Source organism: Bradyrhizobium sp. GCM10028915, assembly GCF_042666195.1.
In the GTDB taxonomy this organism is placed as follows: Bacteria; Pseudomonadota; Alphaproteobacteria; order Rhizobiales; family Xanthobacteraceae; genus Bradyrhizobium; species Bradyrhizobium canariense_D.
This window is the reverse complement of the sequence record NZ_JBHTFN010000008.1, coordinates 261,038-318,708: the sequence shown is the minus strand read 5'-3', so window position 1 is coordinate 318,708 and position 57,671 is coordinate 261,038. Positions and strand designations below refer to the sequence as shown.

The window sequence follows — 57,671 nt, the reverse complement described above, 5'->3', positions numbered from 1 at the left end:
GAGCTATGCGCCGCGCGCTAGCGACGCAGAAAACAGTCTGACAGGACGTCGATTGCCTGTCGCATGGCGGCCGCGCAATTCTTCTCCGTGTGCTTGCGCTATGAAGCTGACCAGCACGCTGGACAAGTCGTAAAACTACTCTCGGAGAGAGGAAGAATGCGCCCGCACCGCATCGAATTATCGGCGTGTTGGTGCATCACTTGAGTAAGCTCCCGACCGCTCCCTTGCGGCGGACCTACTCCAGGTGCCTTGCGCGCAGATCTTGAAGGTCCTTTCAAAGCCGCCAGATCCAGCCCGCGAGGAAAAGTGAGGCGTCCAGATCGGATCACGAGCCGGACGTACGGATACCGTTCCTCGGCAAGCATCGGAAGACTGATTTTGTATTTGTGCCAATCTTCAACGATGTGTGCCTGTTGCTCGACGTTGTATGAGTCCCAGGAGTCGCCGGGCGTGTACTCGTATCCGGCACCGATTGTCTGCGCCCAGAAGGAGCGCGCCATCGTCCAGTTCGAATCGTTGAACGCCTGCCACACATGGGTCATTTCGTGCACGAAGAGGTCGCAAATTCGACCGAAGTTGTCGCACAGGAGGCCGAAGGTGGGGCTAGGAGATGCCAGGTTACTGAACGCGACATTGCCAAGATTGATGGCATACCGCATGCTCGGCACCATGGGATTGCTTCCTCTAAAGAACGGTCCGTCGTTCGTCCACGGTCTTCCGCCTGCTCCCAGGCCGTTGGTAATCGCGATCGTCTCCCACGGCGGCAGGGTCGGGCCAAAGACGTTGCGCGCGAAATCCCGTTCGCTGACGTCCAGCACGCGGGCGAAGTCGGGTCGGCTTCCTTCACATGCCGGTGGGATCGGGGCCACTGGTGTGGGCGCAACCGGTGGAATGGGCGCAATCGGCGGGGGAGGCGGCGTACCTGGCGGTAGATAGATGAAGCCGCCTTTCCATCCACCTTTCCCGCCGGTCGTACCGGAAGAAAACGCAAAATTCTGGCGGTCGGGCGATATCGCGCGGCAGCCTACATACTCGGCTAGGTACCAGTTCACCTGCCTTGTGGCTTGTTGGAAATCGCGCTGTTTGACGAGCTTGATGCCCGGAAAATTGAACTCGATGAGGTCCCATGGATCGATGCCGATCCGCTTGGCGAGGGATATCCAGGTCTCGCCTGCCGCCACCGCATGTCGCGTTCCCGCTGGCGGTACGTAGCTTTCGACGACAGGCTTCAAGGGTCTTTCCTGGTTCGGCAATGTAAGGACCTCCCTTGCTGAGTCCTGCAGAACTACTCTTGCCACCAATATTCATTGGTCGCCGTTACCTTGAGGCGGTTCGATGGTTCCATTCATTCGGACCGCGAACAGGTAGGCTAGGGAGGAGCCTCATTCGTAGCTTGGAGGCGCGGACAATCGAACCAGCAATCCCCGCTTTAGCGTCGGCCTTTTGACCTCGAGCCTAGCAGGTCATGCGTGCTGCTGACGCTCACGGTTCCGGAGCACTCGAAACCGCCGAAAATTCCGCAGGAGCCGGTGACCGTGACGCGCAGATCTTTGCGCTGGTACATGTCGACCGAAACGCCCACGCGCGAAAAGTCGTTCGCGCTGTTCGGCAATATCAAGTCGATGTGTTCGGCCGCCCAACGCGGCACATGTGAGTTGCTCTTCCAGAACAGCTCATTGCCGGCGTGGTGCATGAAGTTCGGTCCGACCGTAAGGGCACCGTCCACTCCCTCGAACACGAAGCCTGTTTCGTCGATGTGCACGTTCACCCGGTCGGGTGCTACTGCGAAATGCAGCGAGGTGATGTCCTGGGGCTGCGGGTCTTTGCCGAATTGCGAGCTGTAGGCATCGCTCCATTGTCCGCGGTCGCGTCCGAGCCCGAAGCCGTGCCGGCCCGGGAGATCCCGCGTTGAGAGTGGCTTGTCGGACAGCTTTGGGCGCCAGATCTCCCGAAACCCCTTGCCGATCGTTGCCGCCATCGACAGATCGAGAGCCCAATGCGACGCCTTTTCCGGGCTTTGCCCTTCGGCGAATGCGTCGAATCCGTCCGTCGTCTTGGCAATGCGCAGCTTCTTGATCAGCTCTTCCCAGTCCTTGGGCAGGAAGGTGACGCCGTCGAGCGTGGTCGTCGCGGCAGCGACACCATACTTCTCGAGTTGGTGTCGGATGTAGGGCTTCTCGTCATAAAGGCGCACATTCGGGTTGGCGCCGGCAAAGTAATTCTTCAAATCGATCTGCGGTCGCAGCATGGTCAATCGCGCCGCGATCTTCCGGTAAGTGTCGGTCGTCGTCGGATCGGTCGTCGTCATGGCGCGCCTCCGTGGCAATCCTCACCTCAGATTGGTCTCGCCCGAACGGGTTCGGGTTCAATGTCTGCTGGTTCTATGAAGTTACCGAACGCCCCATGCCAATTACGGCAAGAGTCAAACCCCTATTGCCCCAGCACCGATGCAGTTTGAACCCGCCAACTGGAATCGGCGACCACTATGCAGGGGGTACTTTAAGCGGCGAGGACGATCAGATGTCACTGCGAGGCAGGGTATTGGATATACTCAATGGGCCGGCGGTAGCACGCATTCGTTTCCGATTTCCGATCCGCGGCAGCCACGTGACGATTGCGCCGCAAACGTTCCATCACGTCGCCCGCGCGATCCGGTTGGGGCGGGTCACCGTCAGGGCTCCGACGGATCTCGCGGCAGGCGTTGCCGCACAATATAACGATGTGGCAAGAACCAGGGCGGACGGCACAGCGGTCGCTGCGAACACGCTGGAGGTCGTGTCGGCGGCGGGGCGGATGGACGGAGCCTATATCGTCCATGAGAGCCTGCATGCAGCCTACGATCTGTTGCGTACCGGCCTCGACGCCAATGCCGAAGAGGCGTCCGCGTACGTCTGCACGGCGCTCTATTGCCGCATGACCGGCCTCCCGCGGCCGCGCTGGGCCAACGGCCCGATTTACGCCAATGCCGCTGAGGTCGCCAAAACGTTACTGTCGCAATACCAAAAGGGCGATCCTGGCATTCCCTGGGTCGGCGAGAGTGAATGGCGGATGCTGCGCGCCGGCGTGGGCCTTCATCCGGTCTATACCAGCGGACCCGGTGGTATTCTCACCGGATGGCTGCTCGGCCAGCAGTACACCCACGATGGCTGAGTGATGGGCACCTCGCCTGTTTCGGGAGGTAGCAGATCTTCTGGTTCCTTCCGCCACTCCTTCCACGGTGCCCGGCGCACATGAGCGCGTCAGGCGATTAGCAAGCCCAGCTTGCCGACCATCGCAAGCGAGCGTTGAACGCTTTCTCGCGTTGATAGCAGCAGCGGCTCGGCGGGCTTCCTGGCACGATCCTTCTGATCTACCTGGATGGTCGGGCCGAATTTCTCGGTCATCTCGGCCGTGATCTGGTCGATGGTCCGCGTACCATCGAGCAATTGCAGGAAATCCCTGGTTCGGTCGTCCTCCAACTGCACGGTTTGGTGGAGGAGATTGGTGACGAGCGGACCTGTTTGCGCTTGTTTTCGCGCGAGCAGGCTCGCCTGCGGATGCTGGGTCGCTTCCGTCAATAAGAAGGGACGCGACAGCAGGAACGAGACCTCGCCGCTGCAAGCCAGGATAAACATCGCCTCGGTCAACGCCTTTTGGTCATCATCTGCCTGCCCGCCGCCAAGCAGCACTCGCGCCCCATCGAGCAATTCGTCAAATGACAGCGCGCGAGGCCAAGCGCGGCCGAGGCATAGGTGCGCCGCCTTCAAGAGCGAATTGGTCACCGTGATCCTGCTACCGTCCTCATTTTCGAATTCCATCGCTGAATCGTCCGTTACGCAGGCGTCCGGATCAACCGGGCTCGTCGTGCTCAGCAAATAGAACCGGGTGACGAAATCGAGGTCGGTCTGGCGGGAGAGCGAGACGTTGTCGTGGCAGAGCAAGGTACGGCGAAAGCCGTTACCGTCGATGAAGTCCTGATACTGATCGCGTGCCATGAACTCGGTTTCCGGGAAGCGTTGCAACGTCGCGCGTAGCTCCTCGGAATAGCCCGCCAGATTGCGTCGCGAGAAATCGGCGTCGCTTAGATATTGCAAGCCATGAGAGCCTGCAAGCTCGACAACCTCGTGCAGCAGGAAGGCCTCGGCGCCTTCGTCGAGATCGTCGTGAAACAACAGCTCGTCGGGCGCCTTGAGGACGCGGTTGTACTGATCGCGCATGATCGCGCCGTGAACCGAGTTGGCTTTCGATCCCTCGCTCAAGAACTTCAAGATTGCGCGGGCCTGTCCTACTTTTTCTTTCATGCCGGTGAGGCGGCGGGTGTGATACCGCATCATGTCGCGGACCATGTCGCGCATATGTGAGAACGGGTGCGCATTGTAACTGACGTAGCAGACCCCCTGCGGCGCGAGGTTCTGTTTGAAGATCATCATCATCTTCTCGCGCACCGCCGGTGGCACCCAGGAATACACGCCGTGCGCGATGATGTAGTCGAACCGTCCGAAGCTTGCATCGACATTCATGATGTCGCAGTGGAGAAGCTTGATGTTCTCCAGGCCCAATGTAGCGACATTGTTCTGACCGCGCTCGATCGTCACGCCGCTCAGGTCGACACCGACGAATTCGCTGTTCGGATATTGAAAGGCCATCGGCAACAGGTTGCCGCCGACGCCGCAGCCAAGCTCCAGCACCCGGCAACGCTCGACCGGCGCCGGCTGCATGCCGTAAACGGCGGCCATGGTAGCAAGATGGTTGGGATGAGTAAGCCCATAAACATGGCCCGGGTAGTAGACCTCGTCGTATGGCGTTGGACCGATGTTTGGGTGACGATGCTCGGTTTGAATGTTCATCGTGCTCAATTCCACGAATATGCGAACTTGTTGTTGTCGATCGAGACACGTGCTTCCTTCACCTCTTCCTTGGCGAGCGACTTGCTGAGGAATTCGCGCGACAGCTCGGGGAGCAGGGTGTTGGTGATGATGTTGTCAATCATTCGCCCACCGGAGTCGGGGTCGTTGCAGCGCGACACAATGTGCTCGACGACCGCGTCGTCATAACCGAAGGTCGCGTTATGATTGTCGCGAAGGCGCCTTCCGATGCGGTCGAGTTGCAAACGCACGATCCCGGACAGCATCTCGTCCGATAGCGGGAAGTACGGTATCGAGACGATGCGTCCGAGCAGCGCCGCTGGGAACACCTTGAGCAACTCCGGCCTTAGCATCCTGGCGAGCTCTTCCGGCTCGTCGCGATACTTTGGATCGCGTGATAGGCCCATGATCATATCGGTGCCGACGTTGGTGGTAAGGATGATCAAAGTGTTCTTGAAGTCGATCCGTCGCCCGTTGCCGTCCTCCATGGTTCCTTTGTCGAATACCTGAAAGAAAATCTCATGGACGTCGGGATGAGCTTTCTCCACCTCGTCGAGCAGAATGACGCTATAGGGCTTGCGCCGGACGGCCTCGGTGAGGCGCCCACCTTCGCCATAGCCGACATACCCGGGAGGTGCGCCTTTCAAGGTCGAGACGGTGTGCGCTTCCTGGAACTCTGACATGTTGATCGTAATCATGTTTTGCTCGCCGCCATAAAGAGTCTCGGCAAGCGCCAGGGCGGTTTCGGTCTTGCCCACACCGGATGGGCCAGCCAACATGAATACGCCGATCGGTTTCGACGGGTTGTCCAGCTTAGCGCGGCTGGTCTCAATTCGCTTGGCGATCATTGTCAGCCCATGGGACTGGCCGACGACGCGGCGGTTGAGGATCTCCGGTAGCTTCAGCACGGTTTCGATCTCGTCGCGCATCATCCGGCCGACCGGGATGCCGGTCCAATCAGAGACAACGGACGCCACCGACTGCTGGTCTACATGGGCATAGACCATTCGCTTTTCCGGATTGATGGTCTCAAGTGTGTCGAACTTGCCGCGCAGCTCCGCGCGCCTGGCAGCCGGATCTTCGCCTTCCTTGGGCCTGGACAGGATTTCACGAATGCTGCGGATGTCCTTGATGAGCTCCTGCTCGACCGCCCAATCGCCATCGAGGTTCGTCAGCTTGTCTTTCAGTGCGGCGATGTCGTTGTCGATCGCGACAATGCGCTCGTTGTCCTCTATCCCAAGGTCGCCGTCGCTGACGAGCGCAGATCTCTCAGCTTCACGAGCGGCAATCGCCACGCGTGCATCCTCGATCAAGGCCGGCGTCGCGCTCTGGCTGATGGCTACGCGTGCCGAGGCTGTATCAAGCAGGCTGACCGCCTTGTCCGGCAACTGCCGTGAAGGAATGTATCGGTGGGACAGGTTGACTGCTGCGACGATCGCAGCATCCGAAATGCGAACGCCATGGTGCTTTTCCATCGGACCGAGAAGTCCGCGAAGCATGATGCAGCAGGTCTCCACATCAGGTTCATCGATCTGGATTGGCTGGAAGCGCCGGGTGAGTGCGGGATCCTTTTCGATGTACTGGCGATATTCCGCCCATGTGGTGGCGGCGATCGTACGAAGCGTGCCACGGGCGAGGGGAGGTTTCAGGAGATTGGCCGCATCGCCGGTACCGGCGGCGCCGCCGGCGCCGATGAGTGTGTGGGCCTCATCGATGAACAAGATGATGGGAGTAGGTGAGCTCTGGACCTCGTCGATCACCGACCGCAAGCGCTGCTCGAACTCGCCCTTCATGGAGGCGCCGGCTTGCATCAGGCCGATGTCGAGTGCGCAGAGCCTTACACCGCGCAGCGGTGGCGGCACGTCGCCGGCGGCAATGCGCTGCGCAAAGCCTTCGACAACTGCGGTCTTGCCGACGCCAGCCTCGCCGGTGAGAATTGGATTGTTCTGCCGCCGACGCATCAACACGTCGATCAGTTGGCGGATTTCTTCGTCCCGGCCAAGGATCGGATCCATTTCGCCCGATTTAGCCTTGGCAGTGAGGTCCTGGGAGAACCGGTCGAGCGGCGTCGTGCCCTTCGGACCAGCTTGGGCCGCGCCTTCCGTGCCGGCGCCAACCAGGCCCGATCCGTCCATCGGCCGCATGTCCTCCTCGTCGGAGCCGGTCCAGACAGCGCGGCGTTCCGCCGCCAGTGCGTCGACGTTGACCTTGGCAAATTCCCGCGAGAGGTTGTTCAGCGCGCGACGAATATCGTTCGATTTCAGGCCGGCAACGAGCAGATGACCGGTGCGGATCTGGGTCTCGCCAAAGAAGAGTGTGGCATAGTGCCAGCCGCGATCGAGCAGATCGATGACCGAATTCGCGACGCCCGGCATGTCGGTCTCGTTCTTAGAAAAGCCGCTGATCACGCCGGCCAGGTCCGACAATAAGCGCGCCCGGTCGAGCTTGTAGTGATCGACCGAGAGGCTGAGATCGTTGCCCTCCTGCTGCAGAATATGAAACAGCCAGTGCGCAAGCTCGACGTTGCGATTGCCGGCGCTCTTTGCGTGGCGCAGGGCCTGTATGAAGGCATCATAGCCGGCCCGGTTCAGCTTGCCCGTTACAGCTTCAATGCTGATGTCGGTCACGGCGGCTCCTCCTGCTCAACTCCTCCGCGGATGCTTGTCATCATGCGGAATTGGCTTCAAATTCCATAGCATTAGGCGATCAGCACTATGGATAGGTTCAAATCGCCGTGGCATTGGCTGCGGCGCTCCGGCGGGATCTCAATCGCTCCCCGAGCTGAAAGCGGGCATCGCGGCGATATTCTTCTGTGGAGGCCCAGTTCGGCGAGACCCAAGAAGTCCATCCAAGTCGACCACTTTGTCCGAGCCTGACCGGTACAACCTCTCCGGCAGGAATGGCGAGCTCTACCTCCCATTCCAATTCGTCGCCGACATAGAAGAAAACGGCGTCGGCCAGTGGCTCCGACAGGTTGGGTGTTTCGGTCGGCAGGAATTGTTCGTACTGAGCAAATGTTCTGACAAAGACCCGAACTCTGATCTTGTCCTCGACGCTGAACACGCGCGAGCCCAGAAGGGCGTCCTGACCGAGCCTCGCATGCGTTCCGCCGAGCCGGCTGCAGTGACTTGGGTCGAACGAGAGCCAAGTGCCGACGAATTCGTCGATCTCGACTTTGACCTCGAACAGTCCTTGCAGGAATCGCGTCAACCGTGATGCACACTTCGCCCTTGGCGCGACCAGTCCAGCGAAGCTGAGCTTCGCCATGTCCGGAACGGTATCGCGATCGGCGAAAACATCGGTGCCCAAGCCGGCGAAGGAGCCGACATAGGCAATGAAGCGATCGTCCGCCGGGCGGTCGTGCTGCGCGATCGGGCGCGCGTCGGCCCAGGCACGAAAGAAGAGTTGCAGGAAGCGCCCGTTAAACAGATCGAGAAAGCGCGGGAAAGCGTCATCCCGCATCAGCCACCAGCTGAGGCTTTCGTCGGTGGTGGCAATGGGCAGGGCGCCCTGCGGGCCCAGGAGGCCGAGAAATTTGACGAGTATCCTGAGCCGGCCACTCTGGTCGTCCACGGCCGCGAGATTCGAGGCGGGAAACTCCAGATAAGGCACTTGGCCGAGGTCGACATATTCGTCGCGGCGCGCGGCACTGTCACCGATCCGCGGTCGATCCGGGTTGGCGCGCTCGAACTGGCGTAACGTATGGAAGAAATCGAAACGCCAGGGCTCGGCCTTCATCTGGTCGATCAGGGTCATAGCGGTCTCCGCGTGCCCATGCGCGGCGGCCATCGCATGATCTCGCCGCGCTCCGGCGTCGAGATGACCGTCTGGGTGAAGGTGTTGAAGCCGGAATAGTCGGCAAAGAAGCGTTCCAGGATCGCCCCGAGCAAGAACACGCCGCTGCCCTCAAATGCCTTCTCGTCGAGTGTGACGATAATCTCCAAGCCACGTGCTGCGCCGCTGCCGGTGCGCTCACGCACGCGTCGCACGATGGGGCGGCTTTCTATGCTGCGCACGCCGCGGATCTTGCGTTCCGTGGCGTCGTCGAATTGGTCGGCGAACAAGGACAGCATCTCGCGCAGCGCTCCGGCGTTCTTGCCGCCACCGCGCTCGACGAGCCCAAGATAGTTGAGGCTGAGCATGTTGATGAGCCGCCAGCTGACAACGCCGCTGTTGACGATTTCGCTGCGGCTGCGCAATTGGGCCACCACCGGCTCGCGCGGCGGAGTCGGACCAGCGACGCACATCAGATCAAGAGATGTGTCGTCCAGCAAACGAAAATCGGCGCCGCCCTGGCCGACCGGCAAGTGCTCCGTGAGATGGCGATTGGAGCAGAGAGCCCGAACGCTCAGTTCGGCGACAGAGCCTTTGCCGCTCAATTCACCGGGCTCGAGCAGTGACAGGAACATGTCCGTCCCGGTGTAGTCTGAGGAGGCGCCGTATGTCTTTTCTTCCACTGTGCGGCGCCGCGGCAAGCGGCGCACAGTGAAATAAAGCCTGTCGGCCGACCCGCCGCTCCGGTCGACGGCGGCCGAATATAGCGGGCGCACGGGGCGCTTATCCTTCTCTGCCGGAAGGTGTGCGTAGACTTCGAGCACCTGGTGCGGTTCGTATTCCAGATAGCGGCTGCGATCTGGCACCACATGGTACTCGTGCGTATTCGACTTGACCGGAATACGGTCACTCGTCTTCTCGAACAGATTGATCGCCGGCGCGGTATAGAGCCTGAACGTCTCGGGGCGCACCGAGGCGGCCAATCGTGAACTGTGTTCATCGAATGCGAAGACAATATCGATCGATTTGCTGCGCAGCCGTGACATCACGCCGCGAAGTCCGGTGAGGGTAATGCCGAGGAACTTGCGTGGAAACATGAAGTATTCACGCAGCAATTCCGAGCCACGAAAGATCCGGTTATCGTTAGGAAATAGAGACTCATTCTCGTCGAAACCAATTTGCTGCACGCTGTCATGGGGGGCACGAGTCACCACCGGATCGCCAAAGTCGTCGAGATGCCGGAAGTAGACCCCCCTGCAATTCGAGATCAACTGCTCGTAAAGCGCGATGGCGTCGGATTCCGCACCGGACAGGTAGATCGGAAGCTCGCTCACGCGGCAGCCTGCGAACCACGTTTCCGGCTTGGTCCGAGCCTCCGCGTCCGGCGGCTCGTCCTCGAGCCGGGCCGCACTACGATGGGTCAACGATAGCCTCAGCCCCGCGATGACGTCACTGTCGATCGGGATACCAAGCGCCTGCAGAGCGCCCGCCGTCGAGAAATACTCGGCGCTTGTGACGTCAAATGGCCAGAGCACGATGTCGCGGCAAAGTCGAAACCGGCAGGAAAGACTTCGCTCTCTCTCGCGATAGGTCGCGTCGAAATAGGCGCCGCGCGCGATCTTCCTGCCGTCACGCAGCGCCGGGTCGGCATAGGGTGGCCTTGCGGTCACCAGCATGGCCGAAGGTGTCGGCGCAAGATAGTTCGGTACCAGTTGCTCGAGCAGGTTTGCAGTGAATTCCGGGAACTCGTGCTTGAGCTTGAGTTGAACGCGGGCGGCAAGAAAGGCAGCGCCTTCCAGCAGTCCCGTGATCATCGGGTCCGAGCGGTCTCGGATCAGGCCGCCGAGGCGCTCTGCGATACCTGGATATTCTTCGGCGAAATCTCCCGCCTGCTCGTACAGCAATGACAGTTCACGATTGTAGAAATCGAGGAATTCGCGATTCATGCTAAAGTCGATTGATCTGGATGTCGCCGCTGTCGAGATCGACGTCGGCGACAAATTCCACGGGGACGTTGAGCGGCTCAGCTTTGAGGTCGGCGTGAACGATGAAGCGCAGCTTCAGCTGCTCAGGGCCGACCGAGCCGTCGCGACGAACCCGAATCGTCTTGCGGTCGAGTCTGGGTTCGTAGGTCGCTAGCGTCTCGCGCAACGCGTCGGTGAGTTCGTCGTCCGTAACCTCGTCGATCGAGCGGTGGGCGATATCGGGGAAGCCGTAGTTCAAGATCGATCTCCGGACGCAATCCCGGTCGCTCAGATCCAAAGTCGATTCCAGAGCAATGGTATTGAGAAGGGCTTCAAGGTCATGAGAGATTTCCCGCCGCAACAGCGTTTCCGAGATGGGAAAGCGGCCGGCGCTACGCCGTCCGGCAATGACCCGTTCACCGAATTCATCGCGCAAATTGAGCTTCTTGCGCGCATCGCGAGCTTCATGAGCCAAGCGAAAGGCCAGCATTAGCGGGGGAGAGAGACGATCCCTCTTTGGAGTAATGGTCATTTACCTTCCCCAAGATGCCGGGCCCGCTATGCCCTTCCGCGGAGCATCAGCTGGTCTCCAGGATGGTTGTCGCCTCGGCAGGCGGTCGTGCTCGTAACCGCTCCCGCCGAGACGTCAACGCAATCGCACCGTGCGGCGCCGGCTCAGCTAATCGCAACCAACGCCAAGCAGAAGCCGACGATCAGGCCCATTCCTTGTTGGCGGGAACGTCCCAGCCAAACACCGGCGCCGCTCCAGCGCCGCCTTTTTCCGTCTGGGTCTTGTACGTCATCTTGACCTTGGCGAAATTCAGACTCACGTTTTCAGTGAGGCGATCTTCGCCGTGCGATCCGCCCGTCGATACACTCGTGACCAGAATGTGCTTCATCTCGATCTTGAGATACTCCAGCGGATTTTCGCCCGCCTTGCGCACCGTGAGGATCGCCGTATCAATGTGCTTGCCGTTCGCACAGACTTTGAAAAGCTCCGGCGTGGCCTTGTCGACGAAGTGCGTGAAGTGCAGGTCCTGGATGCTGACCTTACCGGCACCGCCGCCCGAACCGCTGTGGAAAGTGCCTGACTGGCTCTCGCCGAAAGACCAGCTCAAAATATCGATTTCGTCCTTGTGCTTGTCGTCCAGCGACTCGCCCTTAATCGGATCGAGTTTCAGGAAAATGTCGACAGCCATAGCATAGTCCTTTCAAATTTCTGCATGTTACGGTTGCGATGCTGCGGCGTCAGGAGCCGGGGCCGGGAAGGCGCGAAACCAGACTGAGGCCGACGTCCATCGCCTCCAACTGAAAGTGTGGACGAAGAAAGAAGCGCGCGTTGTAATATCCCGGGTTCTCCTCGTTTGCTATGACCTCTACCTTCGCAGCGGCCAGCGGCTTGCGCGCCTTCTGAGCTTCTGACGACAGGGCTGGATTGGCATCAACGTACTCGTTGATCCAGGTCTGCAGCCAGACCGTCAGCTCATCCTTCTCCTTCATGGATCCGATCTTGTCGCGAACCATGCACTTCAGATAGTGCGCAAAGCGAGACACAGCGAACATGTAGGGCAGTCGTGACGACAGGTTATCAGAGGCGGTGGCATCCACGCCTTTCTCGCCGAAATACTTCTTCGGCTTGTAGAGCGACTGAGCGCCGATGAACGCCGCCTTGTCGGTGTTCTTGCGATGGATCAGCGGGATGAGGCCCGCCTTCGCAAGTTCGTGCTCACGGCGATCGCTGATGGCGATCTCGGTCGGGCATTTCAGGTCGACGCCGCCGTCATCGGTCGGGAACGTGTGCGTCGGCAGGTTGATAACTTCACCGCCGGACTGCACACCGCGGATGCGCGTGCACCAGCCAAACTCCTTGAAGGCGCGGTTGATGTTGACGGCCATTGCGTAGGCGGCGTTGATCCAGCCGTATTTGTCGCCGGTGTGTCCGTCCGTCTCCTCTTCGAAGGCGAACTCTTCCACGGGCTCCGATTTCGCGCCGTAGGGGAGGCGGCCGAGCGCGCGCGGCATGCACAGGCCGAGATAGCGCGAGTCGTCCTGATCGCGCAGTCCCTTCCATGCGGCATATTCCGGCGTGTCGAACACCTTGCCGATGTCCCGAGGGTTGGACAGCTCGGTCCAAGAGTCCATTCCCATCAGCGTCGGCTCGGCGCCGCTGAAGAAGGGGGCGTGTGCGGCGCCGGCGATCTTGCTGAGATCGCGGAGCAGTTGCACATCGGTGGGGAGGTGACTGAAATAATAGTCGCCGATCAGGCAGCCGAAAGGCTCGCCACCCAGCTGGCCGAATTCATACTCATAGATCTGCTTGAAAAGGGGGCTCTGGTCCCAGCGTGCATCGGGATAAAGCCGCAGATTTCGATACAGCTCGTTCTTTGAGACGTTCATCACCCGGATTTTCAGGTTGGCGTCGGTCTCGGAATTGAAGACGAGGTAGTGGAGACCGCGCCACGCACTTTCGATTGCCTGGAACTCAGGTGTATGAAGAATCTCGTTCATTTGCGCGGTCAGCTTCTGGTCGATCCGCGCGATCATCTCCTCGATGGTGTCGAGGACGTCCGACTTTATGACGCTTGTGTCCTTCAACGCCTCTTGAACGAGCGTGGATACGGCGTTTTCGACTTCGGTCGCTGCACGTTCAGTGCGCGGTTTGAAGCTTTGCTTTAGCAGGCTGGCAAACTCATCAGCTTCGACGGTTTTGACTTGGGTAGGGCTCTCTGTGTGAACAGCTTCTTTTGCCATGGTCCCCATTCCTTCCTTAGCTCTCGGTGCCAGGTTCGCTCGACTGGCTTGTCGCGCGTTCCCGCAGCGCTGCCATCAGTTGAGGATCGGCGAGAAGTTTTTTCAGCTGGTCCTCGGCGGCCACCTTGCCGTCCATGTAGCGCAGCAGGTTGGCGAGTTGTTCGCGTGCCTCGAGCAGCTTGGCGGTGGCCGGCACCTGGCGGGCGACTGCCACAGGAGTGAAGTCTGCCATCTTGTTGAAGCGCAAGTTGACCGAGATCTTTTCGTCGGAACCATCGCTGAGGCGATTGGCGACGCGCGCCGTCACGCCGGGCTGGATTGCGGCCATGCGGTTGTCGAAATTGTCCATATCGAACTCGAGGAACTTACGCTCCTCGACCTTCGACTTCTCGATGCCGGGATTATTGCCGGAGAGGTCGGAGAGGACGCCCATGACGAACGGCAGCTCGATCAGCCGCTCGGCATCGTAAGGATCCTCGTATGTTATGTGCACGCGTGGTGCGCGGTTTCGTCGAATGAATTTTTGACCGCTGTCAGTAGCCATGGTTCCCCTCCCTGCGAAATCGCATCAGAAGCCAAATTGCACGACGCAGATTGACTAAGGCGTCTCAACTTGCGGTCGGCAAAACATCCTTATGTCCAGTTAGTGCCTTCGAGAGAAAGGTGGTTCAATACGATTTGTCGATTGTCTTGAGAGCGCCCTCAGGAAGGACATCATTCAAAAGGCTGAGGAAATCCCGCTGTGCGAGGTCGCGCGCGCGATCGACCAAAAAGGGGATCGGGCTGGACGGCTCCGTGGTTCGGAAAAACGACGCCACCTTCGTCAGCAGACCCAAGGCCTGCGCTCTATTTTCCACCGAAAAAACAATATCTTGGGCGCTCTCATCCGTCGTTGATGAGAGCGGGGTCGCGAGCTCCGCCATCCGTTCGATCGGCAGGTCGAAGACTTTGTCCCGCCCGATGTTGATGGCAGCGCTCTCCACGTGGGACGGCACCAGCATCCGCATCACTTCAATAAATGATTTGCCGACCATCTCCTGCGCTTGACGTACCAGCAACAGCGCCGGGTTGGATGGTTCCATTCGGGCAAAATAGGCGGCCGCTGCGCCGAGCGCTGCGGACGCCTGTGCAGATGAAGCAAACATCGTGGTTGCGTCCAACGGCACCTGCGTATCGACGGGACCGGCATCTTCCGCAGTTGCGGCAATCGCCACCGGATCACGCAATGCGACAAGACCCGCAAGCCATGCAGCCATGCCGTCAACCAAGCCGGAGAGCCTGTCGAGGCTGATAGGTTGCCCCGAATTCATCTTCTCACGCCAGGTCGCCTTGATACCTGCGATTTCAGCAGCGACCGCGGAGCACCGCGCGCTGATTGCCTTGAGAGTATCGAGATCCGTCTCGCTGACGATGCGCTCGATAGTCGCGAGATCGAGCCCGTCGGCGTCGGCATCGCCGGCGGGAATTTCGCCTTGCGCGATTTGATAGGCACGGTAGTTGAGGTTGCCGTGTCTGCGGTTCTCGATCAGGGGGAGGAACTGGAGCGGGTTGATCACGGTCGGAAACACGTCGATTGCTTCGACCGTGACGGCCCGAAGCGCGTAGTCGCCGTTCTCACCCCTCGGATGTACCGCTTCCCACTGCTCGCGCAGCAGCAAGTTGGTCGCCCTCAGGCAGTTAAGAAAGCCGTCGAGATCGCGGTTGAGGATTGAAAACTTCGCGAGCAGCAGGTTTAGGCGCAGATCGCGGGTACGCGCCAGGAGGGGCTGTGCAGCGGCAAATTGGCCGGCAAAATCGACTGCCTTTGGATCGAAGCGTCCACGCTCCCCATTGGCATTGACGACCTCGAAGAACGACATTGGCAGCAGGGATTCCGCACCTGCGAAGAAGTTCAGATATTGGACGTCTCCGATGGCGTCGAGATCCGGTCCGCAGGGATCGTCAGCGGTAATGGGCAGCGTCAGGGAGGCGACATCAAGCATGCGAGGATCGTCCATCTGCTCGGTCACGGCCCCGCTGCCGAGCCGTGACGACTAAGGGATCGCGCGGGGCGCATGATCCGATTCTATACCTATGGGTCAGATGCCTGCTGATCTTGGTTCATTCCCGAAGATCATGCCATTTTCCCGTGAACCGGCAAGCTCTTGGAGCCGACTACTTGATGGCCAGGGTGGTTCTTTGGACGGCTGTCGTGAAACGTCAGGAGGCCAGCCCCGGGGCGGACTTGCCGGTACTGCCAATTGGCGGGGCAGGATTTCCGCGGATCTTGCATACGTCTGATCAGCTCTTTGCAGCGGGTCATTCGATCGAAGGAGGGAGTTTAAGCCCACATGGGCCAGCTTACTCAGGATACCCGCCTCTGCGAACTCAAGACGCCTCTTGGCAAAGACGTTCTGGTTTTTGCCGGATTCGAGGGCTCGGAAGGTCTCAGCGAACTGTTCGAGTATCGCATAGAGTGTCTCAGTGAGGATGCCGACCTCGACTTCGACCGAGCCATCGGTCAGCAATGCACGCTGACCATAAAGCTGCATGAAAAGGAGCGCGAGTTCAGTGGCATTCTGACGGAGGCCCAGTGGCTCGGGGTAAGGAACGACTATTTTAGCTACCGGATCGTGCTGAGGCCCTGGTTTTGGCTGTTGTCGCGGACCACCGATTGCCGGATCTTTCAGGACAAGAAAGCGCCCGACATTATCAAGGAGGTATTCAACGAACGCGGCTTCACCGATTATGAATCCAAACTGACCGAAGAGGGGTCCTGTCCGAAGCTCGAATATTGCGTTCAGTACCGCGAGACTGACATGAATTTCGTGTGCCGGCTGATGGAACAGCACGGCATCTACTACTTCTTCAAGCACGAGGGCGGCAAACATACGCTGGTGTTGGCGGATTCCAAATCGTCGCATAGCCCGATCAACGGTCTTGCTACGATTCCCTATATCCCGTTAACAGGGGCAGATCGTCGAGGCGAGCAGCATATCTACGAATGGGTCTCGGAGCGCCGGTTTCGAACCGGCAAGATCGAGCTTAACGACTACAACTATCAAAAGCCCAACGCGCAGATGATCAGCGACGCCAAGGGCTCCGAGCACTACACCCGGTCGGAGATGGAGTTTTACGACTATCCAGGGAAGTTCAAGGAAAAATCCGACGGCGAGCGCTACGCGAAGATCCAGCTCCAGGCCGAGCAGGCAATGGACCGAAGGCGCCGCGGCAACGGCGACGCCGTCAACCTGTTCCCCGGTGGGTTAACGAAGCTTGAAAAGCACTCCAAGGATTCGCAGAACGTGGAATATCTCGTGGTGCGAGCCACGCACTCGTTCTCGATCGAATCTTATCGCACCGGAGGTCCGAGCGACGCCGGGCAACACGTCTATTTCGGCAGCTACGAGTTTCTGCCGAGCGATCGGCCGTTTCGAGCGCCAATGACGACGCCGAAGCCAAGGATCAATGGCATCCAGACTGCCAAGGTAGTGACCAAAGACGACAATTCGAGCGAGGAAATCGACGTCGAGTCGCTCGGCGAAATCTATGTCCGCTTTTTCTGGGATCGCAAGAAGAAGCGGTCGTGCCGGTTGCGCGTCGCCCAGGTTTGGTCTGGCAAGCGCTGGGGCGGTCAGATTATCCCACGCGTCGGGCAGGAAGTCGTTGTCGAATTCCTGGAAGGGGATCCGGACCGTCCCCTGGTGATCGGCACCGTGTACAACGACGAATACAAGCTGCCTTACGATCTGCCGTCGAAAAAGACGATTGGCGGCTTGAAGTCGGACTCCACCAAAGGTGGCGGCGGCTTCAACGAGTGGAGCTTCGAGGACAAGAAGGGGTCCGAGAAGATCACGGTGCATGCCGAGAAGGACCATGACGTGACGGTCCGGGACACCGAGACACGGACCATCGGCGAAGCTGCATTCGGCGGCGATACCCGCAAGACCACGCTCAAGAAAGGCAATGACAAACTCGATATCGAATTGGGCGGTCAACACATCACGCTGGCCATGGACCAGTCTGTCAATGCGGGCATCAGCATCACGCTCACGGCCAACGCCAATATCACCCTGCAGGTTGGTCCCAGCCAGATTATCCTGACCCCGGCGGGCATCGTCATCAACGCGCCGACGATCGCCATGACAGCGCAGGCCGGCATGGCGCTTGCTGCCGGCGGTCCGCTGGTCGCTCACGGCACTCCAACTCTTGTCGGCTGACGATCATGGGGCAGGTTCGATTCGGAACGGTACAGGATCTGTTTCAGGCCTATCCGTTGGCGCGCTATGATGTCGGCAGAGCCGACGCTGACAAGCCTTCGCTGGATTTCCTTCAGGAGGCCGCCGACGCGTGCAATTGGCACGCGGCCGTGTCTTATTGTGCATACCTACTTCCAAGGCGTGTGGCAATTGGCTGGGGATGTCGCTCTCTGCGACGGATGTTCGATCATTTCGATGCCAGCGATAGCAGGTCGCTCAATATTGTGGAGACCTGGGTCCGGCAACCGGACGAGCAGTCCCGGAACAAGGCGCTGGCTGTCGGCAATGCCAACGATCCTGAGCAGCCGGCAACGTGGCTGGCGCTGGCGGCCGGCTGGTCCGGCGGAAGCGTGGTTCCCCCGGAATTTGCGCCCGTGGAAGCCAAGCCAGATCAGGCCGCACGGGCGGTGCGTACAGCACTGCTGATTGGCCTCTGCCGGCTCCCCCGTGACTTCCGGGACCAGATAATGACGTCGTGCCTGGAGGATGGTATTCAATTGGCACGCGGCGAACCGCGCCCTCCGCGCTAACGAGACGATGTGATGGTGCTTCGCTTTAATGTCGAGAACGAACCGAATCTTCCGGACGGCGGACCTGTGACGTTTACGGTCACCGGCAGGCGTTCGGTCGATATTGGCCGGGACCGTCACCTCGACTGGACGCTGCCGGATCCGGCGCGGACTATTTCCGGAAAGCATTGCGAGGTGCACTTTCGCGACGGTGGCTATTGGCTGCACGACGTCTCGACCAACGGCACCTTTCTCAATGGTGCCGACCAGCGCATGCGGGGGCCGCACCGCTTGCGCGACGGCGATCGGCTCACGATCGGCCACTACATCATCGGAGTTTCGCTGGAGGATGAGGCTGGCGGGCGTATCCCAAATCAAGCGGCGCAACTGCACGAACCCTCGGTCCAGCAGCATGCGGATTACGGAGAGCTTTGGACGGCCGATCGTGACGTTCCGCCGCCGATCGATCCGCAACTGTTGAAGAAGCCACGCGAGGCGGCGCGGCCCGTCAATCCGGGGTTCCTTGATTGGGCAGCGAGCGTGCCGGCGCCGGGTGTAGACCCATTTCGATGGTCATCGCCGACGTCTACGTCCCAACCGTCCGTGCAGGACGATGACATGAACTGGGCAGCCGGTCCGGTCACCGCGCCGAAACCGCAAGTCGAGCGCCCGCAAGCCATCCCGACTCCACGCCGGCCGTCGGTTTGGATCGATGATGAACCAGTCGCTGCCCAGCCGCCAACATCGCCATCGCACCCGCAGGTCGAGACGGCGCAAGCAGCAGACGAGCGACCTGTCGCGGCCAAGCCAGTCGGTGGTACCGAGTTCGCGCGACTGGTGGCGCGCGCTGCGGGATTGCCGGAGAATTTCTTCGCCAGCAAGTCCGATGCCGAACTCGCCGAACAGCTTGGCATCATCTTGCGTATGACCGTGGACAATCTGATGGCGCTGCTGCAAGCGCGAACCCAAGCCAAGCAGCTGACCCGTAGCACCAGCCAGACCACCGTCCAAGCCCTCGAAAATAATCCGCTGAAATTCTCGCCGACCTCGGAGGAAGCGATGCGCATTCTCTTTGGGCCGCCGACACGCAGCTATCTCGATGCACAGCGCGCCTTTGCACAGGGCTTCAGTGATCTCAAGTCACATCAGTTGAGAACCTATATGGCGATGCAGCACGCTGTCCATGAGCTGATTGCGGGCATAGATCCGACGCTGATGGCGCGCGAGCTCGAGCTTCAGCGTGGCGCAAGCTCCTGGCTCGGCACGAACAAGGGCAAACTCTGGGACGAGTTCTTGACGCGCTGGAAAGCGCATCTTGGCCGCGACAACAACGCGCCGATCGAAACCTTTATGTTGCTTTTCTCGAACTATTACGACCGCGGTGATAAGCCCGGCTCAAAGTAAACTCTCGGCGACCCACGAGGTTGCCTACAATTTCTAAGTGGATATAGGAATGTCTTGGTACAGCAAGGTCTTCTGGTCGGAAGGTTTGTTTCTGCGGCCGCATCATCTGCAGCAGAACGACCGCTACATCGAACACTTGCTGGAAAAGCGCGTTCGCTACACGACACCATACCCTTGGGGCTTTGCCGAGCTAGAGATCGATAGGGATCTTACCGAACAGAGCAAATTCGCGGTGCGCAGTGCGTCCGGCCTCATGCCGGACGGTACGCCGTTCGATATCCCTGCGGACAGCCCAATACCCGAATCGATCGAGGTGCCGGAGACGGCTGCAGGCCAGATCGTCTGGCTGATGATGCCGGTCGCGGCGCCAAACACCCGCGAGGTCGACGAGGACCGCACCGACAGCGCCAGTCGTTATGTTCGCACTTCGGAAACCTTCATCGACTCGACCTCGGCGCTCCGCATCGAGGAAGAGATCGACATCGCTTATCCGCGCCTGTCTTTCGAACTGCGCAAGACGAGCAAGCCCGGATACATGGGCCTGGGCATCGCGCGCATTCTGGAGGTGCGCGACAAGAACATCCTGTTCGACGACAAGTTCGTGCCGCCGATGCTGGTCTGCGCCGCGCATCCGATCATCGATGGCTGGCTCAACCGCATCATCGGCTGGGTTGAGACTAAACTCGACGAGTTGGCGCGTTACGCCGTCGATCCGTCATCCGGTGGTGGGTTGCAGAGCGTCGACTATCTGGTCCTGCAAGTGCTGAACCGTACCATTCCCGTGCTGACTCATTTCCAGCGCTCCGGCAGCGTTCACCCGGAGCGCCTGTACGAGGAATTGCTGAGGTTCGCGGGTGAACTTGCGACGTTTTCCACGGCGGAACGGCGGGCGCGCAACTATCCGGCGTACAATCACGACGATCTCGAGAACGTCTTCACACCCTTGGTGAGCGACATCCAGGACTTCTTGAGCGCGCGGCTGGGTCGGCGGGCGATCCGCCTGGAGATCATCGAGCGCGCACAGAATGCGTTCGTATCGCCGATCCGCGATCGAGCGCTATTCCGAAATGCGACCCTGGTGCTGGAAGTTGCCGCACGGCGGCCGCTTGTGGAGATCCAGAACGATTTCCCGCACCTGTTCAAGGTCGGGCCGAACACAAAGATGAACGAGATCGTGCACGCAAACCTGCCGGGCCTCACGTTGGCGCATTTGCCGACGCCGCCGCCGCATATCCGGGCCATCACGGATCACGTCTATTTCTATCTCGACCGCAAGTCACCGCTGTGGCCCGAGTTCAGTACGGCTGCGTCGATCGGAATGCATTTTTCCGGCGACTGGCCCGAGCTTGAGCTGTATCTTTGGGCTATCCTGGAAGACAGGCCATGAGCGACAAGGACAAGCCGGTCAATCCTTTCGGGCGGGGCGAACGGACGATCATCCGTCCCAACCCCGGCGGGAAGTTGCCGCCGGCGCCGATCTCTCAACCTCCGCCGGGTGGGGGGCCCGCAGCACGCCCAGCCTATTCGCCATCACCCGTACCCTCTCCCGGCACGCCGGCCCCACCACCATCCTTTTCGCCCGTTCCACAGGGCTCGAACTACGCCTCCGCGCCGGCCAGCCATCCAGCCGAGGAATGGATTTCGACACCCGCGCAAGGCCAGGTGCCGCAACCCTTGATGCCGCCAGGGCCGCCGTTGCGCGTTGACGATCTGGTCGCGCCAAATGCCAATCCGGTGATGCGCGCTGCGGGCCCGTTGCTGCAACTGCTCGGTCGGTTGCGTGTGGCGCTCATGCGAGCGTCGTTCGCCAGCCTGATGGAGCAGGTCGCAGACGCGATCAAATTCTTTGAGAAGGACATCCGTTCAGCGGGCATTTCCGAGCACCAGGCCAACACAGCAAAATACATCCTGTGTGCCACTGCTGACGATATCGTGCAGCACATCCCAACCGAAGAGCGTCACGTCTGGACGCAATATTCGATGCTGAGCCGGTTCTTCGGCGAGCGTGTCGGCGGCGTCCGTTTCTTTGAGATCCTCGACCATTTGAAGGTTGATCCACTGGTCAACTATCCGGTCCTCGAACTTCAGCACGCCTGCCTTGCGCTTGGTTTTCAGGGCATCCACCGGACGTCAGGGGGCGGACTTGCGAACCTGCAACTGATCCAGCGCAACCTCTATGAATTGCTGCGCCGGGTTAGACCGAAAACGATGAGCGACCTGTCGCCCAACTGGCGCGGGCAGGCGCTGGCGGGGCGCCGGCAGCGTCTGCGTGTTCCGGTCTGGCTCGTGGCAGCCGTGGTCGCCGCGCTGCTGACCGGGTCCTATTTCGTTCTGCGGACGCTCCTCGCTGGACGGGCAGAGAATGCTGCTGAGGTGGCGCTCGCGCTCCATCCGGCCGGTCCGATCGAACTCAAGCGTCAGGTCGTTGCACCACCCCCACCGCCGCCGCCTCCGCCGCCGCCGGATCGCATTACCCAGTTGCAACGCATCCGCAATGCGCTCGCGAAGGAGAACACCGCCTGCGCCATGACGGCGGACCAGACCCCCAGCTTCATCGTGATCAGGGTCTGCGACCTGGCCTTGTTTGCGTCGGGCCAAGCGACCATCCTCGACGGCTTTAAGCCGATCGCTCTCCGCGTCGCAGCAACCCTCGACAAGGAGCCGGGACGGATCCGGGTCGTCGGCCATACTGACAGTTCGCCGATCCGCACAGTCCGCTTCCCGACCAATTTCGAGTTGTCGGTCGAGCGCGCCAAGGCGGTTGCCGCGGCACTGAAACCTGGCTTGAACGATGGTTCGCGCGTCGACGTCGAGGGCAAAGGAGCAGATGCGCCGATTGCCAGCAACACAACGCCCGAGGGACGTGCCAAGAACCGGCGCGTCGAGATCTTTATCGAACGCAGCGAATAGGCACACACCGCCGGATCAGGTGGTTTTGCGACGGGTACGGTTAGATGCTTGCCAAGGACATTCTTCGCATCGTTCTCTACGGGGTCGGGCTCAGCTCGCTCGGAGCGGTGATCTATTTCGCCGGTCCCTTCATCGCATTCGGCGATTGGCGGCCGCTGGAGAACCATATCGTCCGGCAGATCGCTATTCTGCTGCTCACCACGGCCGGGGCAGGCATCGTTGGCCTCAATCTGTTCAAGCGGCGCAAGGGTGCCAAGGAGATTGCCGATGGTATCGCTGGTGCAGACCAGCCCGTCAGCGATGAACCAGTGCTCAAGGAGCGCATGAAGGATGCGCTCGCGACGCTGAAGACCGCCAGCGGCAACAAGTCGGGCTATCTCTACGATCTCCCCTGGTACGTCATCATCGGTCCGCCCGGCGCCGGCAAGACGACGGCGCTTGTCAATTCCGGGCTCAAATTTCCGCTCGCGCGCGGGGCAACGCCCGCGGCGATCGCAGGGGTCGGCGGTACCCGCTACTGCGATTGGTGGTTTACAGAGGAGGCGGTGCTGATCGATACCGCCGGCCGCTACACCACCCAGGACTCCAACAGCAAGGCCGACAAGGACAGCTGGCTGGCGTTCCTGGACATCCTGAAGAAAAGTCGGTCGCGCCAACCGATCAACGGCGTTCTTGTCGCCATCAGTATCGAAGACATCCTGACGCTGCCGAAGCAGGAGCTCGCACTTCATGCCGATGCCATCAGGATGCGCCTGCTCGAGCTGCATCAGAGACTCAAGGTCAGCTTCCCAGTCTACGCGCTATTTACCAAAGCGGATCTCGTTGCCGGCTTCACCGAGTATTTCGCCTATCTCGGGGAGGCCGGCCGCCGTCAAGTCTGGGGTGCCACGTTCCAGACCGCCGACAAGACCCAGAATCTGGTTGGGCAGATCCCGTTCGAGTTCGACCGTCTGCTGGAGCGCCTGAGCGAAGAGACGCTCGACCGTCTGCAGGACGAGCCGACGCCCCAGCACCGCGTGCAATTGTTCGGTTTTCCGGCACAGATGGCGCGGCTCAAGCCTCAGATCCACGATTTCCTCAACCTGATCTTCGAGCCGACGCGCTATCACGTGAACGCGAACCTGCGCGGATTCTACTTTACCTCGGGTACGCAGCAGGGCACGCCGATCGATCAATTGATCGGATCGCTGGCGCGCACGTTCGGCGCTGAGGAAGTCGGTTCCGGATCCTATTCGGGCACGGGCAAGAGCTTCTTCCTTGCCGATCTGATTTCCAAGGTCATCATCGGCGAGGCCGACTGGGTCTCGACTGACCGTGCCGCGGTGCGCCGCGCGCTGGTCCTGAAGACCGCAGCCCTGTCATTGATCGGTCTGGTCTCGATCGGGCTGATCGCAGCTTGGCTGGTGAGCTACAAGCGGAACGCCGATTTGGTCGAGCAAAGCCTGCAGGCGGATAGCGAGTATGCAACCGCCGGCGCGGCACTTATCAAGCAGACGTTGATTGCCGATCATGATCTCGACAAGGTGCTGCCGCTACTCTACCGGCTTCGCAACGCCCCGGCGGGCTACGGATCGCGCGGCGAATCGGTGCCTCTGTCGGCTCGCTACGGGCTCAGTCAGCGCGCCCGGCTGCTGTCACCCTCGAAAGCGGCCTATCACACCGCGCTTGAACGCATGTTCCGACCGCGCCTGCTGTATCGCCTGGAAGAGCAGCTCAATGCGCGCATAAACGAGCCTGCCTTCGTCTATGAGGCGCTCAAGGTCTATCTGATGATCGGTGGCCTGCAGTCGCCGGATCGCGAGCTGATCCGCTCCTGGATGCAACGTGACTGGGCGGATAATCTCTATCCTGGCGCCACCAACGCAGAAGGGCGGCGCCTGCTCGACGAGAACCTCGTGGCAATGTTCGACCTCGAGACCGAACAGCCGCCCTTGGTCGAACTCGACGGCCGGTTGATCAAGCAGGCCCAGAACTCCTTGGCGCGCCTGAGCGTGTCGCAACGAGCGTACGAGTTTCTGAAATCGGAGGCTCGCGCGTCGATCGCCGGCGACTGGATCGCCAGCCGCCATGGCGGACCCGACATGGGTGTCGTGTTCGAAACCACGACCGGGCAGCCTTTGGACGCCGTGCGGGTACCTGAGTTCTTCACGTATAACGGCTTCCATCAGAAGTTCGTCGCCCGGCTGTCCGGATTGTCTGAGCGGATGAAGCGGGAGCGATGGGTTTTGGGGGATGCCGGCCAGCAGTCGGCCATCAACCAGCAGTACGACAATCTGGCCGGCGATCTGCTCAGCATCTATTCAAACGATTTCGTGACGACCTGGCGAACGGCGCTCGGGAGCCTGCGCCTGAAGAAGCTGCTCGCCGACAAACCGAAATATGAGGTGCTTCGGGCGCTTTCGGCGCCGACCTCGCCGATGCGGCAAATTCTGGAGTCGGTGCGCGACGAGACGGTGCTGACCAAGGAACGGGCGAAGAGCGCTTCGGCGCCAGCTGCCGCATCGGCGCCAGCACTCTTCACGAATGCTCAGGATGGACCGCCTGGCACGATGATCGAAGCACAGTTCAAGCCTTACCACGCAGCGCTCGAAGGCGAGAGCACCCGCCGGCCAATCGACTCGACCGTCGCGAACCTGAACGACATCGCGCAGAACCTGACGCTGATCATCGAGAATCCCCAACTGACCGCACAAGCCACAGCTGCGCTCCAGAACCAGGTCGCAGCGCTCCGCAACAACGCCTCGCGCATGCCGCCGCCATTCTCCGATATGTTGCGAGCAGCAGCCGCGGAGTTCGAAGGTAGCATCGCGGCTTCAACCGCCGGACAAATCCTGCAAACGTTGCGCGATCAGGTCACGCCGGTCTGCCAACAGACCGTGACTAACCGCTACCCGTTTATCCGCGGCAGCGGCCAGGAAGTTCCGCTCGCGGATTTTGCCAAATTGTTCAGTCCGAATGGCGTTATGGACAGGTTCTTCACCCAGTACCTGGCACCTTATGCCGACACGTCGCGGTCGGACTGGGCTTGGCGAAAGGAGAGCCCCGTTGGTCGGTCGTTCTCGCCCGAGACGCTCAAACAATTCCAGAACGCGGCTTATATCCGGGATGCGTTCTTCCAGACGGGCGGCGGTGTGCCCGCCGTTTCATTCGCGATCCGACCCCCTGGGGCACCGGGACCAGGCGTGACAGTTAAGACCGAGATCGGTGGCACCACAATTGCGAGCCCAACCATTCCCGGATCGGCCCCTCCGTCCTTGTTCGGCGGGCCGCAACCTACGCCACCGCCACCGCCGCAGACCAACTCGCCGACTACTATCCTATGGCCGGGCCCAGCGCCGCGAACGGCAATTTCAGTCAGTAACGATACCGGCCCGCCGTCCGTGCTTGAGCGCATTGGTCCCTGGTCGTTGTTTCGGATGTTGGAGGCGGGCTCGTTAGTGGTGAAAGCGGAAACCGCCAGCGCGAGTTTCATCGTCGCCGGGCGCGAGCTCAACTATCAAATTTCGACCGGATCGTTGCGCAACCCGCTGAACCTGTCAGTGCTGCGCGAGTTTCGTTGCCCGACCGGGATATGACCATGCGTTGCGGGATATTCGGCAAAATCGGTGCGAAGCGCGATTTCATCGCGATCGCGACCCCGCGCAGCTTCCTGGAAGCCTGGGAGCCGTGGGTACAGGCTGCGCTGTCAGCAAGTCGCCACCAGCTTGGCCCAGGATGGCAACAGGCCTTTCTGACCGCGCCGGTCTGGCGGTTTTGGCTCGGCGCCGCGATCTGCGGCACGACAGTGGCGGGTGCGATCATGCCCTCGCTCGATGGGGTGGGGCGATACTATCCCTTGACCCTGCATGCGGTGACCGGCGAGGCCGTCTCGCTGCCGCCGCCGAGCATTGATCCGCAGGACGAATGGTTCGGGCAAGTGGAGGCGTTCCTGCTTTCGACCCTGGATCGGGCCGCAACCTTCGAGCAGATCTCCGATGCATTGGATCGGCTTTCGGTGCCACGACTGCAGGAGACCATCACCGGCGATCCGCCGGTCACGTCGCTTGGTACTGCGGCAATGGGGAGGGCTTCGGCGGTCGAAGCCTTCGCGGCGTCGTTTGCAGCACTTTGCGCTGCCAACCCACAGGTCTACGCCGCGGCTAGCTTCTGGTGGACCGCCGGAGGGGAAGGCTTCCCGCCAATGGCGCTGAGTTGTCGCGGATTGCCAGATCCGTTTCACTACGTCACGCTGCTGACCGGTGATCTCGGACCCGCGGCATCCGGGAATGGATGACGCGCGATGGTGCATATTCCGTCCTTGTTCGATGTTGGCAGCGTCACCCATGCCGGACGCGTGCGGGAGCGGAACGAGGATTCATGTTTGGTACGAACCGACGTTGGTCTGTGGGCGGTCGCCGACGGCATGGGGGGGCACGAGGCCGGTGATCTCGCCAGTCGCATCGTAGTGCAGTCGCTCGACGCTATCGCTACACCAGAATCAGCCGCAGACCTGCTGGCGGAATGCGAGGAGCGGCTTTTCAGCGCAAACCAGCAGATACTGGCGCTTAGTCATGAACGACAGGGTGCCACCGTCGGGACCACAGCGGCGGTTCTGCTCGTTCGCGATAACTACTATGCCTGCATATGGGCGGGTGACAGCCGGGTCTACCTTATTAGTCGCGGCGCAATTCGCCAGGTCTCGCATGATCACAGCGAACTGGAGGAGCTGATCGCAAAAGGTGCGCTGTCGCGCGAAGACGTGAATGATTGGCCGAGCAATGCCATTACGCGTGCCGTCGGTGTCGCCGATGATCCGGAATTCGAGGTGGTGACAGGCCCGGCCGAGCCAGAAGATATCTTCGTGATCTGCAGCGATGGCCTGACCAGGCACGTGCAGGACGACGAGATCCTGCAGCACGCGGCTACGCGACGCGCCCAGGCGGCTTGCGATGACATGCTCGCGCTGGCTCTTGATCGTGGCGGGCTTGACAATTTGACGATTGTGATCGTGCGACTACTGACGCCACGATCTCAGGGGACGACAAGATCTCCGCTCAATCGGGAGCCGCAACCATGAGTCCGAGCGATCCGTTCCGATCGTCCTATCACGGCGTGCCGCCCGGCACCCGTCTCAATGGCATTTACGAGGTCGAAGCGGTGATCGGCGCGGGCGGCATGGGTGAGGTCTACAAATGCCGTGAGATCCAGACTGGATCGCCTATTGCGGTGAAAATGCTACTGCCCGACGTGGTTGATAACGAGGCCGCGCTCGCGCTGTTCCGTCGAGAGGCCGCGGCACTCCACAATCTTCCGCACGACGCGATCGTTCGCTACTTCCTGTTTACCGTCGAGCCGGTGCTGCAGCGACCTTATCTCGCGATGGAGTTCGTGAATGGCCGCTCGCTCTCGAACATGCTCGATGATGGGCCGTTGACCTTCGAGGCGCTGATCAGGCTGAGGCAGCGTGTCGCATTGGGACTGGAGGCCGCACATGAGCACGGCATCATCCATCGCGACGTGTCTCCGGACAACATCATCATTCCGCTCGACGACGTCAGTCGGGCCAAGATCATCGACTTCGGCATCGCTCGGTCGACCCAAATGGGCGACAAAACCATCATCGGCTCGGGCTTCGCCGGCAAGGACAACTACGCATCGCCGGAGCAAGTAGGGTTGTACGGCAATGACGTGACTGCGAAATCCGATGTCTACAGCCTCGGTCTTGTGCTGTTCCATGCGCTGACCGGACAGAAACTCGACATGGGCGGCAGCCAATTTCAACTGGTGGAGAAGCGCCGGCGTGTGCCCGATCTCGGTGGTGTGGATATGCGCATCCGACCTTTGCTGGAGCGGATGCTGCAGCCTGATCCGGCATTGCGCCCCACTATGGGGGAGGTCGCCAGCTGGACGCCAACCGGTTCCGCCCAGACGCCGGCCGCGCCGTTATATGGCTTCGATCCGCTGCGGCGGCCGGAAAGCGCGTCGCCGGCGCCGCAGGACAGGATGCCGGAGATCGCGCGGAGTCCGCGCCGCCTCTGGCTGGGGGCGGGCGCCGCGGCATTGTTGCTGCTGGTCGGCGGTGGTGGATATGCCTTCTACAAGCTGGTTTGGTCAGCGCCAGGCACCGCGGTCTTGTCGCCACCCCCGAAACTCGCCGGAGCAATGGCGCCGCCGAAGGTCGAGCCCGCTGGACCACAGCCCGGACGCCAAGAGCCGGAGAAGTTGCCCGCGCAGCCGACGGCGACGCAGTCTCCGGCACTCGATGGGCCAGGGCGCGCCGAGCGCATCCGCAAATACGTGGCCCAATATTCCGGCGGTGACTGCTTCTTCGTGTTGCCGATTGCCGTGAGCCCAAATGCCGCTGTCATCGAAGGGTTCGGTGCCTCGACCGTCCCATTCGACACGTTCGACAAAGCGTTTCGGCGTGAGCAGGGTTTCGAGGCTTCGATCGGCGTCAGGCAAGTGACCCAGGCGCAATGCCCAGCCGTCAAGTTCTTGAGTCAGGTCGGGAGCGATCAGGCGCGAATGCCACGCATCACCTTGTCAGCGACAGAGCTGAAGGGCGGTGAAACCCTCAATGGGACCATCGAGAACTTTGCCAACCGCGTGGTGGAGCTCCTGATGGTATCTGATCGCGGCGAAGTTCAGAGCCTGTCTTATCTTCTGAAGCCGGGCATCGACTCACTTTCGTTTACGCTCCCGACAGCGCGCGCGAGCGGTCCGCAACTGCTATTGGTCGTGGCGGTCCCGCAGGTTCTCGACTCGTTGCGCCAGCCGCGACCGATCGCCGCCGACACGTTCTTCCTGCAGGCGCTAAGCGAGGCTCAGCGCAATAAGATGACTGTCATCGCGGCCGTGCGCTACGTGCTGCTCACCAATTGACCGGCACGCTCAGAATGTTCCGATCACCAGGATTTTCAGGTCGGCATCCGGCTTGAAGTCGCTTGCCGTATATTCAAGCGTGTTTCCAGTAGCGGACGATGCCTTTAGCCGCCCAGGACAGAAGCTCACCAAGCGGTCGCTGCCGCCTGGGTCGATAGTCAGCTTGAATGACCGGATCGGCCCAGCCCAATTCGCGCCGGTCTTGAGCACGTACGATATGCGCCGCTCCTGGAGATTTGCGCCGTTGGTCTGGTTATTGCCCGTGCGCTTGTCGAGCTCGGCAAGGAACGTATCCTGGATGCAGTATTCTTTCCGGTAACGCGCAACTTCCTGACCGAGTGCGCTGCTGCGGCGCAGGCTCGAGCGCAGAATGGTGTCAGGACTGGAGCCGACGCTCGGCCGGTACTGGTGTTCGACCGTGACGCTGCGCACGGGCGGAAACAACTGCTGGCGCACAGCCGAGGTCTTGACGGTCCACCCCGGCGCATATTGCTGGCGACCGTTGTCGCTCATTCCGGCAGGCATCAGAAGTCCGTCGTCCACAAGCCGGGTCCGGGTCGCCGCAGGCAGGTCGGTCACCCGGATCTCGCGGCCACCAATCGGCAGCAGCGGCAACTTGAGTTCGCGGAGCAGGGCACTGACATCCCTGTTGCCAACCATGGCGCGCTGATCGACGGTCAGCGGCGCCGGGTTGCCATCGACCTTGGTCTCGAATTCGACGAAGTTGATCGGATCACTTGACGGCAATGCAACATTCTCAGCCTCCGACAGGTCGATGTCGGGCAGCGGAAAGGCAACATTAAGCGTGACCGGCTTGGCGGTGAGGTTCGCGAATTGGTAGCGAACGCTGATTCTGTCGAGCGTGATACGAAGGTTCTCGCTCTCCATGGCCACGTCATTGGTGCGTACGAACTGGAGCCCACCGATCGACAATTCCGCAGCCGAGTCGTTGGCGCGTGCCGGCCAGCCTGTCGCAACGAGCAGCGCGACCATCAGGGCCGGTATAAGGAACGACAGTCGGGCGGAGGGTCCGTTCGGCAAGCTAGTCTGTATGCGGCGTCGCAGCATTTGCCGGCTCCATCCGATGCGGGTCAATCGATCGGTTGATAAAGATCGCCCCATTCGGGCTTCCAGACCCCGTCTGGATCGCACACCACGAGCGCGAGCTTGACGTCGTTAGCCAGCCGGATCGCGCCGCGAAAAGCATCCTGAGCCGGCAATTGCGCGCTGACTTGGTCGGTGGTCAGCCGCCCTTGGCTCGCGGCGGCAGGCAGCACGATCGCTCCGGAGGCACCGTCACTGTCGCGTTTCAGGAGCAGCGTGACCGCGTCGGGCTGGACTTCGTTCACTTGCTCAAATCTATTCCGGGCCATGGTTTTCCTCGGCAAGCTGAAGAAATTTCGGACTATCACCGTCCAGTGATAGAATTGAACGCGATTGAGATTGCTCACCACTAATTGACGCGCGGCATCAACGGCATCTCGGATTAGTCGATCCGACGCGGCGATCGGTTCGGGGTACATTGAGGCGAATATGCTTCGTCCAAAACATTGGATCTGGGTCTTCATCGTTAGCGCGGGCATTTTCGGAACCAAGGCGCACGCCGACGATACTGTCGTACGCAGCTTTACCGGCGGTTCGGCTGCTTCCATGGTCGGCATAGTCCCGGCCAGCGAGGACGTGGAACTCGCGGGACCGCAAGCACTCAGCGCCGACGGGCAGGGCAACCTGTTTTTGCTCGATCAGATCAACGGTCGCATCATCCAGTTTGACCCGAAACAGCCAAACTCCGATCCCGACGTCCTCAAGATGCCGAAAGACGTCCAGCCGACCGATCTCGTCGTCCATGACGACGACATAATGGTTTGGGACGGTGGCGTACGGACGCTGAAGGCGGCGCCGGGGCAATCCACGCGCGGACTCGGCGGTGACGTGATCCAGCTTGAGGAGGTCTCGAGCCGTGGGGCAGACGACCAGGTTGCCGTCTCCGCTTTCGCCCAGATGGGATCGCAGGCACCCGGCAGCGCGGCGGACCTGCTCGATCAGAACACCCGCGCGGCCATCATCAGGACGACCCGGCAGCCTGACCGGCAATACGTGGCTTCTCGAAGCAAGGGCTCGGTGATCGCCGACATCATTCCGGACAAGGGCAATGCCAGCGTCCGGGTCGAGATCCAGACCATGGTCACCAACGAAACCATCGGCCAACTCGGCCTGCGCGTGCGCAACCAGCTCGGCACGGTGGAGTTTCTCGAGATCGACAACAGCGACCGCTTCTACGTGCTGGCCGAGGACGTTCCGCCATCAGGAAAGAACGCCTCCACGTTCGTCGCACGCTATGCGGCGAACGGGCGTCTCGAGGGAATCTATGAGCTTCCTCTGGAAAATACGCCGCTGACCAGACGGTTCGTCACGGTGTCGGGCAGTGGCGATGTCTATTTCCTGCGAACCAAGCCGGACGGTATCGAAGTGATTGGCGTCGGGTTCCGACCTCTGACCAATGCCTCGATTATCGACGTGCGGCCGTCGCGAACGACGACGGCGCCGGCACCACAATCCGGCGTCAAATTTGACGCTTCGGCCGCCGTGAGGCCGTCCAATCGCCAGCAGGCGATCGAGACCGCGTTTGCGTTCGAGGGTATCCAGTGGAAGCTGACGCAGGCGAACTACGGCAACGATCCCGACAGCCAATGCAGCGGCTTCAGCCGTGTTCGTCGGCCGTGGTATCTGCAGGGAAAAGTGAACCAGGAGGTGCGCGGCGTACCGTATTGCTGGGGCTGCCACGGTTCGCTCGCGAACTTCCGGCAGCGGATCGAGAGCGGAACGCTGGCTGGCAATGTGTGCACCCGCAATGCGCCACGGCCCGATGTGGCGGGCGTCGACTGTTCGGCATTCGTCAGCGCCGCGTGGGGGCTCTCCGTCCACTATACGACTGCAGCCATCCCCGCGATCGCTGCGCCCGTGGCAAATCCTTGGGACCTGAGGCCCGGCGATGCGCTGAACAAGCCAGGCTCGCATGTGATGCTGTTCCTGCGGTTCACACCTGATCGCAAGGCCGAGGTGATGGAATCCTCGACCGGCGGCTGCAACGGCCGCGTCTGTCGCAACGTCTATCCATTGGCGAGCTTGCTCGCGCGCGGCTATGTTCCGGTCCGCTTTCGAGCGTTCGCGGATGATCAGACGACGGTTTCAGCGGGCGCCTATCAGGAGCAGACTGAACAACCGCCGGCGGGCCGCAAAACGGCAGGCAAAAGGCGCTGAACCCAGTGTGTCGCCAGAGCTACAAAATGGGTAGGCATGATGTCGAGGTGGATCACGATGCGGATGCCCAGAGGACTTGATTGCGGGATCGGGCGGCTGTGCGCCACCATCGGGCTCGCCGCGTTGATCGGACTGACAATCCCGCGGGCGCATGCGGCAGGAGATTTGTCGCTCAGCAATCCAGATGGGGCGGCGGTGCGTGCGCTCGTGATCGGGATCGACGACTACCAGCACGTGCGCAAATTGAAGGGTGCGGTCGCTGACGCTACGGACATCGTGACCAGCCTGAAATCCATGGGGGTTGGCGACGTCGTCGAACTGACTAACGCGCAGGCCGACAGGGCAGGCGTCCTGCGCGAGATCAGTGCACTGGTGGAGCGGACCAAGAACAACGACCTCATCTTTCTGTCGATCGCCGGCCATGGCACCCAGGAGCCGGAGCGCGTCAAGGGCGCGGAGCCGGACGGGATGGAGAACGTGTTCCTGCTGCCAGGCTTTGAAGCCACGCCAACCGGGTCCGTTGAGCGGGTTCTGGGCAGCGAGTTCAACCATTTCATACGGCAGTTCGAGCTGCGCGGAGCGAGGGTGATTTTCGTGGCTGATACCTGCCACGGTGGCGGTATGGTGCGCGATATCGATCCGCGTGCCGCTGAGATGAGCTTCCGGCAGGTCCCGCGCTACACGTTGCTGGTCGACGAACTGAAGCCGGTGTCGGACAGCAACGATCCGAAGTCTGAACTTGACCTTGACCACACGGCGTTTCTGGCCGCGGTGGACCGCTACACCAAAGCGCCGGAAGTCCGCATCCCTGGCATCGATGGCCTACGCGGGGCTCTCAGCTATGCGGTCGCGCGTGCGGTGGAAGGTAGCGCGGACATCAATCACGATGGGAAGGTGACGCTTAAGGAGCTTTTCAGCAATGTTCGGCAGGTGGTCTATCAGCTGTCGGACCAGCGCCAGAACATCGTGACTGTATCATCGCCAGCTCAGACGCCGGATACCGACGTCGCCTTCGGATTGACGCGCGGTGTCGTGCTGATTCAGGGGCCGGCCGCGAGAGCGGCCTCGGGGCAGGCCGGAGCCGGGGTGCCCGTCGATGGACAGCCGCCCGCACCGTCGGCTGTCACGGCCAAGGCTCCAACCATTCCGACCCTTGCGGGGGCGGCCAAGGAACTTCCGATCGCCGGCGCGCCGGGGCCTCTACGCCTCGTTGCACCAATCCGGCTGGCGGCGCTGGACGGCAAGACTAGCTATTTTGTAAGCGTGAAGCCAAAAGATGTTTCCGTGCAGGCTGTTCAACCGACGGACAATCCCGACCTGATCTGGGATCCTGTGTCGCACGACGTGATCGCTTGGGGTGATGTGGTCGCCTACGGGATGGACGTTGCCAGCCTGCCGACGGTAATTGATAGGACTGCGGCAATTCGTGAACTCAAGCGCATTGCGACACGGTCGCCGCAGGTGATGCGTATTTGGCCAGACGATCGCCAACAACGTGCTGGCCAAACCATCGAAGTTGACCTGTCTGATGTGGCATCAAGGGCGGTGCTGCTGTTCAATGTGTCCGGCGATGGCACCATCCAATTGTTGTATCCGGTGGGTGCTGATGCGGCGTTGGCCAGATCGGCGAGTTTGCGCCTACCGCTCAGGGTCGGCGAGCCGTTCGGTGCGGAACAGATCGTTGCGGTGACTTCGCAGCAACGCATGGTCGAGCTTGAGACAGCCCTAGTGCAGTTCAACCGGCGTCGCGCCTCGGGGCAGGTGATCAAGAGTCTCGAGCGTTACTTGCCCGCGGACGCGCGAATCGCCTCGATCGGCTTCTTCAGTGCTCCCTGACTCTTAGGGGAGCACGCTGTGCCGTCATCGCAGTCGATCCGCCGGAAGCGAGCATGGTTCGCATTCCTGCTGCTACTGGCGGGTAGCGGACCTGCGTCCGCAGCACCGTTGCCGACGGGGGCGTTGCATATCGGCACGACGTACGTACCTTGGCTTTGGCCCGCACAAGCGGTGCGCAGGCAGACCAATACCGCGAGTGTGTCCCTACAGATCCTGCCGAGTCAGACCGTCAACGTCGGCGCCAAGGTCTCGTTCGGCGTCACCGCCAGGAGGCCTGGATATCTCATTCTGGTTGACGTCGACGCGGAAGGGCGGATGTCCCAGATCTTTCCGACCCCCGAGCTATTGGCGCAGTCGAACGAACGCGACATTAATCTCGTCAAGCCGGGTGTCGAATTTGTCGTCCCTGCTCCGGCGGCGCGGCAGCGTGGTTTTGAATATGTCGTCGCACCGCCGACGGGGTCCGCAGTGATGATCGCCATCCTGAGCGAGCTGCGCGTGCAATTGCTCGATTTGCCGGACATGCCTCGCAAGCTGGAAGGTCAGGCGGACGCGTTGAGCTATCTATCGGCCTGGACCAGTGAGCTGCGCGTGCCGGACAACAGCAGCGGAAAGCTCGTGACGAACAATTGGTCGTTCGACGTCAAATCCTATTCCATCAAGTGAGTCCTGTGAGGCTTTGGGCTATAGCTTGCTCAGTCGGCTGAAGAAGCCACCGCGGGCGATCATGTAATGAATGTCCTTTGGAAAGGGAAAAGCACTGCGAATGTTGGAAATCGCGTGCTGGAGGAATTCCCCGTCCAGCGGCGCAGGCTTATGCCGCGGTTGGTCCGCGACCTGCGGTATCATGAAGCGATCCACGAAAGCCGCGTCAAGATCGTTGACCCTGACCATCTGTCCAAATGCCGGGAACAGGTCGTAATGACCCAAGCTTACGTTGAGATTCTTGAGGGCAGGGCGCTGAGGCTGGGTTTGATTGCCATCGGCCGTCGCCAGCCCGCGCCCGATCAGGTCCAGCTTCACCGATTGCGGGAGAGTTGACGGACCATACACGATCTCGAGGGCGTGGCCGCTCTGGCCAGATAGCCACTGGTACCAAAAGGTCGCATCGTCGGGCCGCGCATTGGCACCGTAAAGGCAATCAAATCCCCAACAAGCCGTCAGCTTCCCCTGATACTTTCCGAGGCTCCCGACGAGATTGCGCATGCCGTTACCACCGCCGGAGTGGCATGCGATGATGAGCTTGCCGATCTGGAGCTGAGGAATGGATGTCGAGGAGATACCCAGGAACCTGGCCAGAGCTCCAAGGATCTCCTCGAGATAGCGTTCACCCCAGTTCGCGGTGGCAAGGTCGGACACGCTGTAGTTTCCGGCAAAGGTGTTGCCCACAGCGTATTCGTAGCCCAGGAACGGCGCGATGAGCACCACGTCCTTGCCGGAATCCCGGACCTGTTCGCGCAGCCGCGCTGGATCGTTGTGGAAAAGGAATTCATGGTTTTTGACGTAGAAGCCGTGAAGCCAGATCACGACATCGAATTTGGTGGCGGCTGTTGGGTGCTTTGGCGGAAGATAAACCGCCGTTGGTTTCATGCCGGGCGCCTGCCGCTTCGTGAAGAGCGTCACCCCAGGAAAGGCGTTGACGTCCTTTTGCTCAAGCTCACACGCAACCACGCAGGTCGCTCCGATTCGGCCACATCAGGCTTGGCACTTGGTCGACCTGACGTTAGCTCGGCCACTCGTCATGCTTGCGATCCCAAATACACCGGGCCTCGCACCGTGGCAACTCGGCGCCGTGCCAGCGCGCAGTCGTGTAGTAGCGGTGAGGCTAGTGGCATACCTCGACATTGGCCTCGTTGCCTGGCCCGCCACCGCCGCGATATTCGAGATGGCAGCCGCGCTGGACCGGACGGCAGCTGCTGGCGTTGCATATGATCTGAGGACTGACCGTCGCATGGCCCACCGCAGCGCCGTAGCCGCCTGCGCTCGCCTGCGCCCGCTGACGCAATGGCCGATCCTGCCGCTGACTGTCATTGCTCTTGGCGGCATTGGCGGGCCTGGCGCGCTGTTTCTCGCATTCATTGTCGTCGTTGAGGAACGAACCCCTTGCACAGGAGATTCTGCTGCAGTGGTCGCCGTCAGCCTTGTAGCCATGATCACAGATCAGGGGACAGACCCGGGACGGCTTGAGCTTGATTGCGTCAAGCGCGTCGAGACTTGCGAGCTTGGCGTCAAATTTGGTTCCGGCGTGCTGGTTGAAGAGAGCCAAGGAGCGCTGGGAGGCCGCATTCCATCGGCCATCTACGCTACCGGTGAAGCAGCCGACGCGGTTCAATTCGCTTTGTACGGATTTGGTGATATCGGCTTTTGCGATATCGGTCTGGCGCGGCTCGGCGCTGAGTGCGGCAAGCTTTGGCGGCGTATTGTCGTCAGCCAGCGCAGCGACTGTAGGATTGTCCGCGAAGGCACTCCCAACAGCCGGCTTATTCCCGGAGAGAGCCGCAACGATTGTAGATTCGGACGCAATTCGTTTCCGTTCTGCCTCGGTGGCCTGCTCCTGCGCGGCCTGCTTCGCCTTCTCGGCGGCAATTCGGGCGTCTTCCGCAGCCTTCAGATCCGCGGCCGCCTTCTCTTGGTCGGCACGCTGGGCGCCCTGCGACATCAGCCGAGTTTTCTGCTGTTCCGCCTGCTGCGCCTTCGCTGTTGCCGCGACGCGTGCGTCCTCAGCATCGAGCTGATTAAGCTGCAGCTTGGCAAGATTTGCGTAGTATCCGTCCGGATGCTGGTTCAGGAACGCGTCCAGAGCGGGCTTGTTGCGTAGTTGCAAGGCCAATTCGTAATCACGACGAATTTCCGCCTGGGGGTTGGCTGCTTGCATCGGCTCATCAGCCTTGGCAGCGGGAACAAGTGCAACGTCTTCGCCGCCCAGCGAGCCGTAGACATAGGGCTCCTGTCGGTTGCCGGTGGCTTGCAAGACATCATCGCGGACGAAGCCGAAGGCCCTACGCAAGTCGAGCCCCGGCTTTGCGATGTACTTTACGAGAGCCGTCGCATACGGACTATTCTTGCTGTTGCCATCGAGTGCGGTTAGTCCGGCTTTCGCGGCAAACGCGATCAGCGTGTTGGAGACGGCGGGTTCGACCCTGGCCAGCCCGCGGCTGATTGATCGAGAGGCAACCGTACGCTTCATCGAATCGGCAAACGGATTGTTGCGGCACGCGTCGACGATCACCACGCGCAACTGTCTCGCAGGCTCGATTGCCAGCAGGACGCGGTCGAGTGAGAATGCTTCGTCATAAATATCAGTGTCACGTTCGAGTCTGGCGTCGGTCGGGATCAGATAGTTTGTCCCGTCGATCTCGATGCCGTGGCCAGCATAGTACACCAAGGCTATGTCCGCATTGCGCGCCTGATCGGCGAATTCTCTCAGGGCCCGCCGCATATCGGTCGCGGCGAGGTTGAGCCTTGAGTCAACCACATCGAAACCTGCGCCCTTCAAGGTTTCAGTGATGGCGGCAGCGTCGTTGGCCGGGTTTGGGAGCAGAGGGGCATTCTGATAGTTGGCATTGCCAACCACCAAAGCCACGCGCTTTGTCGCCCAGGCTGGCTGGGCTGCCAGTAACAGCGAAGCGGCAAGAAGAAGCAAAACTCGAAGGTGCCTGTATAACCTCATGGCGAACACCCAACCTATGCTCATCGAATGATAACGTCGCGAAGATGGCCGCGTAAGGCATGATTACTGAATTCACACGCCACTGGCGGCTGGCCTATCTCCGTACAGTACCAGTTTCGAGCCCGATCCATTCCTATGTGTTGTCTGGCACTGCGCTCGCGTTCAAACGGCACGGAAGAAATCGCGGGCCGGCGCTGTATGCCGTTTCATGGGGATGATGGGCACCCGCCAGTATCGATGTCTCGCACTGGCGAATTAAGTTTTTGAAATTATAGGACTATTGCACTTAAGGCGTGTTCGCGGCAGTGCAGCGGAGCCTCTGGCTTAGTTCAAACGAAGATGCCGCGGTCGGCAGATCGAGCGGACGTGAAGTCCAGGACGCCGGCTTGCGGGTCAATCTACAGCTTGCGCGGAGGTCAGGAGCCCGTCAGTTCGTCTTTCCATGTTCCCGGTGCTCGATCTTCAGGTTCCTGCCGGAGCGCTCGCCCCGGAAACTGCTCCTTCACAATGAGGGAACCAGTCTCCGAGTCGCGAAGGCTGGCCATGGTCTACCAGTCGATCGCGTCGGTGGCCGCTACCGGAAGGTCGTCAGTGCGCAAGTCGCCAGCCGACTTAATCAGAAAGCCCTGAATATAAGCCGCTCTATTTCGAAGGATGGCGTACGGAGATACAATCGCAATTCCGAACTTTGGAGGAGTTGATGCCCATTCCGTTGAGGATTTACATCACGCCATTTGCCGAGAGGGGGAGCGTTGAGCCCGGGCAATGGAGCAGCGAGACAGCCAAGAAGGCGCTCGACGTGGTCAATACGATCTGGTCAAAGGCCAAGATCGCGTTCGTGATCAGCGATTGCTTGATGGAGAAGCCGCTCGACATGGCAAAGAGCGCGCGCAGCAATGACCAGCGATTGCTGGGTGTTCTTGCCTCTCGGCACGATCCGGACAATGCCGTCCACATCTACCTCGTCAATTCGATTGAAAATCTGGCCGCCGGTGGAAGTTCATACCCCAATAGCCAACCGGAGCCGGCAAGCTTCGTCCAATGGTATGGCAATGACCACGCCAATGGACGCGCCTGGGCTCACGAACTTGGCCATCTAATGAGCCTCAATCACATCGAGATCGACTATTCCAATGAGAAGCAGGCGGCGCAGCGTGTCAAGAACCTCATGACGATAGGATTGAGCGTCGGTTCTGACCTGACGGGCCAGCAGATTGATGCAGCGAGGGGTTCAAAGCTTGTCAAGCGATTTGGCGGATAAGTCCGTGGCCGACCGCAGAATTTGTCACCTCCGTCGTTCTGCACATCGCGCGCCTTCGGGAAACCGGCTTTGGCGGCGACAGCCTTAAAGAGGGAGCAGGTCGACGATACGACGCCAGATTCCTATTCGCGAGATCCTCGTCGCTCCAATCCAAGCGTTGGGCGCAAGAGGCCATGATTGCGATCACGCTTATAACCCTTCTCCCGCTTTGGGAAAAGCCATCCGCAATTAATATGCAAATGACCCCAACGATGAGATCACCAACCACCATATCAAGTGCTTCCGGGATATTGCAGCTGCGCTAGACGACGCTTACCGTTTCGCTCTATTTTTGATGGGCGATCAGGCAGACGCAGAACAAGCCGGCAAACGTACTATCCAGATGCACTGCCGATTTAACGTGGTTGGGTAGCGGCCCTCCAAGTCTAGGGCGATCGCGCAAAGTCGTCGTGCTGTACGAATTCCAGGGCCGGTCCTATCGCGACTCTCTTATATCGTAGCTGCTCCGATCGCGACAGTGATGTCGCGTATTGCACAAGGGCATACTCCTTCGGTGCCAGATCGAAATGGGAGCAAGATCACAACCTTCGTTGCAGCTGTCGATTTGAACTTCTCTTTTCCTGCCTGCACTAAAACAAGGTGGTCCTGCGGCCGTCCGGACGATCACCGACGAGTTCCTATTTGTCGATTGCAGGTCGAAGAGAATGTTCCACAAAACCGGTCCGGGCAAGGTTGACGTCGATCTGGATTTTTCGGGAGTGGGGGTTTTGCACGCGCGGCTTTGGAATTTCGATTTCGATGACTTTGCCGGCTACCAGTTTCGGGGCTTGAAGACAGAGCACTTCGAATTTCTGAAGAACAAGGTGGTTCCCCTGGTGGAGCACGACGCTGGTCAGATCTGGATGACGGGATCCGCGAGCCGGATCGGTACGGCTGATTGGAATATGACGACATCAGCCAACCGCGTCATTACGGTCGCGCGGTCTCTGTCAGAGATGGGCATCCGCCCGGAGCAAATGCAGACGCACGCCATCGGCAATACGCAGACGGCAAATCACAGGCTGGACGAAGACAACGATAGATCAGTGGTCCTTTGGGTTCTGCCTAAGGTCTATTTCGAACCGATCATAAAGCCAGACTTGCCGCGACCCGTTCCGCCGAAGCCAAAGGTCAGTCGAAATTTCAAGATAGCCATGCTGCTTGAGGTCGACGGTTCGATCTCGTTTGCAGCGAGAGCGGCCATCAAGCGCATCGTGAAGGGCAGGGCCGGAGCCGGGATTGCGTTTGCCAGCGCGTTGTTCTCCATATGGGACACGGAAAACAATTTGAAGTGCACCTACGTCTATGCGGCGGTCGGCCTAGGCTTCGGCTTGACCCTTCCGAAGACCGGCGGCAGATCGGGTACTCTGCATGGCCCCTGGAATTCGTTTACGACCGAAAAGCCCATCTCCTGTTCGCAGTTCGGCAAGTCAATGCGCTTTACGACTATCGGGATAGGGGACTTAAGCAAGAACTGGATCTTGCTGGAAACGCCCAGAGGAGTGAAGGACGTCTACTTGAGCATCAGCACGGGCACGACCATCGGCGGCGGCGCGTCGACCTACCCAGCCCATTTGAGCGCTTTCGTCCCGCTAGAGCGACCGAAGCCGTTTGGCGGGCCTTGAGTGAATCGGCTCATCATAACCTTTAGCCGGCGTCGGCGAGGGGAGCTCCGGGTTGACCCGCCGTAGTGATCTCAATGGGTCAAAAAACGCCCAAAATGTCAGAATAACCTTTGAAGACACTACAGTATTTCGAGACTTCCAAGCTGAATACGAGGGTTCGATTCCCTTCACCCGCTCCATCCCAACAATTGATGCATCTTGATTGACCGACTTTGACCGTCAAGTCGGTCCCGGTGACGGCTGGAGCTTGGAGCGGGCGGCCTTGCGATAACCGGGTGCGTTTCGGGTCGGCAGAGCGGCTCTATTCCTGTTTGCCGTCCTTCTCCTCGCGCTGCTTCCGGGCACGATCGACTGCGCCGCCCTGGGGCTGCCCGCTGACCTTCACGCCGGGGAGATGATCGACCTTGTCGTTGGCGGTATCTTCGGCACGCTGCAATTCACGATCGATGATGTCGCGTGATCCTTCGGCCGGGTCCTTGTCGAATGGGCTCTTGGTATCGGTGCTCATGATTGATCCTGCTCGTCGGCGCGCGTTGATTTGCCGAGGCAAGCTCGGCTCGGGCCCATCGTTCCTGTCGAGGCGGCAGCTTTTGTGCAGGCTCTTTACTCCCTGTGGTCGTCGATTTCGGGGGCGACCTGTCCGTAGTTCAGCAGGGCCACGAGGGTCGTTCCGCCCAGAATATTGCCCAGCAGTGTCGGTACGAAGAAGTCCGAGGCATATTGCGAGAGCGACGCCAGGCCGCTCTGCACCAGGAAGGCGCACTCGACCGAGCCCGCGATGATGTGCGCGAACTGGCCGAGCGCGACCACATAGGTCATCACGACGACGAGGTGCGGGCGCGATCCCTTCACGGCAGGCAGTAGCCACGCCATCAAGGCGATCAGCCAGCCGGCAAATATCGCCCGGACAAGGGTCGTCGCGAACGTACCCTCGATGGTGTGGCGGCTGAGATCGACGAAGGCGCCCACGATGCGGGGTTCGAAGATGCTGGTGTGCGCGAGCACGGATCCAACGGCCCAGGTTCCTGCGATGTTGGAGGCGAGGACCAGGCCCCAAAGCTTGATCACGCTCCCAAGCGTGCCGAGATCCCTGTTGTGCAACAGCGGCAGCATCGGCGTCAGGGTGTTCTCGGTGAAGAGCTGCTGCCGTCCCAGCACCACGACCAGGAAACCGACCGTGTAGCCGAGCGGAGCCACCAGCCGTCGGGTGGCCTCGTCGGAAATCAGCACGTGAAACTCGCCCTGGACAATCAGGGACAATCCCATCGAAAGGCCGGCGGCGAGGCCGGACAGCACGATGGCCCACCATCGCCGCTCCAGTTCCTGCTCACCCTCGGCGCGGATCGTCTCGTGGATCAGCGCTGCGCTAGGCCGGCTCTGGGATTCGATCTGTTTCGTCTGCCGCCGCGAGACGCCGTCGAGCTTTGAGGCTGGATTGAAGGAGGCGCCGTCGCCAGGCTGGTCCACTCCGCGGTCTCCTGAAGGGCAGGTTCATCTCAATGCCGGGATCAAGGCTCGAAGCGGCAAGGGGTTCCTGGTAAGTGCTCGCACGCCGCAGCGTTGTTGAGGCACAGCGGCGCGTGACCGACGATCAGGAACCTTCGTGGAAAGCGGGTGTTTTCTACCGGGGCGGGTGGCGATCTGACGAGAGGCCAACTGTGCAAGACAATTTGCGTGTGCGCTCGACCGCGCAGATCGCGGGCCATCCGATTCATCCGATGCTGGTGCCGATACCGATCGCTTGTTTCATCGGAGCGCTGCTGACCGACATCGCCTATGTCGTCAGTGCCGAGATCATGTGGGCGGATTTTTCCGCCTGGCTTCTGGTCGTCGGCGTCATCTTTGGCGTACTGGCGGCGATCGCCGGCCTGACCGATTTTCTCGGCAACCGCCTGGTGCGGGCGCAACCGCCGGCTTGGCCGCATCTGATCGGCAACGCGCTGGCGTTGGTCCTGGCGATCGTCAATGCGTTGATCCACACGCGCGATGCCTGGACCTCGGTGTGGCCGACCGGGCTCATTCTTTCAGCCATCACCGTATTGATCCTGCCGGTCACCGGCTGGCTCGGCTGGGCCATGGTGTATCGCCACGGCGTAGGAGTTGCGCGATGAACTCCGCAATCGCTCGGGTGCTGTTGTGCGCCTCGCTGCTGTGTCTCGCCGGCTGCAATGACGGCAGTGGCGATCCGAAGGCGCAAACCGGCGCCAACCCGACGCTGCCCGACATCCAGCAATACCTGCTGCCGCCGATGCACATCGCCCGTATCGTCGGCTGGAAAAAGGACGAGACCCCGTCCGTCGCGCAGGGCTTGCAGGCCAAGGCCTTCGCGACCGGCTTGCAGCACCCCCGATTTCTCTACGTGCTGCCCAACGGCGACGTGCTGGTGGTGGAATCCAAGGCGCCGAAGGGCGCTCCGATCAAGCGGCCCAAGGAAATCGTGATGGGATACATCGAGTCCTGGGCGACATCAGGCGGCGACACCGGCGCGAGCAACCGCATCACGCTGCTGCGCGACAGCAACGGCGACGGCGTGCCGGACGTGCAGAGCGTCTTCCTCGACCATCTCAACTCGCCGTTCGGTGTCGCGCTGGTCGGCAACGATCTCTATGTCGCCAACACCGATGCGATCGTCAGATATCCCTACACCGAAGGCGATACGAAGATCACCGCGCCGGGCACGGTGCTGACGCCGCTGCCGGGCGGACCGATCGATCATCACTGGACCAAGAGCCTGGTCGCGAGCCCCGACGGTTCAAAGCTCTATGCCGGCGTCGGCTCCAACAGCAATATCACCGAGAACGGCATGGAGGCCGAGCACAATCGCGCCGCGATCCTCGAGATCGACCGTGCCAGCGGCCGCTGGCGCATCTTCGCGAGCGGCTTGCGCAATCCCAACGGCCTCAGCTTCGAGCCGCAGACCGGGACGCTGTGGACGGTGGTGAACGAGCGCGACGAACTCGGTCCCGATCTCGTGCCGGACTACATGACGTCGGTGAAGGACGGCGGCTTCTATGGCTGGCCCTACAGCTATTACGGCCAGCACATCGATCCTCGCGTCAAGCCGGAGCGTCCTGATCTCGTCGCCAAGGCGATCGTGCCTGACTATGCGCTGAGCTCGCATGTCGCGCCGCTCGGCATGGCCTTCAACACGAGCGCGAGTTTGCCGGCGGCCTATCGCGGCGGCGCCTTCGTCGGCGAGCACGGCAGTTGGAACAGGCAGGTCTTGAACGGCTACAAGGTGGTGTTCGTGCCGTTCACGGATGGCAGGCCGAGCGGTCCGCCGCAGGACGTCGTCACCGGCTTCCTCAACAGCGACAACCAGGCGCGCGGGCGGCCCGTCGGCGTCGCCATCGACAAGACCGGCGCGCTGCTGGTCGCCGATGACAGCGGCAACACGGTGTGGCGCGTGACGGCGGCGCACCCGCAGCTCACGCAGCGATAGATAGATCTCGAGGAGTTACACCATGGGCCTTGCTCAATACACGATCGTGCCGGTGCAGGACGAATGGGGCGTGCTGCACGACGGCGACGTCAAGAACAGATACTCCACCAAGGAAGCCGCGTTCGAATCGGCGGTGGCTGCCGCCTCGCTGGCGCTTCGCGAGGGACACGAAGTCCATGTCAGCGTGCCCGGCCGCGAAGCCGGCGAGAACGCGCTGGGAATTTGATGGGACACTCCGAGCAGAACACTTCAGGAGGCTGCGATGACCAAGCCCCGTGAACCGAACGGCATTGAACCCTCCCGCTCTGAAGACGACATTCAGCGAGACCAGCTCGGGCCGCGCGGCGTGCCGGGTGCGCCGGATCCGGCCAAGATGACACCCCAACGCGACAAGAAAATGCCGAAGCACGTCGATCCCGGTCACACGGCCTGACGGCTGCCCCGCGGCTTTTCTGTTCGGCCGGTAAGTCGGCGCCCGGCCGTCGACTTACGCCGCCGCAACGATATCCGTCTTGGCAAAGTCGTCGCCGACATAAAGAAGTGCGCAGCCATGCTCCTTGGCGACATCGTAGGCGAAGCAGTCACCAAAGTTGAGACCGGCAGGACGAATGCCTTTGCCCCAACGCGAGTAGATTTGCGCCACGCGTTCGGCCGAAGCTTGGGTCACCGAGATCACGTTCAAACCGAGATCGTTAATCAGCTTGTTCATCTCTTCGTCGACGCCCCGCCGTGCCGCGACGATCAGGCTTTCTGCAACGGAGGCCGCCGAGATCAGGATTTCGTCGGCGGTGTCCAGCGCGGTGATGCAAGCATCGGCTTGCGGTTCGTCGAGCACGATCGCCATCAGTGCGGAGGTATCGACTGCGATCATTCCGGCAGTCCGTCATCGCCGAAAAGAAAGTCCTGACTGCGCGCGGCGCTCGGTCCGGGAATAGCTTTGGCCCCGCCGGTCCTTCGCGCCGCCTCAAGCGCGGTCCGGCGGGTGGCGCGGTCCGGCGAAAGCTTGACCGGGACGAGCCGCACCGCGGGATGCCCATGCCGCGTCAGGATCACCTCGTCGCCGGCCTCTGCGCGGCGGACAAGATCGGTCAATTGTCCTTTTGCGTCGGTAACGGAGACCCGCATCTCATTGCTCCTTCCTCAATTTTCATAAAATGGACCATGCGATGGTCCAATGTCAACCACCTCCCACCCCGCCATCGCCGGACGCGATCTCGCGGTTGATCTCGGCATGAGCCTGCCGGCGGTGTTCGCCGGACCTCCGCGCCCAGGCTCGCCAAGTAACATCATGTTAGGTTTGTCGAATAACTGGGTAATTGTGTTAGCCCGGCGAAAGCTTATCGTCGCCACCAAGCAGACACCCATCGGCAATGACAAGCGCTCGCGAAACTCCGCAGAGCGGCCGGAGAGTGCTGCCCAATTTTGAGCGAAGCCCGTCAACGGGACGTCAGCAAAACCCAAGGGAGGAATCTTGAGATGACCGCGATCCATCAGATGAGTCAGTCCAGGAAAGCCGCTGCCAGTGGCTGGATCGGGTCGGCTCTCGAATATTATGACTTCTTCATCTACGCGACCGCCGCGTCGCTGATCTTCCCGCAAATCTTCTTCCCGTCGGAGAATCCCACCGTCGCGATCGTCGCCTCGTTGGCGACCTATGGCGTCGGGTATGTGGCCCGGCCGATTGGCGCGTTCGTCCTCGGGCACTGGGGCGACACCCATGGCCGCAAGACGGTTCTCATCATCTGCATGTTCCTGATGGGCATCTCGACGATGGCCGTGGGTATCCTGCCGACCTACCAGCAGGTTGGCATCCTGGCGCCAATTCTGCTCGTCATTCTGCGCCTCGTGCAGGGATTTGCCGTTGCCGGCGAAATCTCAGGCGCAAGCTCGATGATCCTGGAGCACGCGCCGTTCGGTCGGCGGGGCTTCTATGCCAGCTTCGCCCTTCAGGGGGTGCAGGCCGGACAGATCCTCGCCGCAGCAATCTTCCTGCCGTTGGCGGCCTATATGCCGACCGAGGCCTTCAACAGCTGGGGCTGGCGGATTCCCTTCCTGCTCAGCTTCTTCGTCATCGTCGCGGGCTACATCATCCGTCGCGAAGTCGACGAGACCCCTGCTTTTGCCCGCGAGGGCGAACGGGGAGAAACGCCGCGCGCGCCCATCGTCCAGGCCATCAAGCTGAGCTGGCGCGACATGCTCAGGGTCATCTGCATGGCGCTGATGAATGTCATTCCTGTCGTCGCGACGATCTTCGGCGCGGCCTATGCGGTGCAGCCGGCCTACGGGATCGGTTTTGCCAAGGACGTCTATCTCTGGATCCCCGTGCTCGGAAACATGCTGGCGGTGTTCGTCATTCCCTTCGTCGGCAATCTCTCCGACAAGGTCGGCCGCAAGCCTCCGATCATCGTAGGCGCGCTTCTCTCCGGCTTGCTCGCCTTTTGCTATCTCTATGCCATCAGCATCAGGAATGTGCCGCTGGCAATATTGGTGTCGCTCTTGATGTGGGGCGTAGTCTATCAGGGCTACAACGCGATCTTCCCGAGCTTTTACCCGGAGCTGTTTCCGACCCGCACCCGCGTCTCGGCGATGGCGATATCGCAGAACATCGGAACCACCATCACCGCATTGCTGCCCGCCCTGTTTGCGACCGTCGCGCCTCCCGGCTCGACCAACATCCCGTTGACGGTGGGGGCGATTGCCTTCGCTATCACGGTGATCGCCGCGCTGGCGGCCCTGACCGCGCGGGAAACCTATCGGATCAGGATCGACGATCTCGGCAATCCCAATGCCGTTCCAATGCTGCGGGCCGACTATGAGCGGCAGCGTGCGGAGGCGGCGAGCGGTGCGGCCGCAATTCCGATCTGACGGTTACGCAAGGAAGCCATGCCGCTGCGATCGAGGACGTTGCAGCGGCAGGGTTCGAGGCGTTACCTAACTGCCTGCTCGATTCCGCGCGCGAGCGCGATCATCATGAGGTTGCAGAATGAACCCCGTCGTCATTGCCGTCGCAATCACCGGCTCCGTTCCGCGCAAGAAGGACAATCCCGCGGTGCCGATCTCGCCGTCCGAACAGATCGACTCGACGCACCAGGCCTTCGAGGCCGGCGCCACGCTTGCCCATATCCATGTCCGCAATGATGACGAGACGCCGTCCTCCGATCCCGAGCGTTTCGCTCTGGTGCAGGCGGGCATCAAGAAGCACTGTCCGGACATGATCGTTCAGTTCTCGACCGGCGGGCGGGGCCGCGATCCCTCGGCGCGCGGATCGTCGCTCTATCTGAAGCCGGACATGGCCTCGCTGTCCACGGGATCGGTGAACTTTCCGACCATCGTCTACGAGAACAGCGCCGCGCTGGTGGAGACCCTCGCCACCGGGATGAAGGCGAATGGCATCCGGCCGGAAATCGAGATCTTCGATTTGTCGCATCTGCATGGCGCCCGCCGCCTGATCGAGGCGGGGCTGATCGACCAGCGTCCGCACGTGCAGTTCGTCATGGGCGTCAAGAACGCCATGCCCGCGGACGAGCATGTCCTCGACATCTTGCTGGGAGAGCTCAGGCGGCTGATCCCGAAGGCGACATGGACGGCAGCGGGGATCGGACGCCACCAGGCCGAGGTCATTGGCTGGGCGCTCGCGCGGGGCGCCGATGCGGTCCGCACCGGGCTCGAGGACAATATCAGGATCGACAAGGCGCGCCTCGCGGCCAGCAACGCCGAACTCGTGGCCATCGCCGGTGAGGCTGTCGCGCGTCACGGCCGGCGCGTGGCGACTGCGGCGGAGGCGCGATCCCTGCTCGGGCTCGCGGGGCAGGGCGCTCCTGCCGCCACCTGACATGCTCCCGGCCGCCTGCTGCCATTCGACGGCCGGCGTTTCCCTGCGCTAAGTCCGGGGGTAAGACAGGTGTCACAGGCGTGATCGGCGCCTGCCGGGCAGGCGACGATTGGAATGCGGTTCTTGAAATCTGACAGCAGGCTCATCGGGGTCCTGCTGGTGCTTGCGGTCTCCCAGCTTGTCGGGTGGGGTACGATAGGTCTTCCCGCCATCGTCGGACGCGATCTCGCGGCCGATCTCGGCATGAGCCTGCCAGCGGTGTTCGCCGGGACGTCCGTCCTCTATGTGTCGATGGGGCTGTGCGCGCCCTGGCTGGCCAAATCGTTTGCGCGGCACGGCGCACGAAAGGTCATGATCTCAGGCACGGTCCTCACCGTGCCGGGCTTCATTCTGCTGTCCCTCGCGCGCGAGCCGATGCTGTATTTCGCGGCCTGGATCGTCCTCGGCATCGCCGGCAGCGCCACGCTTTCGACCGGCGCCTATATCATGCTGAACGAGGTCGCCGGGCGGCAGGCCAAGAACGCCATCGGCGCGCTGATGCTGGTGACGGGCCTGTCGAGCAGCATCTTCTGGCCGACGACGTCGTTCCTCAGCGGTCAGCTCGGCTGGCGCGGGACGTGCCTCGTCTATGCAGCGATGATGGTCGTCATCAACCTTCCGCTCTATGCATTCTTTGCACCGCGCCGGAAAATCGTCGGTGATCGTGGCGGCGAGCCGGTGAAATCTTCGCCGCCGCCTGCGATTCCCAGGAGCACCTTCAGCCTCGTCGTTGCCGCGATCACGCTGAATGCCTTCGTCAATTTTGGCATCGGCGCCATCATGATCGAGTTGCTCCGGGCGGAGGGGCTTCCCCCGGCGCAGGCGCTTGCGTTTGGCTCGATGCTGGGCGTGATCCAGGTCAGCGCCCGCGGACTCGATTTTCTGGGCGGAGGGCGGTGGGATGGAATCACGACCGGGCTCGTCGCCGGCACGGCGCTGCCGATCGCCATGCTGCTGCTGATGACGAGCGAGGGCGCGACCTGGGCGGTTGCGGCCTTCATCCTGCTCTATGGCGCCGGCAGCGGCGCGATGGCGGTGGCGCGGGCGACGATCCCGCTCGTGTTCTACGATCAGACCGAGTTCGCCAGGGCGATGTCGATGATCGCGCTGCCGCTCAATCTCGCCTCCGCGGTCTCGCCCCCGCTCCTTGTCGGCCTGCTCACCCAGTTCGGCAGCCGCGGCGCGCTCGGTCTCACCTTCGTCTGCTCCTGCGCCACGGTGCTGATCCTGGTCCTGCTCGGCCGCCGGCGGCCGCAGGTGGCTGCAGCGGCTGCAACCTGAGAATATTCGCGCTGCGGAAATTCACCGCGCGGTGACCTGCGCTGGGCGGGCGGGGGGATAGCCGTATGCCCACAGTGCAGTGCTCGGATCGCCAAAATAGTGTATCCGCAGGAAGCGCGGCCCGCGATCTCGCCGCCGCGCCAAGATCCAGTTCCCGGAGGAATTCGACATGTCGGCCCTGCCGCTCTCAGGCATCAAGATCCTTGACCTCACCCGCGTGCTTGCCGGGCCTCTGTCGGCCCAGATGCTGGGCGATTTGGGCGCCGAGGTTATCAAGATCGAGCGGCCGGGCACTGGTGACGACGCGCGCGCCTTTGGCCCGCCTTACCTGACTGACCCCGAGGGCAAGGCCAACAACAACAATTCATTCTACCTCTGCGCCAACCGCAACAAGAAGTCGGTCACGGTCAACATCGCCAAGCCCGAAGGGCAGGCGATCATCCGCGAGCTTGCCAAGGACGTCGACGTCTTCATGGAGAACTACAAGGTCGGCGATCTCAAGCGCTACGGCCTCGACTACGAGACCATCAAGGCGATCAATCCCGGCATTATCTATTGCTCGGTGACCGGCTTCGGCCAGACCGGCCCCTATGCGCCGCGCGCCGGCTACGACGCCATCCTGCAGGCGATGGGCGGCCTGATGAGCGTCACCGGCCACATCGACGGCGAGCCCGGCGAGGGCCCGATGAAGGTCGGCCCGTCGATCGTCGACTACATGACCGGCATGAACACCTCGATCGGGATTCTCTCGGCGCTCTATCATCGCGACGCCAATGATGGCGTGGGGCAGCATATCGACGTCTGCCTGTTCGACACCGTCATCGCGTCGTTGTCGCACTGGCTGCAGATCTACCTCGTCAACGGCAAGACGCCGCCGCGCCGCGGCACCTGGGGCAATGGCGGCATGCCGGCCGGCGTGTTCCGCTGCACCGACGGCGAATTGATGCTGGTGGTCGGCAATGACGGCCAGTTCCAGCGCACCTGCGCCGTGCTCGGCGCGCCCGAACTCGCGAGCGACAAGCGTTTCGTCAGGAACAACGACCGCGTCGTGCACGGCAAGGAGATCATGGCGATCTTCGCCGGCCTGTTCCTGAAGCAGCCGGTGGCCTATTGGCTGGACAGATTGGAGGAGGCCGGCGTGCCCTCCGGCCCGATCAACAATTTCGAGCAGGTGTTTTCCGATCCGCACGTCCAGTCGCGCGGCATGCGGGTGAAGGTCGATCATCCCTTCCAGCCCGATCTCTCGCTGATCCGCAACGCGCTGACGCTCTCGGAAACCCCGATCAAGGACTACCGCGCCCCGCCGCTGCTCGGTGAGCACACCCAGGAGGTGCTCGCCGGCAAGCTCGGCTACGATGCCGGCAAGATCGAGACGCTGAAGCAGCAGGGGATTATCTAGCTTCGGCGAAGCGGCGCGCGCGGTTTGGCCTGATCGCCACTGGATAAGAAGGGACGTCAGCATGACGCTCCTGCGGCCTTGCGCGAACCTTGCGGGCAATCCCCAGATAATTCCGGTCCGTACTCACACAGGCTTCCGCTCCGCGCGCGACTCAGATTCGATCGGTCCACTCAGTCCGGGAGGGAACGAATGTCCTACACGATCGGGTTTCAGGCCAAGAACCAGAAGGCAATTCTGGCGACCGAGGCGGCAACGGCCAACCAGGCCGTCGCGATCATTGCCGCGTTGCGGCAAAGCGCCGACGAAATAAAGTTCATCCGCTCGCCGCAGGAAGGCGACATGGGCATCGAGATGCTGCTGCTGCTCGCCAAGGAAGAGGCCGAGGAGATGCCGCAGCACGCCTAGGCGGCTCGGCGACCAAACTTCGATCAGAAGCGAAGCATGACGGCTGCAACATGCTGTAGCAAGCCGTCATCTCGCTTGGACCGAAGGTGGCCGCCCATGAATCTCGAAATGAAACGCGAAGCGCTCCGCGTCGAACCGATCTCGACTTTCCTCGATCGCCGGCAGGCGCCGGTCTCGCCGGTCACGCGCGCCGGCAACATGATCTTCGTCGCCGGCCTGCCGCCATTCGACCCCGAGACGGGCGAGATCGCGGACGTGCCGATCGAACGGCAGAGCGAGCTGATCATGGAGCAGATGAAGCTGTGCCTTGAGACGGCGGGCGCGAGCCTCGACAACGTCATGAAGTGCAACGTCTACTGCACCTCGACCAAGCACTTCGCCGCGTTCAACAACGTCTATGCGCGCTATTTCCCGCACGATCCGCCGGCGCGGATCTTCGTCTGTACGCCGGAATGGTTCGGCCCCTTCGACGTCGAGATCGACTGCATCGCGATGATGTGAAGGTTAGCGCGCCGCCACTTTTGACGGCGCCTTCGCCTCCGTCCGTCCCGCCGTCAGCGCCATCGTCGCCACGCTGACGACGCGCGCGACCACGTCCTCGACATCGTCGAGGTCGCATTTGCCTTCCGACAGTTTCGTCAGCCGCTCGCTCTCGCGGATGGTGTGGTGCGCCATGGCGAGCGCGAAGTTCAGGCCCCAGTAAATATCGACGTCGCTGCGGTCGGGCAGGGACCTTCGCATCGCGCCGGCGAATTTGCGCAAATGGTCGATCTCGCGATTCTTGATGCGGCGGATCGGCGGCACGGATTCGATCGAAGCGCGGATCATGAAGCGCGCCGCGCTCGAGCGCTGGTTCTCGGGACCGAGGCAGCCGCGCAGCGTCGGGCCGACCAAGGCATGCAGGATTACCTCGATCGGCGCGCGGCCGCCGCCTTGTTCTTCCGCCGCCTTCAATTCGCGCAGACGCTCGCGATTGGTGGCGATCGAGCGTGTCACGAACAGCTCCGCGATCAACTCGTCCTTCGAGCCGAAATGATAGTTCACCGCCGCGAGGTTGACATTGGCCTCAGCGACGATGTCGCGCAACGTCACGTCGCCGAACCCGCGATCGGCATAGAGCCGTTCGGCAGCGGCGAGAATGGCAGTCCGGGTATGATCGCTGGCCATGGGAGCCCTCGGGGAGGGAGTTGCAATTCAAACAGTTGTATGAAACTATCGTTTGAAGGCCGGGAAAGTCAATCCGCAATCGGGACTCGTTCGCAAACGCGAATGGGTTCCGGAGCATCCGCAAGCCGCGCATTCGCACTTGCGGGTCGCACAATGCGGGTGGACAGTCCGGCGCAAAACAAGTTCGCCAAACGAGTTGGCAAAGACGAGGAGCGTCCCATGGATTTCGATCTGTCGCCGAAGCAGAAGGAATGGCTCGACCGCGTGCAGTCCTTCATGGCCAAGCACGTGCGCCCGGCGGTGCCGGTCTATGATGAGCAGGATCGCAGCGGCGAACGCTGGAAGGTGATCCCGGTGCTCGAGGATCTCAAGAAGAAGGCGAAAGCCGAAGGCCTCTGGAACATGTTCATGCCGCCCAACGAGCATGAGGACGACGAATTCCGCGGCGCGGGACTGACCAATCTCGAATACGCGCTGCTCTCCGAGCAGATGGGCCACATCTCGTGGGCTTCGGAAGTCTTCAATTGTTCCGCGCCCGACACCGGCAACATGGAAGTATTCATGCGCTACGGCTCCAAGGAGCAGAAGCGCAAATGGCTGCGTCCGCTGATGGACGGCGAAATCCGCTCCGCCTTCCTGATGACGGAGCCGGCCGTGGCCTCGTCTGACGCCACCAACATCGAGACCAGCATTGTGCGCGACGGCGACCATTACGTCATCAACGGCCGCAAATGGTGGTCGTCCGGCGTCGGCGATCCCCGCTGCAAGATCGCGATCCTGATGGGCAAGACCGACTTCAAGGCGGCCAAGCACCAGCAGCAGTCGCAGATCCTGGTTCCGCTCGACACTCCCGGCATCAAGGTCGAGAAGATGCTGCCCGTGTTCGGCTTCGACGACGCGCCGCACGGCCACGCCCAGGTGCTGCTCGAGAACGTGCGGGTGCAGAAGGAGAACATCCTGCTCGGCGAGGGCCGCGGCTTCGAGATCGCGCAGGGCCGGCTCGGTCCCGGCCGTATCCATCACTGCATGCGCACTATCGGCAAGGCCGAGGAGGCGCTTGAGAAGATGGTGAAGCGGCTTACCTCGCGCACTGCCTTCGGCAAGCGGATCGTCGAGCATTCGGTGTGGGAGCAGCGCATCGGCGAGGCCCGCACCAACATCGAGATGACGCGGCTGTTGTGCCTCAAGGCCGCCGACATGATGGACAAGGTCGGCAACAAGACCGCGCAGGCCGAGATCGCCATGATCAAGGTCGCAGCCCCCAATATGGCGCTGAAGATCATCGACGAGGCGATCCAGGCCTTCGGCGGTGCAGGCGTCTCGGACGAAGCCGGCCTTGCCAAGGACTATGCCCACATCCGCACGCTCCGTCTCGCCGACGGCCCGGACGAGGTGCACAATCGCGCCATTGCCAGGCTCGAGGTTCGGAAGTATGCAAACTCTTCCAGTCATTAAGCGGGAGAGCACGCTGGCGCTCCCGATTTGAAGAAACGACAGGGCATGATCCGTGATCGGATGACCGCTTGACGCAAGTGCGCTGGGGGTTACCGATTAGGATCATGTTCGGACTGAAGAGGGAGCGTCATCGTGGCTGACGGCGTCAGGAAAGACGAAGAGTTCTCGGGCACCAAACCGGTCGAGGAGCGTCATCGCATCGACGAGATGCGGCTCGAAGCCTGGCTGCGCGAGAACGTCGAGGGTTATGAGGGACCGCTGGTCGTGCTCCAGTTCAAGGGCGGCCAGTCCAACCCGACCTATCGGCTCGACACGCCGAACCGCTCCTATGTGATGCGCCGAAAACCATTCGGCAAATTGTTGCCGTCGGCGCACGCGGTCGATCGCGAATATCGCGTGATCGCGGCGCTGGGAAAGCAGGGCTTTCCGGTCGCGAAGGCCTATGCGCTGTGCCAGGATGACAGCATCATCGGTTCGGCCTTCTACATCATGTCGATGGAAGACGGCCGGGTGTTCTGGGATCCGACGCTGCCGAGCCAGACGCGGGATGATCGTCGAAAGATCTTCACCAGCAAGATCGAGACGCTGGCAAAACTCCACATGTTCGATCCCGTCGCGATCGGTCTTGGCGACTTCGGCAAACCCGGCAACTACTTTGCCCGGCAGATCGACCGCTGGACCAAGCAGTACCGCGCGTCCGAGACCCAGACCATTCCGGAGTTCGAGAAGGTCGCCGAATGGTTGCCGAAGACCGTGCCGGAGCAGGCGCGCGTCTCGATCGTCCACGGCGACTATCGCCTCGACAACATGATTTTCCACGCGACGGAACCACGCGTGCAGGCCGTGCTCGATTGGGAATTGTCGACGCTCGGCGATCCCATGGCCGACTTCACCTATCTGCTGATGCAGTGGATCATGCCCGGTCTGGACGGCGCCGACCTCAAGGCGCTCAACATCCCGAGCGTGGAGGAGGCCGCGCAGATCTATTGCAACGTCACCAAGATGACGGTGCCTGACCTCAACTGGTATTTCGCCTACAACCTGTTCCGTCTCGCCGGCATCACGCAAGGCATCGCCGGCCGGGTCCGCGACGGCACCGCGGCGAATGCCAAGGCGCTGGAGTCAGCCAAGCGCACCGTTCCGCTGTCGAAGGCGTCTTGGGAGTACGCGCAGAAGGCGGGCGCGGTTTAAGGAATCCGAAGGCGGCTGACGGCCGCGCCTTTGCTTGCGTTCCTCTCGTGTCTGGACACGGGACAGAATGACGAGAGAGATGCCCGCATGATCGATCACACCACCCTCATCACCTACATCCTCATCGTCCTCGGCTTCGTCTTCATTCCCGGACCGGCGACACTCCTCACCATGGCGCGCGCCGCGAGCTCGGGAACTAGGGTCGGCATCGCGACGGGCGCGGGAATTGCGGCTGGTGACGTGGTCCACACCACCATGGCAATCGTCGGCCTCTCTGCGATCATCGCGACTTCGGCGCTCCTGTTCAGCGTCGTCAAATACGCGGGCGCAGGCTTTCTGATCTATCTCGGCATTCGCGCCATGCTCGACAAGACGCCGATCGAGGTGAATGGCGGTGCGCCCGCGATCAGCGCAGCGCGGGCATTCCGGCAGGCCGTGCTGACCGAGGTGCTCAATCCGAAGACCGCGCTGTTCTTCCTTGCGTTCCTGCCGCAGTTCGTCCCGCCCGAGCATGGCTCGACGACGCTGCAGCTCGCGCTGCTCGGCGCTGTGTTCGTGTTGCTCGGCCTCCTTAGCACGGTGGTGTTCGCGGTCGGCGCCGGCCGTCTCGGCAATTTGCTACGCCGCCATCCAGCCGTCGTGAAATGGCAGGGCAAGGTGGTCGGGACGATCTACTGCGCCGTCGGCGTGCGGCTGGCTTTGCAGGAGCGATGAGGCGCACCGCTCATTCGTAGCCCGGATGAGCGCAGCGATATCCGGGACAGCGGCCCCGCATGTCGCCACTATGCTCATGCGGACTACGGGTGTCTCCAGACGCTCGTCATTGCGAGCGAAGCGAAGCAATCCAGAATCTTCGCACGGTGGCAGTCTGGATTGCTTCGTCGCAAGAGCTCCTCGCAATGACGCGGAAACACCTTACCCCTTCACGCAATGCGCGATCAGCTTCTCCACGAAGCCTGCGCATTTCTCCAGCTCCGCCATCTCCACGAACTCGTCCGGCGTATGCGCCTGCGCGATCGACCCGGGCCCGATCACCACTGACGGGATATCGGCCATGCTGGCAAACAGGCTCGCCTCGGTACCGAAGGCGACCTTGGCGTGGTCGTTGCGCCCCGCGAGGCTCTTGGCCAGCGTGACGATGGTGGCGTCGGCGGCGGTGTCGAGGGCGGGATAATCGAGGATCTCTTCGAAGTCGATGCCGCACTCCGGGTGTCGCGCCTTCATCGCCGGCTCGATCTCGGTCTTGGCCCAGGCGACGATCGCATCCGTCACCTCCCTGGATTCGGTTATGCCGATGCCGCGGCATTCGAAATCCACCGTGCAGGTATCGGGCACGATGTTGAGCGCGGCGCCGCCATGCACGATGCTGGTGAGCAGCGTCGAGTGAGGGACATCGTAGGGGCTGTTCGTTGCTTTCGTGCTTGCGAGTTGCAACGCGCGGCGGCGGATTTCGACGATCAGCTCGGCGGCGTATTCGATCGCGTTGACGCCCTCGGGCGCGATCGAGGAGTGGCGGGCGAGGCCCTGGAACGTGGCGCGCACGCCGTGCTTGCCCTTGTGGCCGATGATGACCTTCATCTCGGTCGGCTCGCCGATGAAGGCGCCGAGCGGCTTGATCCGTTTCTTCGCGACCTCGCGCAGCATCGGCCGCACGCCGACGCAGCCGATCTCCTCGTCATAGGAGATCGCGAGATGGATCGGCGTTGCAAGCTTCGCCTCCAGCATCTCCGGCACCATGGCGAGGCACACGGCGACAAATCCCTTCATGTCGGTGGTGCCGCGGCCGTAGAGCCTGCCGTCGCGTTCGATCAGCTTGAAGGGATCGTGGCTCCAGTCCTGGCCCACCACGGGCACCACGTCGGTATGTCCCGACAGCACCAGGCCGGGGCGGTCCTCGGGTCCAATGGTGACCCATAGCGAGGCTTTCTGTCCGGTCTCGTCGACGATGCGCTCAAAGCTGACGCCGAACCCGGCGAGATAGCTCTCGATATGCGCGATCAGGGGCAGGTTGGAGCGATCGCTGATCGTGTCGAAGCCGACGAGGTCGGCGAGCAGCCTGCGAATACGGTCGGGTCTTGAGCTTGGCATTGTCACGTTCTTGTCAGGGGGATGGAAGCCGAAGTGCTTGCACGAACCATACCAACGTCGCCTCTGGTAGAGCAAATCAACACAGACCGGTAGCCCGGGTGAGCGAAGCGATACCCGGGACAGCTCGTGGTAGGAATCCCGGATGTCGCTTCGCTCATCCGGGCTACAAGACCTTGTGTTGCCTGTCGGGCAAAACACCCCAATTGCCGAATATTCCACTTTACCGAAATTCGGAAATCACGTATGTGTCGCCGCAACCCGGACCAAGGAAGAGGGGCGTATCGCGATCGTCACGAACGCGGGCCGGACGGCGGTGGACGTTAGTCACATCGGCGCGATCGGTTTCGCAGGGCGGGCAACCGTGAGCGAAGGCGTCGCGCACACGACCGGTGCTGACAGCGTACGGCAAAACCGTGTCGTCCTGA

At 61.4% G+C, this 57,671-nt stretch carries 51 protein-coding genes (1 of these 51 cut by a window edge); 30 read left to right on the top strand and 21 right to left on the bottom strand.

Annotated features, from left to right (window positions below; genetic code table 11):
• Positions 1-98: 98 nt before the first annotated feature.
• Positions 99-1,232: a hypothetical protein gene (locus tag ACFQX9_RS07450; protein ID WP_377787499.1), complete on the bottom strand. Its 1,134-nt coding sequence runs from the start codon at positions 1,230-1,232 to the stop codon at positions 99-101.
• A gap of 197 nt (positions 1,233-1,429) precedes the next feature.
• On the bottom strand, positions 1,430-2,308 hold the full coding sequence (locus ACFQX9_RS07445) for a hypothetical protein (protein ID WP_377787496.1): 879 nt from the start codon (positions 2,306-2,308) through the stop codon (positions 1,430-1,432).
• Positions 2,309-2,541: 233 nt separating this feature from the next.
• Between ACFQX9_RS07445 and ACFQX9_RS07440 the strand changes: the two genes are divergently transcribed.
• Positions 2,542-3,150, top strand: a complete 609-nt coding sequence (locus tag ACFQX9_RS07440) for a hypothetical protein (protein ID WP_231190730.1) — start codon at positions 2,542-2,544, stop codon at positions 3,148-3,150.
• Between the two features lie 89 nt (positions 3,151-3,239).
• Here ACFQX9_RS07440 and ACFQX9_RS07435 read toward each other — a convergent pair whose 3' ends face one another.
• The 9 genes from ACFQX9_RS07435 to ACFQX9_RS07395 all read right to left on the bottom strand — a co-directional run bounded on the left by ACFQX9_RS07435 (position 3,240) and on the right by ACFQX9_RS07395 (position 15,315).
• Positions 3,240-4,826, bottom strand: coding sequence for a methyltransferase regulatory domain-containing protein (locus ACFQX9_RS07435; RefSeq protein ID WP_377787492.1), 1,587 nt, complete (start codon positions 4,824-4,826; stop codon positions 3,240-3,242).
• Positions 4,827-4,831: 5 nt separating this feature from the next.
• On the bottom strand, positions 4,832-7,471 hold the full coding sequence (tssH, locus tag ACFQX9_RS07430; protein WP_247335871.1) for a type VI secretion system ATPase TssH: 2,640 nt from the start codon (positions 7,469-7,471) through the stop codon (positions 4,832-4,834).
• Between the two features lie 97 nt (positions 7,472-7,568).
• Positions 7,569-8,633, bottom strand: coding sequence for a type VI secretion system baseplate subunit TssG (gene tssG / locus ACFQX9_RS07425; protein WP_018457638.1), 1,065 nt, complete (start codon positions 8,631-8,633; stop codon positions 7,569-7,571).
• A complete protein-coding gene (tssF, locus tag ACFQX9_RS07420) occupies positions 8,597-10,564 on the bottom strand; it encodes a type VI secretion system baseplate subunit TssF (protein WP_018457637.1) in 1,968 nt (655 codons plus the stop codon). Before tssF ends, tssG begins: the two co-directional genes overlap by 37 nt.
• Position 10,565: 1 nt before the next feature.
• Positions 10,566-11,114: a type VI secretion system baseplate subunit TssE gene (tssE, locus tag ACFQX9_RS07415; RefSeq protein WP_026233415.1), complete on the bottom strand. Its 549-nt coding sequence runs from the start codon at positions 11,112-11,114 to the stop codon at positions 10,566-10,568.
• Positions 11,115-11,295: 181 nt separating this feature from the next.
• Entirely contained in the window at positions 11,296-11,781 is a 486-nt protein-coding gene (locus tag ACFQX9_RS07410) for a type VI secretion system tube protein Hcp (protein WP_018457635.1), read from the bottom strand.
• Between the two features lie 49 nt (positions 11,782-11,830).
• Entirely contained in the window at positions 11,831-13,333 is a 1,503-nt protein-coding gene (gene tssC / locus ACFQX9_RS07405; RefSeq protein WP_018457634.1) for a type VI secretion system contractile sheath large subunit, read from the bottom strand.
• Between the two features lie 16 nt (positions 13,334-13,349).
• Positions 13,350-13,877, bottom strand: a complete 528-nt coding sequence (gene tssB, locus ACFQX9_RS07400) for a type VI secretion system contractile sheath small subunit (protein WP_026233414.1) — start codon at positions 13,875-13,877, stop codon at positions 13,350-13,352.
• A 124-nt stretch (positions 13,878-14,001) separates the two neighbouring features.
• Positions 14,002-15,315 (bottom strand): ImpA family type VI secretion system protein, encoded by a 1,314-nt coding sequence (locus ACFQX9_RS07395; RefSeq protein WP_249808161.1) that lies wholly within the window; start codon positions 15,313-15,315, stop codon positions 14,002-14,004.
• A 348-nt stretch (positions 15,316-15,663) separates the two neighbouring features.
• On the opposite strand from ACFQX9_RS07395, the gene ACFQX9_RS07390 reads away from it, so the two are divergent.
• The 9 genes from ACFQX9_RS07390 to ACFQX9_RS07350 are packed head-to-tail and all read left to right on the top strand — an operon-like array spanning position 15,664 to position 29,255.
• Positions 15,664-17,532: a type VI secretion system Vgr family protein gene (locus ACFQX9_RS07390; protein ID WP_085348546.1), complete on the top strand. Its 1,869-nt coding sequence runs from the start codon at positions 15,664-15,666 to the stop codon at positions 17,530-17,532.
• A gap of 5 nt (positions 17,533-17,537) precedes the next feature.
• Positions 17,538-18,101: a DUF6931 family protein gene (locus ACFQX9_RS07385; RefSeq protein ID WP_085383668.1), complete on the top strand. Its 564-nt coding sequence runs from the start codon at positions 17,538-17,540 to the stop codon at positions 18,099-18,101.
• A gap of 12 nt (positions 18,102-18,113) precedes the next feature.
• Positions 18,114-19,484, top strand: a complete 1,371-nt coding sequence (tagH, locus tag ACFQX9_RS07380; RefSeq protein WP_377787483.1) for a type VI secretion system-associated FHA domain protein TagH — start codon at positions 18,114-18,116, stop codon at positions 19,482-19,484.
• A 49-nt stretch (positions 19,485-19,533) separates the two neighbouring features.
• A complete protein-coding gene (tssK, locus tag ACFQX9_RS07375) occupies positions 19,534-20,871 on the top strand; it encodes a type VI secretion system baseplate subunit TssK (protein ID WP_018457628.1) in 1,338 nt (445 codons plus the stop codon).
• Complete coding sequence (gene tssL / locus ACFQX9_RS07370; RefSeq protein WP_026233411.1) at positions 20,868-22,394, top strand: type VI secretion system protein TssL, long form; 1,527 nt, start codon at positions 20,868-20,870, stop codon at positions 22,392-22,394. The genes tssK and tssL overlap by 4 nt, the downstream gene beginning before the upstream one ends.
• A gap of 44 nt (positions 22,395-22,438) precedes the next feature.
• Positions 22,439-25,969, top strand: a complete 3,531-nt coding sequence (gene tssM / locus ACFQX9_RS07365) for a type VI secretion system membrane subunit TssM (protein ID WP_377787480.1) — start codon at positions 22,439-22,441, stop codon at positions 25,967-25,969.
• Complete coding sequence (tagF, locus tag ACFQX9_RS07360; RefSeq protein WP_018457625.1) at positions 25,966-26,667, top strand: type VI secretion system-associated protein TagF; 702 nt, start codon at positions 25,966-25,968, stop codon at positions 26,665-26,667. Before tssM ends, tagF begins: the two co-directional genes overlap by 4 nt.
• A 6-nt stretch (positions 26,668-26,673) precedes the next feature.
• Positions 26,674-27,450, top strand: a complete 777-nt coding sequence (locus ACFQX9_RS07355) for a PP2C family serine/threonine-protein phosphatase (protein ID WP_085348552.1) — start codon at positions 26,674-26,676, stop codon at positions 27,448-27,450.
• On the top strand, positions 27,447-29,255 hold the full coding sequence (locus ACFQX9_RS07350; protein ID WP_085348553.1) for a serine/threonine-protein kinase: 1,809 nt from the start codon (positions 27,447-27,449) through the stop codon (positions 29,253-29,255). The genes ACFQX9_RS07355 and ACFQX9_RS07350 overlap by 4 nt, the downstream gene beginning before the upstream one ends.
• A gap of 9 nt (positions 29,256-29,264) precedes the next feature.
• On the opposite strand, the gene ACFQX9_RS07345 is transcribed toward ACFQX9_RS07350, so the two are convergent.
• Both ACFQX9_RS07345 and ACFQX9_RS07340 read right to left on the bottom strand, forming a co-directional pair.
• Complete coding sequence (locus tag ACFQX9_RS07345; protein ID WP_018457622.1) at positions 29,265-30,248, bottom strand: DUF4424 domain-containing protein; 984 nt, start codon at positions 30,246-30,248, stop codon at positions 29,265-29,267.
• Positions 30,249-30,346: 98 nt separating this feature from the next.
• Positions 30,347-30,907: a hypothetical protein gene (locus tag ACFQX9_RS07340; RefSeq protein ID WP_231191009.1), complete on the bottom strand. Its 561-nt coding sequence runs from the start codon at positions 30,905-30,907 to the stop codon at positions 30,347-30,349.
• Here ACFQX9_RS07340 and ACFQX9_RS07335 point away from each other — a divergent pair.
• The 3 genes from ACFQX9_RS07335 (at position 30,789) to ACFQX9_RS07325 (ending at position 35,018) form a co-directional block, all read left to right on the top strand.
• Complete coding sequence (locus tag ACFQX9_RS07335) at positions 30,789-32,516, top strand: hypothetical protein (protein WP_018457620.1); 1,728 nt, start codon at positions 30,789-30,791, stop codon at positions 32,514-32,516. The two genes, ACFQX9_RS07340 and ACFQX9_RS07335, sit on opposite strands and share 119 nt — an antisense overlap.
• Positions 32,517-32,573: 57 nt before the next feature.
• Entirely contained in the window at positions 32,574-34,352 is a 1,779-nt protein-coding gene (locus tag ACFQX9_RS07330; protein WP_377787475.1) for a caspase family protein, read from the top strand.
• A gap of 123 nt (positions 34,353-34,475) precedes the next feature.
• On the top strand, positions 34,476-35,018 hold the full coding sequence (locus ACFQX9_RS07325) for a DUF4384 domain-containing protein (protein ID WP_377787472.1): 543 nt from the start codon (positions 34,476-34,478) through the stop codon (positions 35,016-35,018).
• Between the two features lie 18 nt (positions 35,019-35,036).
• On the opposite strand, the gene ACFQX9_RS07320 is transcribed toward ACFQX9_RS07325, so the two are convergent.
• Complete coding sequence (locus tag ACFQX9_RS07320) at positions 35,037-36,023, bottom strand: hypothetical protein (RefSeq protein WP_377787469.1); 987 nt, start codon at positions 36,021-36,023, stop codon at positions 35,037-35,039.
• A 154-nt stretch (positions 36,024-36,177) separates the two neighbouring features.
• Positions 36,178-37,926 (bottom strand): caspase domain-containing protein, encoded by a 1,749-nt coding sequence (locus tag ACFQX9_RS07315; protein WP_377787596.1) that lies wholly within the window; start codon positions 37,924-37,926, stop codon positions 36,178-36,180.
• A 796-nt stretch (positions 37,927-38,722) separates the two neighbouring features.
• On the opposite strand from ACFQX9_RS07315, the gene ACFQX9_RS07310 reads away from it, so the two are divergent.
• Positions 38,723-39,283, top strand: a complete 561-nt coding sequence (locus ACFQX9_RS07310) for a hypothetical protein (RefSeq protein WP_377787466.1) — start codon at positions 38,723-38,725, stop codon at positions 39,281-39,283.
• A 704-nt stretch (positions 39,284-39,987) separates the two neighbouring features.
• A complete protein-coding gene (locus tag ACFQX9_RS07305) occupies positions 39,988-40,947 on the top strand; it encodes an OmpA family protein (RefSeq protein WP_018457614.1) in 960 nt (319 codons plus the stop codon).
• A 301-nt stretch (positions 40,948-41,248) separates the two neighbouring features.
• Here the strand turns inward: ACFQX9_RS07305 and ACFQX9_RS07300 are convergent, their stop codons facing one another.
• On the bottom strand, positions 41,249-41,455 hold the full coding sequence (locus ACFQX9_RS07300) for a hypothetical protein (RefSeq protein ID WP_377787463.1): 207 nt from the start codon (positions 41,453-41,455) through the stop codon (positions 41,249-41,251).
• Positions 41,456-41,550: 95 nt separating this feature from the next.
• A complete protein-coding gene (locus tag ACFQX9_RS07295; protein WP_377787460.1) occupies positions 41,551-42,414 on the bottom strand; it encodes a formate/nitrite transporter family protein in 864 nt (287 codons plus the stop codon).
• Between the two features lie 191 nt (positions 42,415-42,605).
• On the opposite strand from ACFQX9_RS07295, the gene ACFQX9_RS07290 reads away from it, so the two are divergent.
• From ACFQX9_RS07290 to ACFQX9_RS07275, 4 genes are read left to right on the top strand one after another with little or no spacing between them, the layout of a single operon-like run.
• A complete protein-coding gene (locus ACFQX9_RS07290) occupies positions 42,606-43,058 on the top strand; it encodes a DUF2231 domain-containing protein (protein WP_377787594.1) in 453 nt (150 codons plus the stop codon).
• A complete protein-coding gene (locus ACFQX9_RS07285) occupies positions 43,055-44,389 on the top strand; it encodes a PQQ-dependent sugar dehydrogenase (RefSeq protein ID WP_377787457.1) in 1,335 nt (444 codons plus the stop codon). Before ACFQX9_RS07290 ends, ACFQX9_RS07285 begins: the two co-directional genes overlap by 4 nt.
• Positions 44,390-44,411: 22 nt before the next feature.
• Positions 44,412-44,615 (top strand): hypothetical protein, encoded by a 204-nt coding sequence (locus tag ACFQX9_RS07280; protein ID WP_007611681.1) that lies wholly within the window; start codon positions 44,412-44,414, stop codon positions 44,613-44,615.
• A 36-nt stretch (positions 44,616-44,651) separates the two neighbouring features.
• The gene (locus tag ACFQX9_RS07275; protein WP_377787454.1) at positions 44,652-44,822 is read left to right on the top strand and encodes a hypothetical protein; all 171 of its coding nucleotides are present in this window, start codon (positions 44,652-44,654) and stop codon (positions 44,820-44,822) included.
• A gap of 54 nt (positions 44,823-44,876) precedes the next feature.
• Here ACFQX9_RS07275 and ACFQX9_RS07270 read toward each other — a convergent pair whose 3' ends face one another.
• Positions 44,877-45,260 carry a type II toxin-antitoxin system VapC family toxin gene (locus ACFQX9_RS07270; RefSeq protein ID WP_085351261.1) on the bottom strand — a complete coding sequence of 128 codons (384 nt, stop codon included), beginning with the start codon at positions 45,258-45,260 and terminating at the stop codon, positions 44,877-44,879.
• Complete coding sequence (locus tag ACFQX9_RS07265) at positions 45,257-45,514, bottom strand: type II toxin-antitoxin system Phd/YefM family antitoxin (RefSeq protein WP_018457607.1); 258 nt, start codon at positions 45,512-45,514, stop codon at positions 45,257-45,259. The genes ACFQX9_RS07270 and ACFQX9_RS07265 overlap by 4 nt, the downstream gene beginning before the upstream one ends.
• Before the next feature lie 49 nt (positions 45,515-45,563).
• Between ACFQX9_RS07265 and ACFQX9_RS07260 the strand changes: the two genes are divergently transcribed.
• The 7 genes from ACFQX9_RS07260 to ACFQX9_RS07230 all read left to right on the top strand — a co-directional run bounded on the left by ACFQX9_RS07260 (position 45,564) and on the right by ACFQX9_RS07230 (position 51,846).
• Positions 45,564-45,815 (top strand): hypothetical protein, encoded by a 252-nt coding sequence (locus tag ACFQX9_RS07260; RefSeq protein WP_377787450.1) that lies wholly within the window; start codon positions 45,564-45,566, stop codon positions 45,813-45,815.
• Between the two features lie 50 nt (positions 45,816-45,865).
• The gene (locus ACFQX9_RS07255) at positions 45,866-47,254 is read left to right on the top strand and encodes an MFS transporter (RefSeq protein WP_377787447.1); all 1,389 of its coding nucleotides are present in this window, start codon (positions 45,866-45,868) and stop codon (positions 47,252-47,254) included.
• Positions 47,255-47,372: 118 nt separating this feature from the next.
• Entirely contained in the window at positions 47,373-48,221 is an 849-nt protein-coding gene (locus tag ACFQX9_RS07250; protein ID WP_377787444.1) for a 3-keto-5-aminohexanoate cleavage protein, read from the top strand.
• 114 nt (positions 48,222-48,335) lie between these two features.
• Positions 48,336-49,541 carry an MFS transporter gene (locus tag ACFQX9_RS07245; RefSeq protein WP_377787441.1) on the top strand — a complete coding sequence of 402 codons (1,206 nt, stop codon included), beginning with the start codon at positions 48,336-48,338 and terminating at the stop codon, positions 49,539-49,541.
• A gap of 169 nt (positions 49,542-49,710) precedes the next feature.
• Positions 49,711-50,940 (top strand): CaiB/BaiF CoA-transferase family protein, encoded by a 1,230-nt coding sequence (locus ACFQX9_RS07240; protein WP_085351265.1) that lies wholly within the window; start codon positions 49,711-49,713, stop codon positions 50,938-50,940.
• Positions 50,941-51,129: 189 nt separating this feature from the next.
• On the top strand, positions 51,130-51,345 hold the full coding sequence (locus tag ACFQX9_RS07235; protein ID WP_018457601.1) for a hypothetical protein: 216 nt from the start codon (positions 51,130-51,132) through the stop codon (positions 51,343-51,345).
• Positions 51,346-51,453: 108 nt separating this feature from the next.
• Complete coding sequence (locus ACFQX9_RS07230) at positions 51,454-51,846, top strand: RidA family protein (protein WP_162847229.1); 393 nt, start codon at positions 51,454-51,456, stop codon at positions 51,844-51,846.
• Between the two features lie 3 nt (positions 51,847-51,849).
• On the opposite strand, the gene ACFQX9_RS07225 is transcribed toward ACFQX9_RS07230, so the two are convergent.
• Positions 51,850-52,512 (bottom strand): TetR/AcrR family transcriptional regulator, encoded by a 663-nt coding sequence (locus tag ACFQX9_RS07225; RefSeq protein ID WP_085351267.1) that lies wholly within the window; start codon positions 52,510-52,512, stop codon positions 51,850-51,852.
• 219 nt (positions 52,513-52,731) lie between these two features.
• Between ACFQX9_RS07225 and ACFQX9_RS07220 the strand changes: the two genes are divergently transcribed.
• From ACFQX9_RS07220 to ACFQX9_RS07210, 3 genes are all read left to right on the top strand, one after another.
• The gene (locus ACFQX9_RS07220; RefSeq protein ID WP_377787437.1) at positions 52,732-53,967 is read left to right on the top strand and encodes an acyl-CoA dehydrogenase family protein; all 1,236 of its coding nucleotides are present in this window, start codon (positions 52,732-52,734) and stop codon (positions 53,965-53,967) included.
• A gap of 132 nt (positions 53,968-54,099) precedes the next feature.
• Positions 54,100-55,158, top strand: a complete 1,059-nt coding sequence (locus ACFQX9_RS07215; RefSeq protein WP_377787434.1) for a phosphotransferase family protein — start codon at positions 54,100-54,102, stop codon at positions 55,156-55,158.
• A gap of 87 nt (positions 55,159-55,245) precedes the next feature.
• A complete protein-coding gene (locus ACFQX9_RS07210; protein ID WP_377787431.1) occupies positions 55,246-55,872 on the top strand; it encodes a LysE family translocator in 627 nt (208 codons plus the stop codon).
• 201 nt (positions 55,873-56,073) lie between these two features.
• Here the strand turns inward: ACFQX9_RS07210 and argE are convergent, their stop codons facing one another.
• Positions 56,074-57,246: an acetylornithine deacetylase gene (argE, locus tag ACFQX9_RS07205; RefSeq protein ID WP_377787428.1), complete on the bottom strand. Its 1,173-nt coding sequence runs from the start codon at positions 57,244-57,246 to the stop codon at positions 56,074-56,076.
• Between the two features lie 142 nt (positions 57,247-57,388).
• On the opposite strand from argE, the gene ACFQX9_RS07200 reads away from it, so the two are divergent.
• Positions 57,389-57,671, top strand: partial view of a hypothetical protein gene (locus tag ACFQX9_RS07200; protein ID WP_377787424.1) — the 5' portion only. Its footprint extends 29 nt past the window's final position; the window shows 283 of its 312 coding nt (coding positions 1-283); its start codon is at positions 57,389-57,391; its stop codon lies off the right edge, out of view.

What these genes read in the sequence shown, in the direction of transcription:
- ACFQX9_RS07445 (WP_377787496.1), bottom strand. Translation starts at nt 2,308, where the DNA reads ATGACGACGACCGATCCGACGACGACCGACACTTACCGGAAGATCGCG.
- ACFQX9_RS07435 (WP_377787492.1), bottom strand. Translation starts at nt 4,826, where the DNA reads ATGAACATTCAAACCGAGCATCGTCACCCAAACATCGGTCCAACGCCA.
- tssG (WP_018457638.1), bottom strand. Translation starts at nt 8,633, where the DNA reads ATGGCCGCCGCGCATGGGCACGCGGAGACCGCTATGACCCTGATCGAC.
- tssF (WP_018457637.1), bottom strand. Translation starts at nt 10,564, where the DNA reads ATGAATCGCGAATTCCTCGATTTCTACAATCGTGAACTGTCATTGCTG.
- tssE (WP_026233415.1), bottom strand. Translation starts at nt 11,114, where the DNA reads ATGACCATTACTCCAAAGAGGGATCGTCTCTCTCCCCCGCTAATGCTG.
- ACFQX9_RS07410 (WP_018457635.1), bottom strand. Translation starts at nt 11,781, where the DNA reads ATGGCTGTCGACATTTTCCTGAAACTCGATCCGATTAAGGGCGAGTCG.
- tssC (WP_018457634.1), bottom strand. Translation starts at nt 13,333, where the DNA reads ATGGCAAAAGAAGCTGTTCACACAGAGAGCCCTACCCAAGTCAAAACC.
- tssB (WP_026233414.1), bottom strand. Translation starts at nt 13,877, where the DNA reads ATGGCTACTGACAGCGGTCAAAAATTCATTCGACGAAACCGCGCACCA.
- ACFQX9_RS07395 (WP_249808161.1), bottom strand. Translation starts at nt 15,315, where the DNA reads ATGCTTGATGTCGCCTCCCTGACGCTGCCCATTACCGCTGACGATCCC.
- ACFQX9_RS07390 (WP_085348546.1), top strand. Translation starts at nt 15,664, where the DNA reads ATGGGCCAGCTTACTCAGGATACCCGCCTCTGCGAACTCAAGACGCCT.
- ACFQX9_RS07385 (WP_085383668.1), top strand. Translation starts at nt 17,538, where the DNA reads ATGGGGCAGGTTCGATTCGGAACGGTACAGGATCTGTTTCAGGCCTAT.
- tagH (WP_377787483.1), top strand. Translation starts at nt 18,114, where the DNA reads ATGGTGCTTCGCTTTAATGTCGAGAACGAACCGAATCTTCCGGACGGC.
- tssK (WP_018457628.1), top strand. Translation starts at nt 19,534, where the DNA reads ATGTCTTGGTACAGCAAGGTCTTCTGGTCGGAAGGTTTGTTTCTGCGG.
- tssL (WP_026233411.1), top strand. Translation starts at nt 20,868, where the DNA reads ATGAGCGACAAGGACAAGCCGGTCAATCCTTTCGGGCGGGGCGAACGG.
- tssM (WP_377787480.1), top strand. Translation starts at nt 22,439, where the DNA reads ATGCTTGCCAAGGACATTCTTCGCATCGTTCTCTACGGGGTCGGGCTC.
- tagF (WP_018457625.1), top strand. Translation starts at nt 25,966, where the DNA reads ATGACCATGCGTTGCGGGATATTCGGCAAAATCGGTGCGAAGCGCGAT.
- ACFQX9_RS07355 (WP_085348552.1), top strand. Translation starts at nt 26,674, where the DNA reads ATGGTGCATATTCCGTCCTTGTTCGATGTTGGCAGCGTCACCCATGCC.
- ACFQX9_RS07350 (WP_085348553.1), top strand. Translation starts at nt 27,447, where the DNA reads ATGAGTCCGAGCGATCCGTTCCGATCGTCCTATCACGGCGTGCCGCCC.
- ACFQX9_RS07345 (WP_018457622.1), bottom strand. Translation starts at nt 30,248, where the DNA reads ATGGTCGCGCTGCTCGTTGCGACAGGCTGGCCGGCACGCGCCAACGAC.
- ACFQX9_RS07335 (WP_018457620.1), top strand. Translation starts at nt 30,789, where the DNA reads ATGCTTCGTCCAAAACATTGGATCTGGGTCTTCATCGTTAGCGCGGGC.
- ACFQX9_RS07340 (WP_231191009.1), bottom strand. Translation starts at nt 30,907, where the DNA reads ATGGAAGCAGCCGAACCGCCGGTAAAGCTGCGTACGACAGTATCGTCG.
- ACFQX9_RS07330 (WP_377787475.1), top strand. Translation starts at nt 32,574, where the DNA reads ATGCGGATGCCCAGAGGACTTGATTGCGGGATCGGGCGGCTGTGCGCC.
- ACFQX9_RS07310 (WP_377787466.1), top strand. Translation starts at nt 38,723, where the DNA reads ATGCCCATTCCGTTGAGGATTTACATCACGCCATTTGCCGAGAGGGGG.
- ACFQX9_RS07305 (WP_018457614.1), top strand. Translation starts at nt 39,988, where the DNA reads ATGTTCCACAAAACCGGTCCGGGCAAGGTTGACGTCGATCTGGATTTT.
- ACFQX9_RS07300 (WP_377787463.1), bottom strand. Translation starts at nt 41,455, where the DNA reads ATGAGCACCGATACCAAGAGCCCATTCGACAAGGACCCGGCCGAAGGA.
- ACFQX9_RS07285 (WP_377787457.1), top strand. Translation starts at nt 43,055, where the DNA reads ATGAACTCCGCAATCGCTCGGGTGCTGTTGTGCGCCTCGCTGCTGTGT.
- ACFQX9_RS07280 (WP_007611681.1), top strand. Translation starts at nt 44,412, where the DNA reads ATGGGCCTTGCTCAATACACGATCGTGCCGGTGCAGGACGAATGGGGC.
- ACFQX9_RS07275 (WP_377787454.1), top strand. Translation starts at nt 44,652, where the DNA reads ATGACCAAGCCCCGTGAACCGAACGGCATTGAACCCTCCCGCTCTGAA.
- ACFQX9_RS07270 (WP_085351261.1), bottom strand. Translation starts at nt 45,260, where the DNA reads ATGATCGCAGTCGATACCTCCGCACTGATGGCGATCGTGCTCGACGAA.
- ACFQX9_RS07265 (WP_018457607.1), bottom strand. Translation starts at nt 45,514, where the DNA reads ATGCGGGTCTCCGTTACCGACGCAAAAGGACAATTGACCGATCTTGTC.
- ACFQX9_RS07260 (WP_377787450.1), top strand. Translation starts at nt 45,564, where the DNA reads ATGTCAACCACCTCCCACCCCGCCATCGCCGGACGCGATCTCGCGGTT.
- ACFQX9_RS07255 (WP_377787447.1), top strand. Translation starts at nt 45,866, where the DNA reads ATGACCGCGATCCATCAGATGAGTCAGTCCAGGAAAGCCGCTGCCAGT.
- ACFQX9_RS07250 (WP_377787444.1), top strand. Translation starts at nt 47,373, where the DNA reads ATGAACCCCGTCGTCATTGCCGTCGCAATCACCGGCTCCGTTCCGCGC.
- ACFQX9_RS07245 (WP_377787441.1), top strand. Translation starts at nt 48,336, where the DNA reads ATGCGGTTCTTGAAATCTGACAGCAGGCTCATCGGGGTCCTGCTGGTG.
- ACFQX9_RS07240 (WP_085351265.1), top strand. Translation starts at nt 49,711, where the DNA reads ATGTCGGCCCTGCCGCTCTCAGGCATCAAGATCCTTGACCTCACCCGC.
- ACFQX9_RS07235 (WP_018457601.1), top strand. Translation starts at nt 51,130, where the DNA reads ATGTCCTACACGATCGGGTTTCAGGCCAAGAACCAGAAGGCAATTCTG.
- ACFQX9_RS07230 (WP_162847229.1), top strand. Translation starts at nt 51,454, where the DNA reads ATGAAACGCGAAGCGCTCCGCGTCGAACCGATCTCGACTTTCCTCGAT.
- ACFQX9_RS07225 (WP_085351267.1), bottom strand. Translation starts at nt 52,512, where the DNA reads ATGGCCAGCGATCATACCCGGACTGCCATTCTCGCCGCTGCCGAACGG.
- ACFQX9_RS07220 (WP_377787437.1), top strand. Translation starts at nt 52,732, where the DNA reads ATGGATTTCGATCTGTCGCCGAAGCAGAAGGAATGGCTCGACCGCGTG.
- ACFQX9_RS07210 (WP_377787431.1), top strand. Translation starts at nt 55,246, where the DNA reads ATGATCGATCACACCACCCTCATCACCTACATCCTCATCGTCCTCGGC.
- argE (WP_377787428.1), bottom strand. Translation starts at nt 57,246, where the DNA reads ATGCCAAGCTCAAGACCCGACCGTATTCGCAGGCTGCTCGCCGACCTC.